This is a genomic window from Nocardioides sp. W7, assembly GCF_022919075.1.
GTDB lineage: Bacteria > Actinomycetota > Actinomycetes > Propionibacteriales > Nocardioidaceae > Nocardioides.
This window is the reverse complement of sequence record NZ_CP095078.1, coordinates 4254471-4311391: the sequence shown is the minus strand read 5'-3', so window position 1 is coordinate 4311391 and position 56921 is coordinate 4254471. Positions and strand designations below refer to the sequence as shown.

General features: G+C 71.8%; 54 protein-coding genes (2 of these 54 cut by a window edge). 42 read left to right on the top strand and 12 right to left on the bottom strand.

Annotated elements, in window-relative coordinates:
- On the top strand, window positions 1-532 hold the 3' portion of the coding sequence (locus MUB56_RS20270) for an IclR family transcriptional regulator (RefSeq protein WP_244928818.1). Its footprint begins 275 nt before the window's first position; only the last 532 of its 807 coding nucleotides appear in the window; its start codon lies beyond the left edge, outside the window; it ends in the stop codon at window positions 530-532.
- Window positions 533-581: 49 nt separating this feature from the next.
- Here the strand turns inward: MUB56_RS20270 and MUB56_RS20265 are convergent, their stop codons facing one another.
- Window positions 582-1136, bottom strand: coding sequence for a flavin reductase family protein (locus MUB56_RS20265; RefSeq protein ID WP_244928817.1), 555 nt, complete (start codon window positions 1134-1136; stop codon window positions 582-584).
- Between the two features lie 129 nt (window positions 1137-1265).
- Here MUB56_RS20265 and MUB56_RS20260 point away from each other — a divergent pair, with 129 nt between their 5' ends.
- The 9 genes from MUB56_RS20260 (at window position 1266) to MUB56_RS20220 (ending at window position 10886) form a co-directional block, all read left to right on the top strand.
- Window positions 1266-2129, top strand: coding sequence for an alpha/beta fold hydrolase (locus MUB56_RS20260; RefSeq protein ID WP_244928816.1), 864 nt, complete (start codon window positions 1266-1268; stop codon window positions 2127-2129).
- A gap of 4 nt (window positions 2130-2133) precedes the next feature.
- Window positions 2134-3798: an FAD-binding protein gene (locus MUB56_RS20255; RefSeq protein WP_244928815.1), complete on the top strand. Its 1665-nt coding sequence runs from the start codon at window positions 2134-2136 to the stop codon at window positions 3796-3798.
- Window positions 3799-3800: 2 nt separating this feature from the next.
- The gene (locus tag MUB56_RS20250) at window positions 3801-4817 is read left to right on the top strand and encodes a ferredoxin--NADP reductase (RefSeq protein ID WP_244928814.1); all 1017 of its coding nucleotides are present in this window, start codon (window positions 3801-3803) and stop codon (window positions 4815-4817) included.
- A 117-nt stretch (window positions 4818-4934) separates the two neighbouring features.
- A complete protein-coding gene (locus MUB56_RS20245; RefSeq protein ID WP_244928813.1) occupies window positions 4935-6119 on the top strand; it encodes an acyl-CoA dehydrogenase family protein in 1185 nt (394 codons plus the stop codon).
- A gap of 10 nt (window positions 6120-6129) precedes the next feature.
- A complete protein-coding gene (locus MUB56_RS20240) occupies window positions 6130-7059 on the top strand; it encodes a VOC family protein (protein WP_244928812.1) in 930 nt (309 codons plus the stop codon).
- A gap of 120 nt (window positions 7060-7179) precedes the next feature.
- Window positions 7180-7932: an SDR family NAD(P)-dependent oxidoreductase gene (locus MUB56_RS20235; RefSeq protein ID WP_244928811.1), complete on the top strand. Its 753-nt coding sequence runs from the start codon at window positions 7180-7182 to the stop codon at window positions 7930-7932.
- Between the two features lie 29 nt (window positions 7933-7961).
- Window positions 7962-8738 carry an SDR family oxidoreductase gene (locus MUB56_RS20230; protein ID WP_244928810.1) on the top strand — a complete coding sequence of 259 codons (777 nt, stop codon included), beginning with the start codon at window positions 7962-7964 and terminating at the stop codon, window positions 8736-8738.
- Window positions 8738-9511: an SDR family oxidoreductase gene (locus MUB56_RS20225; protein WP_244928809.1), complete on the top strand. Its 774-nt coding sequence runs from the start codon at window positions 8738-8740 to the stop codon at window positions 9509-9511. The genes MUB56_RS20230 and MUB56_RS20225 overlap by 1 nt, the downstream gene beginning before the upstream one ends.
- 109 nt (window positions 9512-9620) lie before the next feature.
- Window positions 9621-10886 carry a glycerophosphodiester phosphodiesterase family protein gene (locus MUB56_RS20220; RefSeq protein ID WP_244928808.1) on the top strand — a complete coding sequence of 422 codons (1266 nt, stop codon included), beginning with the start codon at window positions 9621-9623 and terminating at the stop codon, window positions 10884-10886.
- Window positions 10887-11054: 168 nt separating this feature from the next.
- On the opposite strand, the gene MUB56_RS20215 is transcribed toward MUB56_RS20220, so the two are convergent.
- Entirely contained in the window at window positions 11055-11978 is a 924-nt protein-coding gene (locus tag MUB56_RS20215; protein WP_244928807.1) for a 3-oxoacyl-ACP reductase, read from the bottom strand.
- A 156-nt stretch (window positions 11979-12134) separates the two neighbouring features.
- Here MUB56_RS20215 and MUB56_RS20210 point away from each other — a divergent pair, with 156 nt between their 5' ends.
- The 4 genes from MUB56_RS20210 to MUB56_RS20195 are packed head-to-tail and all read left to right on the top strand — an operon-like array spanning window position 12135 to window position 17010.
- Window positions 12135-13295, top strand: a complete 1161-nt coding sequence (locus MUB56_RS20210; protein ID WP_244928806.1) for a steroid 3-ketoacyl-CoA thiolase — start codon at window positions 12135-12137, stop codon at window positions 13293-13295.
- Between the two features lie 2 nt (window positions 13296-13297).
- On the top strand, window positions 13298-15508 hold the full coding sequence (locus MUB56_RS20205; protein WP_244928805.1) for an acyl-CoA dehydrogenase: 2211 nt from the start codon (window positions 13298-13300) through the stop codon (window positions 15506-15508).
- 9 nt (window positions 15509-15517) lie between these two features.
- On the top strand, window positions 15518-16390 hold the full coding sequence (locus tag MUB56_RS20200) for a MaoC/PaaZ C-terminal domain-containing protein (protein WP_244928804.1): 873 nt from the start codon (window positions 15518-15520) through the stop codon (window positions 16388-16390).
- A complete protein-coding gene (locus MUB56_RS20195) occupies window positions 16387-17010 on the top strand; it encodes a PaaI family thioesterase (protein WP_244928803.1) in 624 nt (207 codons plus the stop codon). Before MUB56_RS20200 ends, MUB56_RS20195 begins: the two co-directional genes overlap by 4 nt.
- 22 nt (window positions 17011-17032) lie before the next feature.
- On the opposite strand, the gene MUB56_RS20190 is transcribed toward MUB56_RS20195, so the two are convergent.
- Window positions 17033-18574 (bottom strand): FAD-dependent oxidoreductase, encoded by a 1542-nt coding sequence (locus MUB56_RS20190; RefSeq protein ID WP_244928802.1) that lies wholly within the window; start codon window positions 18572-18574, stop codon window positions 17033-17035.
- A 146-nt stretch (window positions 18575-18720) separates the two neighbouring features.
- On the opposite strand from MUB56_RS20190, the gene MUB56_RS20185 reads away from it, so the two are divergent.
- Window positions 18721-19329: a TetR family transcriptional regulator gene (locus tag MUB56_RS20185; protein ID WP_244928801.1), complete on the top strand. Its 609-nt coding sequence runs from the start codon at window positions 18721-18723 to the stop codon at window positions 19327-19329.
- 109 nt (window positions 19330-19438) lie between these two features.
- Here the strand turns inward: MUB56_RS20185 and MUB56_RS25945 are convergent, their stop codons facing one another.
- Together MUB56_RS25945 and MUB56_RS20175 are read right to left on the bottom strand one after the other, a co-directional pair.
- Complete coding sequence (locus MUB56_RS25945) at window positions 19439-20431, bottom strand: alpha/beta hydrolase fold domain-containing protein (RefSeq protein WP_280637318.1); 993 nt, start codon at window positions 20429-20431, stop codon at window positions 19439-19441.
- Window positions 20432-20484: 53 nt separating this feature from the next.
- Window positions 20485-22128 carry a class I adenylate-forming enzyme family protein gene (locus MUB56_RS20175; protein WP_244928800.1) on the bottom strand — a complete coding sequence of 548 codons (1644 nt, stop codon included), beginning with the start codon at window positions 22126-22128 and terminating at the stop codon, window positions 20485-20487.
- A 390-nt stretch (window positions 22129-22518) separates the two neighbouring features.
- Here MUB56_RS20175 and MUB56_RS20170 point away from each other — a divergent pair, with 390 nt between their 5' ends.
- The 11 genes from MUB56_RS20170 (at window position 22519) to MUB56_RS20120 (ending at window position 34587) form a co-directional block, all read left to right on the top strand.
- Window positions 22519-23913, top strand: coding sequence for an ABC transporter substrate-binding protein (locus MUB56_RS20170; protein ID WP_244928799.1), 1395 nt, complete (start codon window positions 22519-22521; stop codon window positions 23911-23913).
- Between the two features lie 107 nt (window positions 23914-24020).
- Window positions 24021-26312 carry an ABC transporter permease gene (locus MUB56_RS20165; protein ID WP_244928798.1) on the top strand — a complete coding sequence of 764 codons (2292 nt, stop codon included), beginning with the start codon at window positions 24021-24023 and terminating at the stop codon, window positions 26310-26312.
- Window positions 26299-27042: an ABC transporter ATP-binding protein gene (locus tag MUB56_RS20160; protein ID WP_244928797.1), complete on the top strand. Its 744-nt coding sequence runs from the start codon at window positions 26299-26301 to the stop codon at window positions 27040-27042. The genes MUB56_RS20165 and MUB56_RS20160 overlap by 14 nt, the downstream gene beginning before the upstream one ends.
- On the top strand, window positions 27039-27782 hold the full coding sequence (locus MUB56_RS20155; protein ID WP_244928796.1) for an ABC transporter ATP-binding protein: 744 nt from the start codon (window positions 27039-27041) through the stop codon (window positions 27780-27782). The genes MUB56_RS20160 and MUB56_RS20155 overlap by 4 nt, the downstream gene beginning before the upstream one ends.
- 1 nt (window position 27783) lies before the next feature.
- On the top strand, window positions 27784-28137 hold the full coding sequence (locus MUB56_RS20150; RefSeq protein WP_244928795.1) for a hypothetical protein: 354 nt from the start codon (window positions 27784-27786) through the stop codon (window positions 28135-28137).
- 8 nt (window positions 28138-28145) lie between these two features.
- Window positions 28146-29570: an amidase gene (locus MUB56_RS20145; protein WP_244928794.1), complete on the top strand. Its 1425-nt coding sequence runs from the start codon at window positions 28146-28148 to the stop codon at window positions 29568-29570.
- 198 nt (window positions 29571-29768) lie between these two features.
- Entirely contained in the window at window positions 29769-30929 is a 1161-nt protein-coding gene (locus MUB56_RS20140) for an acyl-CoA dehydrogenase family protein (protein ID WP_244928793.1), read from the top strand.
- On the top strand, window positions 30926-31882 hold the full coding sequence (locus MUB56_RS20135; RefSeq protein ID WP_244928792.1) for an OB-fold domain-containing protein: 957 nt from the start codon (window positions 30926-30928) through the stop codon (window positions 31880-31882). Before MUB56_RS20140 ends, MUB56_RS20135 begins: the two co-directional genes overlap by 4 nt.
- Window positions 31883-31892: 10 nt before the next feature.
- Window positions 31893-33020 (top strand): acyl-CoA dehydrogenase family protein, encoded by a 1128-nt coding sequence (locus tag MUB56_RS20130; RefSeq protein WP_244928791.1) that lies wholly within the window; start codon window positions 31893-31895, stop codon window positions 33018-33020.
- Window positions 33017-33415, top strand: coding sequence for a MaoC family dehydratase (locus tag MUB56_RS20125; RefSeq protein WP_244928790.1), 399 nt, complete (start codon window positions 33017-33019; stop codon window positions 33413-33415). The genes MUB56_RS20130 and MUB56_RS20125 overlap by 4 nt, the downstream gene beginning before the upstream one ends.
- On the top strand, window positions 33412-34587 hold the full coding sequence (locus tag MUB56_RS20120; protein WP_244928789.1) for a lipid-transfer protein: 1176 nt from the start codon (window positions 33412-33414) through the stop codon (window positions 34585-34587). Before MUB56_RS20125 ends, MUB56_RS20120 begins: the two co-directional genes overlap by 4 nt.
- A 10-nt stretch (window positions 34588-34597) precedes the next feature.
- Here MUB56_RS20120 and catC read toward each other — a convergent pair whose 3' ends face one another.
- From catC to MUB56_RS20100, 4 genes are all read right to left on the bottom strand, one after another.
- On the bottom strand, window positions 34598-34870 hold the full coding sequence (gene catC, locus MUB56_RS20115; protein ID WP_280637317.1) for a muconolactone Delta-isomerase: 273 nt from the start codon (window positions 34868-34870) through the stop codon (window positions 34598-34600).
- A 1-nt stretch (window position 34871) separates the two neighbouring features.
- On the bottom strand, window positions 34872-35738 hold the full coding sequence (catA, locus tag MUB56_RS20110) for a catechol 1,2-dioxygenase (protein ID WP_244928787.1): 867 nt from the start codon (window positions 35736-35738) through the stop codon (window positions 34872-34874).
- Between the two features lie 69 nt (window positions 35739-35807).
- Window positions 35808-36911 carry an enolase C-terminal domain-like protein gene (locus MUB56_RS20105; RefSeq protein WP_244928786.1) on the bottom strand — a complete coding sequence of 368 codons (1104 nt, stop codon included), beginning with the start codon at window positions 36909-36911 and terminating at the stop codon, window positions 35808-35810.
- A 61-nt stretch (window positions 36912-36972) separates the two neighbouring features.
- On the bottom strand, window positions 36973-37863 hold the full coding sequence (locus MUB56_RS20100) for a LysR substrate-binding domain-containing protein (RefSeq protein WP_244928785.1): 891 nt from the start codon (window positions 37861-37863) through the stop codon (window positions 36973-36975).
- A 72-nt stretch (window positions 37864-37935) separates the two neighbouring features.
- Here MUB56_RS20100 and MUB56_RS20095 point away from each other — a divergent pair, with 72 nt between their 5' ends.
- The 12 genes from MUB56_RS20095 to MUB56_RS20040 all read left to right on the top strand — a co-directional run bounded on the left by MUB56_RS20095 (window position 37936) and on the right by MUB56_RS20040 (window position 51066).
- Window positions 37936-38598 (top strand): hypothetical protein, encoded by a 663-nt coding sequence (locus MUB56_RS20095; RefSeq protein ID WP_244928784.1) that lies wholly within the window; start codon window positions 37936-37938, stop codon window positions 38596-38598.
- 265 nt (window positions 38599-38863) lie between these two features.
- Window positions 38864-41884, top strand: a complete 3021-nt coding sequence (locus MUB56_RS20090; protein ID WP_244928783.1) for a penicillin acylase family protein — start codon at window positions 38864-38866, stop codon at window positions 41882-41884.
- Between the two features lie 127 nt (window positions 41885-42011).
- Window positions 42012-42215, top strand: coding sequence for a hypothetical protein (locus MUB56_RS20085; RefSeq protein WP_244928782.1), 204 nt, complete (start codon window positions 42012-42014; stop codon window positions 42213-42215).
- Between the two features lie 211 nt (window positions 42216-42426).
- A complete protein-coding gene (locus MUB56_RS20080) occupies window positions 42427-43230 on the top strand; it encodes an IclR family transcriptional regulator (RefSeq protein WP_244928781.1) in 804 nt (267 codons plus the stop codon).
- Between the two features lie 59 nt (window positions 43231-43289).
- Entirely contained in the window at window positions 43290-44126 is an 837-nt protein-coding gene (locus MUB56_RS20075; protein ID WP_244928780.1) for an LLM class F420-dependent oxidoreductase, read from the top strand.
- 150 nt (window positions 44127-44276) lie between these two features.
- Window positions 44277-45812, top strand: a complete 1536-nt coding sequence (locus MUB56_RS20070) for an ABC transporter substrate-binding protein (protein ID WP_244928779.1) — start codon at window positions 44277-44279, stop codon at window positions 45810-45812.
- A 35-nt stretch (window positions 45813-45847) separates the two neighbouring features.
- Window positions 45848-46819, top strand: a complete 972-nt coding sequence (locus tag MUB56_RS20065) for an ABC transporter permease (RefSeq protein ID WP_244928778.1) — start codon at window positions 45848-45850, stop codon at window positions 46817-46819.
- Window positions 46816-47694 (top strand): ABC transporter permease, encoded by an 879-nt coding sequence (locus tag MUB56_RS20060; protein ID WP_244928777.1) that lies wholly within the window; start codon window positions 46816-46818, stop codon window positions 47692-47694. Before MUB56_RS20065 ends, MUB56_RS20060 begins: the two co-directional genes overlap by 4 nt.
- Window position 47695: 1 nt before the next feature.
- Window positions 47696-48697, top strand: a complete 1002-nt coding sequence (locus MUB56_RS20055; RefSeq protein ID WP_244928776.1) for an ABC transporter ATP-binding protein — start codon at window positions 47696-47698, stop codon at window positions 48695-48697.
- Window positions 48694-49695, top strand: coding sequence for an oligopeptide/dipeptide ABC transporter ATP-binding protein (locus MUB56_RS20050; RefSeq protein WP_244928775.1), 1002 nt, complete (start codon window positions 48694-48696; stop codon window positions 49693-49695). Before MUB56_RS20055 ends, MUB56_RS20050 begins: the two co-directional genes overlap by 4 nt.
- Window positions 49696-49744: 49 nt before the next feature.
- Window positions 49745-50236: a nuclear transport factor 2 family protein gene (locus tag MUB56_RS20045; protein ID WP_244928774.1), complete on the top strand. Its 492-nt coding sequence runs from the start codon at window positions 49745-49747 to the stop codon at window positions 50234-50236.
- Window positions 50233-51066 carry an SDR family NAD(P)-dependent oxidoreductase gene (locus MUB56_RS20040; RefSeq protein WP_244928773.1) on the top strand — a complete coding sequence of 278 codons (834 nt, stop codon included), beginning with the start codon at window positions 50233-50235 and terminating at the stop codon, window positions 51064-51066. Before MUB56_RS20045 ends, MUB56_RS20040 begins: the two co-directional genes overlap by 4 nt.
- On the opposite strand, the gene MUB56_RS20035 is transcribed toward MUB56_RS20040, so the two are convergent.
- Entirely contained in the window at window positions 51063-51641 is a 579-nt protein-coding gene (locus tag MUB56_RS20035) for a flavin reductase family protein (RefSeq protein ID WP_244928772.1), read from the bottom strand. The genes MUB56_RS20040 and MUB56_RS20035 overlap by 4 nt on opposite strands.
- Window positions 51642-51800: 159 nt before the next feature.
- Between MUB56_RS20035 and MUB56_RS20030 the strand changes: the two genes are divergently transcribed.
- The 4 genes from MUB56_RS20030 to hsaA all read left to right on the top strand — a co-directional run bounded on the left by MUB56_RS20030 (window position 51801) and on the right by hsaA (window position 56121).
- Window positions 51801-52667, top strand: a complete 867-nt coding sequence (locus MUB56_RS20030; RefSeq protein ID WP_244928771.1) for an alpha/beta fold hydrolase — start codon at window positions 51801-51803, stop codon at window positions 52665-52667.
- 82 nt (window positions 52668-52749) lie between these two features.
- Window positions 52750-53934: an acyl-CoA dehydrogenase family protein gene (locus MUB56_RS20025; protein ID WP_244928770.1), complete on the top strand. Its 1185-nt coding sequence runs from the start codon at window positions 52750-52752 to the stop codon at window positions 53932-53934.
- A gap of 33 nt (window positions 53935-53967) precedes the next feature.
- On the top strand, window positions 53968-54885 hold the full coding sequence (locus MUB56_RS20020; protein ID WP_244928769.1) for a VOC family protein: 918 nt from the start codon (window positions 53968-53970) through the stop codon (window positions 54883-54885).
- Between the two features lie 69 nt (window positions 54886-54954).
- Entirely contained in the window at window positions 54955-56121 is a 1167-nt protein-coding gene (gene hsaA / locus MUB56_RS20015) for a 3-hydroxy-9,10-secoandrosta-1,3,5(10)-triene-9,17-dione monooxygenase oxygenase subunit (protein ID WP_244928768.1), read from the top strand.
- A 63-nt stretch (window positions 56122-56184) separates the two neighbouring features.
- Here hsaA and MUB56_RS20010 read toward each other — a convergent pair whose 3' ends face one another.
- On the bottom strand, window positions 56185-56628 hold the full coding sequence (locus MUB56_RS20010) for an SRPBCC domain-containing protein (RefSeq protein ID WP_244928767.1): 444 nt from the start codon (window positions 56626-56628) through the stop codon (window positions 56185-56187).
- Between the two features lie 4 nt (window positions 56629-56632).
- Window positions 56633-56921, bottom strand: partial view of a metalloregulator ArsR/SmtB family transcription factor gene (locus tag MUB56_RS20005; protein ID WP_244928766.1) — the 3' portion only. The gene runs 71 nt beyond the window's last position; the window shows 289 of its 360 coding nt (coding positions 72-360); its start codon lies off the right edge, out of view; the stop codon is at window positions 56633-56635.

Below are 56921 nucleotides of genomic sequence, written 5' to 3'. Positions count from 1 at the left end.
CGCCGCCGCGGCCTCGCACCTGCACTCGCTGATGGTCCGCACCGGCCTGACCGTGCACCTGGCCGTCCTCGACGAGGGCCGCATCCACTACCTCGACAAGATCGGCGCCCGGTTCGCGACGTCGGTGCCCTCCCGGGTCGGCGGCCGGGCCCCGGCCCACTGCACCGCCCTCGGGCGCGCGATGCTGGCCTGGCTCTCCGCGGAGGAGGTGGACGAGCGGGTCGGCACGGACCCGCGCGCGATGACCGGCCGCACGATCGCCGACCTCGAGGTGCTGCACCAGGAGCTGAACCGGGTCCGCGCCCGCCACGGCCTCGCCGTCGAGCGCCAGGAGTGCTTCGAGGACATCGCGTGCGTGGCCGCCGCGATCCGTGCGCCCGAGGGCCCGATCGGCGCGATCTCCCTGGTCGGCGACTCCTCGACCCCGCTGGAGCGGATCGCCCCGCTGGTCCTCGACGCGGCGCGACAGGTCTCCCTGGAGCTCTACCCCGGCCTCGACGGACGCCGGGGCCGCGGTCTGCGCTCGGTCTGAGTCGCTCGGGTCCGCGCCGCGACGCGGACCCGACCGGCAACCTCGGGGCTCAGCCCCAGTGATCGCCCCAGCCCCACAGGTTCGGGGCGATCGCGCTGTCCGCGTCCTCCACCCCGAAGCGGCCGCGGAAGAACAGCATCGGCTGCCTCCAGGGCGGGGTGGTCTCCAGCTCGAGGACCCGGCCGATCACCACGTCGTGGTCGCCGGCGACGTGAACCGCCTCGACCTCCGCGTGGACCCGCATCAGCACGCCGGGCAGCGACGGGGTGCCCCAGCGCGACAGCTCCCAGTCGAGCCCGTCGTACTTGCGACCCCGGCTGGACCCGAACCGCTGGCACAGCTCGTCCTGGTCCTCGCCGAGCACGTTGACGGTGAACCGGCCCGAGCGCCGGATGTCCGGCCAGGCCCGACCCTTGTGGTCGGCGCAGAACATCACCAGCGGCGGCTCCAGCGAGACCGACGCGAAGGACTGGCAGGCGAAGCCGACGGGCTCCTCGCCGTGGCCCGTCACCACGGTGACCCCGCTGGCGAAGTAGCCCATCGCGCGGCGCATCTCGACCGCGGTGGGCTCGCTGACGACGGGCTGCTGCTGCGTCTCGCTCATGGCCGCGACGGTACGACGGCCCCGCGACGCCGCAGTCGGGCGGGTCCCGGTCACCGGTCGGTGATCCGCGACTCCCGGTCATCGGGATCCCCGGCAGTAGGTGAGGTGGGTGGTTCCTACCGTGACGTCGTGAGCCTGACCCACGATGCGACCCTGCGCGAGCTTCCCACCGAGCACGGCGTGCTGCGCTACCACGAGGCCGGCGATCCCGGCGCCCCACCACTGCTACTGCTGCACGGCTCCGGCCCCGGCGTGACCGGCTGGCGCAACTTCGGCGCCAACCTGCCGCTGTTCGCCGAGCACTTCCGCTGCCTGGTGCTGGAGTTCCCCGGCTTCGGGGTCAGCGACCCCACCGACCAGCACCCCATGGTCGCCGCGCTGCCGGCCGTCGGCCGGTTCCTCGACGCCCTCGGCCTGGAGCAGGTCGACGTCATCGGCAACTCGATGGGCGGGGTGGTGTCCACCCGGTTCGCCCTCGCCCAGCCCGACCGGATCCGGAGGATGGTGACGGTCGGCGGCATGGGGCGTGCGATCTTCAGCCCGTCGCCGGGCGAGGGTCTGAACCTGCTCATGGAGTTCACCGAGGCACCGAGCCGCGAGCGGCTGATCGAGTGGCTCAACTCCATGGTCTTCGACCGGGCCCTGGTCACCGAGCAGATGATCGAGGAGCGCTGGGCGCAGGCGACCGAGCCGAGCACCCTGGCCGCCGCGCGGCGGATGTACAGCCGGGCCGCCCTGGAGGGGATGGCCAAGGCCGCCAGCACGTCGCCGGAGCCGCCGTACTGGGCGATGCTGCACCAGGTGCGGGCGCGCACCCTGATCACCTGGGGGCGCGACGACCGGGTCAGCCCCCTCGACATGGCGCTGGTGCCGATGCGCACCATCCCCGACGCCGAGCTGCACGTGCTCCCCAACTGCGGCCACTGGGCGATGATCGAGCAGAAGTCGGCCTGGGAGGCCGCCGTGCTCGCGTTCCTGACTCGGAAGGACTGACGACATGACTGCCACAGGCACCGGCTGGGACCACGAGGTCGACTTCCTGGTCGTCGGCTCCGGCGGCGGCGGCATGACCGCCGCCATCGCCGCGCACGACGCCGGGATGTCGACGCTGGTCGTCGAGAAGGCCAAGAAGTACGGCGGCAGCACCGCCATCTCCGGCGGCGGGATCTGGATCCCGAACAACCCCACCCTGCGGGCCGCGGGCCACGACGACAGCCGCGAGTCGATCCGGCGCTACCTCGACGTGCTGACCGAGGGCAAGGTCGCCCCCGAGCGCCTCGACGCCTACGTCGACCACGGCCCCGCCACCATGGAGCTGCTCGGCAAGAGCAAGTGGTGGAAGCTGGCCTGGACCAAGGGCTACTCCGACTACCACCCCGAGTGGGACGGCGGCCGCCCCGCCGGCCGCTCGGTCGAGCCGAAGCCGTTCGACACCCGCAAGCTGGGCGACGACGAGCGCTTCCAGCGGCCCAACAGCATGAAGGGCCCGCTGGGGCTGTGGATCACCGCCGCCGACTACCGCGACCTGGCCATGGTCAAGCGGACCTGGCGCGGCCGGTGGCGCTCGGTCGTGGCGGCCTGGCGGGTCTCCTCCAACGTCGTACGCCGTCGGCACATGGCCACCGGGGGCCGGGCGCTGGTCGCCCGCCTGCGGATGGCCATGAAGGACGCCCGGATCCCGCTGTGGTTGGAGACCCCGATGACCACGCTGGTCGTCGAGGACGGCGCCGTCGTCGGCATCGAGGTCACCCGCGAGGGCGAGACCCAGCGGGTCCGCGGCCGGTACGGCGTGCTGCTCGCCTGTGGCGGCTTCGACCACGACCCCGAGCTGCGCGAGACCTACCTGCCCGAGGGCGGGCGGGCCAACCACAGCCTCGGCGCTCGCGAGAACACCGGCGACGGCATCGTCGCCGGCCTGCGGCTGGGTGCGGCGGTGGACTTCATGGACGACGCCTGGTGGATGCCCAGCGTCGAGCACCCCAGCGGCGCGACCATCCCGCTGGTCTCCGAGCGGGCGATCCCCGGCCAGGTGATCGTCTCCACCGACGGGCGCCGCTTCACCAACGAGGCCTCGCCGTACGTCAACTACGTCCACGACCAGCTCGAGGGCAAGCACCTGGAGACCTGGTGCGTGATGGACTCCCGCGCCCGCTCGCGCTACCCGTTCGCCCAGATCCTGCCGGGCGCGCCGTTCCCGAAGTCGTTCTACGAGGCGGGCATGGTGCACCGCGCCGACACGCTCGCCGAGCTGGCCCGCTCCACCGGTCTCGACGAGGCGAACCTCCTCGCGACCGTCGAGCGGTTCAACGGCTTCGCCCGCAGCGGCGTCGACGAGGACTTCGGCCGGGGGGAGTCGGCGTACGACCACTACTACGGCGACCCGAACCTGAAGAACCCCAACCTCGACGTCATCGACAAGGCGCCGTTCTACGCCATCCGGATCGAGATCGGCGACCTCGGCACCAAGGGCGGCCTGGTCTGTGACGAGCACGGCCGGGTGCTGCGAGAGGACGGGTCGGTCATCGACGGGCTCTACGCCACCGGCAACGCCAGCGCATCGGTGATGGCCAACGAGTACGCCGGCCCGGGCGCGACCATCGGCCCCTCCATGGTCTTCGGCTACATCGCCGCGCGCTACGCCGCTGCGCGCCGGAACGGCTGAGCATGGCCACGGTGCGCGTCCTGGAGGTGGTCCGCGAGACCGCCGAGGCCCACACCCTGGTGCTCGAACCGGTCGGCGGCGAGCGCTGGGACTACCGGCCGGGTCAGTTCCTCACCCTCCGGGTGCCCTCGGACCGGCCCGGGGGAGCGGCCCGCTGCTACTCCCTGTGCTCCTCGCCGGTGCGCGACGAGCCTCTGAAGGTGACGGTGAAGCGGACCCGCGAGGGCTACGCCTCCAACTGGCTGTGCGACCGGGTCGAGGCGGGTGACGAGCTGGAGGTGCTGCCTCCGGCGGGCACCTTCGTCCCCGCCGAGCTGGACACGGACTTCCTGCTGCTCGCGGGCGGCAGCGGCATCACCCCGGTGCTCTCGATCCTCAAGAGCGCCCTGCACTCCGGGACCGGCCAGGTCGCCCTGGTCTACGCCAACCGCGACGAGTCGTCGGTGATCTTCCGCGACGAGCTCGTGGCGCTGGCCGCCGCGTTCCCCGACCGGTTCACGGTCCTGCACTGGCTGGAGTCGGTGCAGGGCCTGCCCACCGAGGCCGGCCTGCGCGCGCTCGCCGCGCCGTACGTCGGGCGCGAGGCGTTCGTCTGCGGCCCCGGCCTGTTCATGGACCTGGCCGCGGGGGTGCTGAGGGACCTCGGCGTCCCCCGCGACCGGCTCCACCAGGAGGTCTTCACCTCCCTGGCGGGCGACCCGTTCGCCGAGGTGTCGGTGCCGGTCGACGGCGGGGACGGAGACACGGCCGAGGTCGTCGTGGAGCTCGACGGCGACACCGCCGTACTCGCGTGGCCGGCCGGCTCCAAGCTCCTCGACGTGCTGCTGGCCGCCGGGCTGCCGGCGCCGTTCTCCTGCCGCGAGGGCGCCTGCAGCGCCTGCGCGTGCCGGCTGACGGAGGGCACCGTCGAGCTGGAGCACAACGAGGTCCTCGATGAGGTCGACCTCGCCGAGGGCCTGATCCTGTCCTGCCAGGCACTGGCCACCTCACCGGTGGTCAAGGTGTCGTTCGACGCCTGACCCCCCGCCCTGACCTCGGGCCCCGCCCTGCGTGCGCGACCCTCCCGGTGACCGGGAAAAGGGCGACGGTAGGGGCGGGGCCCCTGGCACCGTGACGTCATCCCATCAGGAGGCACCATGACCAACCCCGCTCTTGCGGCCGTCGAGGAACGAGCCGACGAGATCGCCGCACTGGCCGAGTCGAACGAGAAGCTCGGCCGCCTCGACGACGCAGCAGCCAAGCTGCTGCGCGACACCGGAGTGATCCGGATGCTGCAGCCGGCCAAGCACGGCGGCGCCGAGGCCCACCCCCGCGAGTTCGCCGAGACCGTCATGCGGATCGCCTCGCTCGACGGCTCCACCGGATGGGTCGCCGGCATCGTCGGCGTGCACCCGTGGGAGATGGCGATGTGCGACGAGTCGGTGCAGGAGGAGATCTGGGGCGAGGACCAGGACACCTGGATCGCCTCGCCGTACGCCCCGATGGGCGTGCTCCGCCCGGTCGACGGCGGCTACATCTTCAACGGCCGCTGGCAGTTCTCCTCCGGCACCGACCACTGCCAGTGGATCTTCCTCGGCGCTTTCATGGGCGACGCGGAGGGCAACCGGGTGATGCCGCCGCGCAACTACCACGTGATCCTCCCGCGCTCGGACTACGAGATCATCGAGGACAGCTGGGACGTCGTCGGCCTGCGCGGCACGGGCTCCAAGGACATCATCGTCAAGGACGCCTTCATCCCCGAGAACCGGGTCATGGCGTTCTCCGGCTTCCTCGACGGATCGCATCCGCGCAACGCCGGGCTGACCAGCCCGACCTATCACATCCCGTTCACCACGGCGTTCCCGATGGGCATCACGAGCGCCGTCATCGGCATCGCGGAGGGCGCGCTCGCCGCGCACCTGGCCTACCAGCGCAACCGGGTGCAGGTGACCGGCATCAAGGCGACCGACGACCCCTACGTGCTCTCGACGATCGGTGCCGCCGCCGAGGAGATCCGGGTCTCCCGCCTGGCCATGCTCGACAACGTGAGCCGCTTCTACGACGCCGCGGAGGCTGGGCGCGAGATCAGCTTCGCCGACCGCGCCGAGTCCCGGCGTACCCAGGTCGCGGCCGCGTGGCGCTCGGTCCGGGCGATGGACGAGGTCGTCGCCCGATCCGGTGGCAACGGCCTGCGCATGGACAACCCCATCCAGCGGTTCTGGCGCGACGGCCACATGGGCCTCGCGCACGCGATCCACGTCCCGGGCGCGGTCTTCCACGTGTCGGCGCTGACCGACATCGGTGTGACCCCGCCGCCCGGACCGCTGCTCTCGATGATCTAAGGAGTTCCCCATGACTGACATCCGCGGACTCGGCTACCTCCGGGTCCAGACCACCGACGTGCCGCGCTGGCGCGAGCTCACGGTGGACGCGCTCGGCCTCGCCGAGGCCACCGGTCCGGTCGACGGCGGCCTCTACCTGCGCATGGACGAGCGTGCCGCCCGGCTGATCGTGCTGCCCGGAGAGTCCGACCACGTCCTCGCCGTCGGCTGGGAGGTGCGCGACCAGTTCGCGCTGGCCCGGGTCGGCCGCGCCGTCGAGGCTGCGGGCTTCGGCGTCAAGGAGCTCACCCAGGAGGAGTGCGACGAGCGCGGCATCGAGGCGGCCCTGCGCTTCGACGACCCGGCCGGCACCCCGCTGGAGGTCTTCTTCGGCCCGGTGCTCGACCACAGCCCGGTGCGCACCAAGTGGACCCAGGACTTCGTCACCGGCGACCAGGGCATGGGCCACGTGGTGCTGCCGACCATCGCCTTCGACGAGACCTACTCCTTCTACGCCGAGGTCCTCGGCTTCCTGCCCCGCGGCGCCATCCGGGTCGGCCCCAAGAAGCCGGTCCCCGGCCAGCCGGTCCGCCGGGTGCGCTTCCTCGGGGTGAACGAGCGTCACCACAGCCTCGCCCTGGCCCCCGCGCCGCACGGTGAGGCCCCCGGCCTCGTGCACCTGATGATGGAGGTCGACTCGCTCGACGCCGTCGGTCAGGCGCTGGATGCGGTCAACAAGCTCGGCTTCTCGGTCTCCTCGACCCTGGGCCGGCACACCAACGACAAGATGGTGTCGTTCTACGTCCGCGCGCCGGGCGGCTGGGACCTCGAGTACGGCACCGAGGGCTCGCTGGTCGACGAGAGGTACTACACCGCCGAGGAGATCACCGCCGACTCCTACTGGGGTCACGACTGGTCCGGCTCGGAGCCGCTCGCGGCGTTCATCCCCCGTCAGGCCTGAGTCCTTGAGCGGCCCCGCGGCCGCGGCCCACACCCGCGACGTCCTCGTCGTGGGTGTGGGCTGCGCCGGTGCGACAGCGGCGATCGAGGCGGCCGAGACCGGCGCCGCGGGTGCCGCGCGATGAGCGCGGGACTCCAGCGCTTCGACGGGCGTCGCGTGCTGATGACCGGCGCCGCCTCCGGCATCGGCCGGGCCACGGCCGTCCGGCTCGTCGCCGAGGGTGCGGCCGTCGTCGCCGTGGACCGCGACGAGGACGGCCTGGCGCGCACCGCCGAGCAGTGCGCCGGACCGGGACGGATCAGCACCGCGGTCTGCGACGTCACCTCCGAGGCGGAGGTGGTCGCGACCGTCGCGCAGGCCGTCCGCGAGCTCCGCGGTCTCGACGTGCTGGCCAACGTGGCCGGCATCCACCGGACCACGCCGATCGAGTCGCTCACGGTCGACGACCTGCACCTGCTCTTCGAGGTCAACCTCGTCGGCACCGCGCTCTTCTGCCGCGAGGCCGTCGCCCACCTGGGCCGCGGAGGCGTGATCGTCAACGTCGCCTCCAGCGCCGCTGCCCACGGCAACCCGTACATGTCGGCGTACTCCGCCTCGAAGGGCGCGGTGCTGGCCTTCTCGCTGAGCCTCGCCGCCGAGCTGGTGGGGCGCGGCATCCGGGTGGTGCCGGTCTCCCCGGGCACGGTGGCCACGCCGCTGACCGCCGGGGTGACCCCCGGCGACCTCGACTTCGGCTACTACGGTCGGATCCGCTCCCTGATGGGGGAGGCCTCACCGGAGCAGGTCGCCGGCGTCATCGCCTTCGCCGCCTCCGACGACGCGTCGTACCTCACCGGTGCCGAGCTGCGCGTCGACGGCGGCTCCCACACCTGACCCACCCTCACCATCCCCTGGAGGACCCCATGTCCCGTCTCGTCGTCGTCACCGGTGCCGCCTCCGGCATCGGCGCGTCCGTCCGCAGCCTCTTCGAGGGTCGGGGCGACCGCGTCCTCGGCGTGGACCTGAAGGACGTGGAGGTCTGCGCCGACCTCAGCACCGCCGAGGGCCGGGCCGCAGCGGTCGCCGGCGTCCTCGAGGCGTCCGGCGGCGTGGTCGACGCCGTGGTGACCTGCGCCGGACTCTCGGGCTCGTCGCCGGCGCTCCCGCCGGTCAACTTCTTCGGCACCACCGACCTGGTCGCGGGCCTGCGCCCCGCGCTGGCCGCAGCTCCCGCGCCGCGGGTGGTGCTGGTCGGGTCGATCTCGGCGACCCAGCCGGTCGACCAGGCGCTGGTCGACGCGCTGCTCGCCGGTGACGCCGCCGAGGCGGCTCGGCTCACCGACGCGGCCATCGCCGACGGCCGCCCCCAGCAGCTCTACCCGTCCTCGAAGTCGGCGCTCACCCAGTGGGCCCGGAGCACCGCCGTCACCCCGGGCTGGGCCGACGCGGGCATCGCGCTCAACGTCGTCGCGCCGGGCGTCGTACTGACCGCGATGACCGCGGCCCTGGTCACCGACCCGCGGATGAAGCAGGTCATGGACGCCGCCGTGCCGATGCCGTTGCACGGCTACTCCGCCCCCGAGGACGTGGCCCGGGTGATCGGCTTCCTGGCCTCGCCCGAGGTCACCCACGTCACCGGTCAGGTGCTCTACGTCGACGGCGGCGCCGAGGCCACGCTGCGCCCGGCCACGGCCTTCTGATGAGCGCACCGGAGGGAGCACTGGCCGGACGGGTCGCCCTGGTGACGGGAGCCGGGCAGGGCGTGGGCCAGGGGATCGCCCTGGCCCTCGCGGGTGCCGGCGTCTCCGTCGCCGTCCTCGGCCGGACCGAGGCCAAGCTGGAGGAGACCTGCCGTCTGGTCCGCGACCGGGGCGTCGAGGCCGAGCCGTTCGCGTGCGACGTCGCCGAGACCGAGGCCGTCCCGGCGCTCGTCGAGGCCGTCGTCGCCCGCTTCGGGCGCCTCGACATCCTGGTCAACAACGCCTGGGCCGGGGCGTACGGGCCGCTGCTGGACCTCAGCGACCGGGCCTTCCAGAAGGGCTTCCGCACCGGGCCGTTCGCCTCGTTCGCGTTCATGAAGGCCGCCCACCCGCACCTGAAGGCCAGTGGCGACGGCTCGATCGTCAACCTGGTCACCTCGGCCATGGTGCGCTGGGACCCCACGACGTACGGCGCCTACGCGGCGGCCAAGCAGGCCGTGCGGTCGCTGACCCGCACGGCCGCGGTCGAGTGGGCCCCGGACGGCATCCGGGTGAACTCCATCGCACCGCACGCGCTGTCGCCCGGGCTGCGGCAGTGGACCGAGAGCAACCCCGAGGAGGCCGCCGAGTTCGTGGCCAGCATCCCGATGCGGCGGATCGGCGACTGCGAGGAGGACATCGGTCGGGCGGTCGTCGCGCTGGTCGGACCCGACCTGCGCTACCTCACCGGGGCCACGGTGCCGCTCGACGGAGGGCAGGCGTTCTTCGGCTGAGACAGCTGTTCGGAGCTGTTCGGTCCGGCTTCACCCGCAGGCCACCCCCCGGGGGCGGCGGGACTCCTAGCTTCGAGAGGTCAGCACCACGACTCTCGGAAGGCTCCCCATGTCCCGCCTGCACCACCTCGTGCCCGCCCTCGCGGCCGCCGCCGTCCTCAGCGCCCTCCCGACGCTCGCCTCGAACGCGGTGGGCGCCCCGGCACCCTCGGCCCCGACCGCCAAGCAGGACCAGCCGCGCAACCCCGTCGTCGCCCACCGCGGAGCGTCGCGGGTGGCACCGGAGGAGACGCTCGCCGCGTACCGAGCGGCCATCGCGGAGGGCGCTGCGGTCCTCGAGGGCGACGTCCAGCTCACCCGGGACGGGGTGCCGGTGCTCGTCCACGACGACACGCTCGACACCACCACCGACGCCGAGCAGGTCTTCCCCGACCGCGCCCCGTGGCGCGTCGGCGACCTCACGCTGGCCGAGCTGAAGCAGCTCGACGCCGGCTCGTGGGTGAACGAGAAGTACGCCGGCGAGCGCGTCCCGACGCTGGCGGAGGTGCTCCGGCTCGGCCGCGGCCGGGTGGGCTTCAACCTCGAGCTGAAGTCGCCCCAGAACAGCCCCGGCGTGGCCACCCGGCTGGCTGAGGTGCTGCGCGCGCACGGGTACACCGACGACCGGGTCGACCGGCGCACCGGCATGCTCCGGATCGCCGTGCACTCCCGCGACGAGGCGGCGCTGCACGAGTTCGCGGGGGAGCTGCCCTACGTACGGATCTCCTGGCTCTCGGGCGGCGCGATGCTCGACGACGCGCGCCTGGCCGAGCTCGCGCCCTGGACCGACGCGGTCTACGCCTCCCCGACGCGGACCAGCGCCGTCGACGTGGACCGCGCCCACGCCGTCGGCCTGGAGGTCTACAGCGACCCGGTCGACAGCCCCGCCCAGATCGGCATGGCGCTCAACCAGGGGTACGACTACCTGGTGACGAACGTGCCGACGGTGGCGCGACGGGTCCTCGCCGGCCGGTCCCCGGGGATCGGCGCCGGCCGCGTCGTGATCGACCACGTGCTGGAGAACCCCAGCGGGGTCGACGAGCAGGCGGAGAACGGCGAGTACGTCGCGCTGCGCAACACCACCGCCCGCCCGCTCGACGTGTCCGGGTACCGCCTGACCGACTACGCGGGGAACGTCTGGCTGACCACCGGCGACGATGCCGTCATCGGTGCCGGCGGGCTGTTCAAGGTCTACGTCAACAGCGGCACCGACCGGCCCGACGCGCACTACAACGGGCACCCGAAGGGCATCTTCGACAACGCCGGCGGTGACACCGTCTACCTGCTGGACGAGGACCAGCGGCTGCTCGACGTGGCGTCGTACCTCCGGCCGTAGCGGAGCGGACCCCGGACCGGCGGAGCGACCGACCGGGCTCGGGCCGCCCGCCTCCGCAGCACCTGGCGTCACATCGTTGTCGAGGAACTCGCGGCTGTGTCGAGATGCTTCACGACACAGCCGCGAGATTCACCGCCCAGGCGGAGAATCTCTCTCGGCCCACCCACCTCAGCGGTTGAGCGGCTGCACCCCGGTGGTGTCGAGCTCGGCGACGGAGTAGGCCGCGTAGTTCTGGCGAGGCGAGCGGTCCGCGAAGTGCGGCACCAGCTGCTCGTCGAGCTCCTCGACGGTGAACGTGCCGGTCGTCGAGGTGAACTTCCGCTCCACCGTGGGCGCCGCCATCAGCGCGACCATGTCTCCGTAGACCACGAAGACCTGGCCGTTGACGGTGGCGGCCGCGGGGGACGCCAGCCAGGAGACGAACGTCGCGACCCGCTCGGGGGCGAGGATGTCGAGCTCGTTCCCGTTCGGGTCCGCGTCGAAGACGTTCGCCGTCATCTCGGTCCGGGCGCGGGGGCAGATCGCGTTGGCGGTGACGCCGTACCGGGACAGGCCCTGGGCGCTCGAGAGCGTCAGCGCGGTGATGCCCGCCTTGGCGGCAGCGTAGTTGGGCTGGCCGGCGGAGCCGAAGAGGAAGGCCTCGGAGGAGGTGTTCACGATCCGGCCGTAGACGGGCGCACCGGCAGCCTTGGAGGCGTTGCGCCAGTGCACGGCCGCGGCCCGGGAGACGGCTGCGTGGCCCTTGAGGTGCACGGCGATGACGGAGTCCCACTGGGCCTCCGTCAGGTTGAACAGCATGGTGTCGCGGGTGATGCCGGCGTTGTTGACCACGACGTCGAGGCTGCCGAAGGTCTCCACGGCCGCCGAGACCAGGCGGTCACCGAGGCTCCAGTCGGACACGTCGCCGAGCACCGCGACCGCACCCACGCCGAGCTCCTTGATCTCGGAGACGACGTCCTCGGCGGCCGGGCCCATGTCGTTGACGACGACGTTGGCGCCGGCGGCAGCGAGGGCGAGCGCCTCGGCGCGACCGAGACCGGCTCCCGCGCCGGTCACCACGGCGGTGCGTCCCGCCAGGTGGGTGCTGCTCATGTGTGCTCCTTGCGAACTCATCGGATGGGGTCGTCGCACGCTAGGTCGGCGCGCGACGGCCGCCCGCGGCAGATCCGACTGGGTGGGACTGACCTCCCTGGCACACCCTCCCGGGTCCCTAGCCTGCGAGCGCTGCCACCCAGACAGGAGAGCACCATGCCCGAGGCTGTAATCGTCGAGGCCGTCCGTACGCCCGTGGGTCGCCGGTACGGCGCGCTCGCCGGCCTGCACCCGGCCGAGCTGCTCGGCGCCGCCCAGACCGCGCTGGTCGAGCGGGCCGGCATCGACCCGGCGAGCGTCGGCCAGGTGATCGGCGGCTGCGTGACCCAGGCGGGGGAGCAGGCCAACAACGTCACCCGCAACGCCTGGCTGCACGCCGGGCTTCCGTACACCACCGCCTGCACCACCATCGACTGCGCCTGCGGGTCCTCCCAGCAGGCCGTCCACCTGGTCGCCGGCCTGATCGCCGCCGGGGCGATCGACGCGGGGATCGGCTGCGGCGTGGAGGCGATGAGCCGGGTCTTCCTCGGCGCCGCGCTCGCGCCCGGCACCGGGCTGCCCACCCCGGACTCGTGGAGCCTCGACCTGCCCGACCAGTTCACCGCCGCCGAGCGGATCGCCGACCGCCGCGGGCTGACCCGCGAGCAGCTCGACGCGTTCGGCCTCGCCTCGCAGCGCAAGGCGGCCGCCGCCTGGGCCGAGGGACGCTTCGACCAGCAGGTCGTGCCGGTCACCGCGCCGCTCCTGGGCGCGGACGGCCCGACCGGCGAGAGCCACGTCGTCAGCCGGGACCAGGGCCTGCGCGAGACCAGCGCCGAGGCGCTGGCCGGGCTGAAGCCGGTCCTCCCGGACGGCCGCCACACCGCCGGCAACTCCTCGCAGATCAGCGACGGCGCGGCCGCCGTACTCCTGATGAGCCGGGAGCGGGCCGAGGCCGAGGGGCTGCGCCCACGGGCCCGGATCGTCGCCTCGGGCATGGTCGGCTCCGAGCCGTACTACCACCTCGACGGCCCCGTCGACGCGACCGCGCACGTGCTGCGCGCCGCGGGCATGAAGCTCGGCGACATCGACCTGGTCGAGATCAACGAGGCGTTCGCCTCGGTCGTGCTCTCGTGGGCGCAGGTCCACGACGCCGACCTGGACCGGGTCAACGTCAACGGCGGCGCCATCGCGCTCGGCCACGCGGTCGGCTCGACCGGTGCCCGGCTGATCACCCAGGCCCTCCACGAGCTGGAGCGACGCGACGCGTCGACCGCGCTCGTCACCATGTGCGCCGGCGGCGCGCACGCCACCGCCACGATCATCGAACGGATCTGACGATGTCCCGACCCACCAGCACCGGCACCCTCGGCCTCGACCAGGACCATCTCGACCTGCGCGACTCCGTGCGGACCCTGCTCGCCCGCCACGTCACCGAGGCGGTCGTCCGCGACGCCGTCGAGGCCAAGCACGAGGTGCTGCCGCCGTTCTGGGGCGAGCTCGCCGAGCAGGGCCTGCTCGCGCTGCACCTGCCCGAGGAGGTGGGCGGCGTCGGCGGCACCCTGCTCGACACGGCGGTCGTGCTGGAGGAGCTCGGTCGCGGGATGGCCCCCGGCCCCTACCTCCCGACCGTGCTGGCCTCCGCGGTCCTCGACCGCGCGGGCCACGCCCGCGAGCTCCCCGGCCTCGCCGGGGGTACGACGACCGCCGCGGTCGCCCTGGAGCCCGGCACCCTGCGCGGGACCCCGACCGCCGACGGCGGCCTCGAGGTCACCGGCGAGTCGGTCCCGGCCCTGGGTGCGCAGGTCGGCGACCTGTTCCTCTTGCCGGTGGCCGTCGACGCCGCCGTGCGCTGGGTGCTGGTCGGGCGCGACGCCGTCGAGACCGACCGCGAGCCCAGCCACGACCTCACCCGCCGGCTCTCGCCGGTGCGGGTGACCACCACCGTCCCGGCCGGCGACGTCCTCGACCTCGACCCGCAGCTGCCGCTGGACCTGGCGGCGACCCTGTTCGCCGCTGAGGCCTCCGGTCTCGCCGACTGGGCCACCTGGACCGCCGCGGAGTACGCCCGGGTCCGGCGCCAGTTCGGCCGGCCGATCGGCCAGTTCCAGGGCGTCAAGCACCGCACCGCCTGGATGCTCGCGGTCTCCGAGCAGGCCCGGGTCTGCGCCTGGGACGCCGCCCGGGCCCAGCACGCCGGCGTGGACCGGGACGAAGCCTCGCTCGCGGCCGCCGTGGCCGGCGCGGTCAGCGTCGATGCCGCCTTCCGCACGGCCAAGGACTGCATCAACACCCTCGGCGGCATCGGCTTCACCTGGGAGCACGACGCGAGCCTCTACCTGCGCCGCGCCCAGACCCTGCGGCTGCTGCTCGGATCGTCCAGCAGCTGGCAGCGCCGGATCGCCGAGCTGACCATCGCCGGCGCCCGACGCGAGCTGGGCCTGGAGCTGCCGCCGGAGGCCGAGCAGGTGCGCGCCGAGGTGCGCGCCGAGCTCACCCCGGCCGGCGACCTGGAGGGCGCCGAGCAGCGGCGCTACCTCGCCGAGCACGGCTTCACCGCCCCGCACCTCCCGCGGCCGTGGGGCCGCGGGGCCGACGCGATCGCCCAGCTCGTCATCGCCGAGGAGCTGCGCACCGCCGACCTCGCGCCGCACGACATGGTCATCGGCAACTGGGTGGTGCCGACGCTGATCGCGCACGGCGACCAGCAGCTGCAGGAGCGGTTCGTCCCGGCCAGCCTGCGCGGTGACCTCGTCTGGTGCCAGCTCTTCAGCGAGCCCGGCGCGGGCTCGGACCTCGCCGGACTGTCGACCCGCGCGGAGAAGGTCGACGGGGGCTGGCGGATCAACGGCCAGAAGGTGTGGACCTCGATGGCCCGCGAGGCCGACTACGGCATCCTGCTCGCCCGCACCGACCCGACCGCGGCCAAGCACCGCGGACTGTCGTACTTCCTGCTCGACATGTCGTCGGCCGGTCTCGACATCCGCCCGCTGCGGGAGCTGACGGGCGAGGCGCTCTTCAACGAGGTCTTCCTCGACGACGTCTTCGTCCCCGACGACCTGCTCGTCGGCGAGCCGGGCGAGGGCTGGAAGCTGGCCCGCACCACGCTGGCCAACGAGCGGGTGTCGCTGTCGCGCGACTCCGCGCTCGGCAGCGGGGGAGAGGCGCTGCTCGCGCTCGTGGAGGCGGGCCCCGCCCCCGACGCGCAGCGGCTCGCGCAGCTCGGCAAGATCCTGAGCGACGCCCAGTCCGGCGGGCTCTTCGCGCTGCGCACCGCCCTGCGTCAGGTGACGGGCGCCCAGCCGGGCGCCGAGGCCAGCGTCGCCAAGCTGCTCGGCGTCGCCCACACCCAGGAGGTCTGGGAGACCGCGATGGAGTGGCAGGGCGCCGCGGCCGTCCACGGCGCCCCGCAGCGTCGTACGCCGACCTGGTCGTTCCTGTCCAGCCGCAACCTCTCGATCGCCGGCGGCACCACCGACGTCCAGCTCAACATCATCGGCGAGCGCATCCTTGGCCTGCCCCGCGACGCCGAGCCCGCCCCGAAGTCCTGAAGGAGTCCCATGCCGATCAACCGCGACGAGGCGCTGGCCGCCGAGCCGAGCGTGCGCGAGGTCTCCTGGACCAGCCGCGACGTGCTGCTCTACCACCTCTCCCTGGGAGCCGGCCGGCACGCCGATGCCGACCCCGAGCTGCGCTGGACCTTCGAGCGCGACCTGCAGGTGCTGCCGACCTTCGCGGCCGTCGCGGGCCAGGGGATCTCCGCCGGTGACGTCGCCGCTCCCGGGCTGAGCCTGCCGGGCATCGACATCGACCTGCGCCGGATCCTGCACGCCGGCCAGGCCCACACCGTGCACCGGCCGCTGCCGTCGGCGGGCACCGCCCGGATCGCCACCCGGGTGGCCGAGGTCTGGGACAAGGGCAAGGCGGCCGTGCTCGTGCTGGAGTCGAGCGCCACCACGGCCGACGACGAGCCGCTGTGGACGGGCCGGATGCAGATCTGGGCCCGCGGCGAGGGCGGCTTCGGCGGCGAGCCGGGTCCGGAGGAGCGGTGGTCGGTGCCGGAGCGCGATCCGGACCACGTGCTCGAGACGCCCACGGAGCCCGGTCAGGCGCTCCTCTACCGGCTCAACGGCGACCTCAACCCGCTGCACGCCGACCCGGAGTTCGCCGCCTCGGCGGGCTTCGACAAGCCGATCCTGCACGGGCTGGCGTCGTACGGCATCGTGGCGCGGGCGCTGGTCGACGGCGTGCTGGACGGCGACGCGAGCCGGCTGGCCTCGGTGGCCGTCCGTTTCGCCGGCGTACTGGTCCCGGGCGAGACGCTCCGCACCTCGGTGTGGCGCGACGGCTCCCGGCTGTCGTTCGTGGCGACCTGCCCCGAGCGCGACGACGCACCCGTGCTGTCCCACGCGAGTGCCGAGGTGCGCGCGTGATCGCCCCCGACCGGCCGACCCTGAGCGCGACCCCGTCGAACGAGGGGGTCGACGCCGCGGTCGCGGCCGCTCGCCGGGTGGTGGCCGCGCTGCTGCACGCCGGCGGGAACTCGGCCGCCGAGATGAACGGCGTCGCCGCCCGGCTGACCGAGGTCGCCGAGTACCTCGAGGAGCACGCGCCCAGCCGCGACGAGCGCCTGGTCGACATGTGGGCCGGCGAGGGCTTCACCCGGCACGACCCGGTCACCGGGCCGGAGAACGCGGTGGCCCCGCCGCTGCAGCTCCACGGGCAGGAGGACGGCTCCATCGAGGGGCGCGTCACCCTGGGGCTGCCGTACCAGGGTCCGCCCGGATGCGTGCACGGCGGCGTCTCGGCGCTGATCCTCGACCACACCCTGGGCGTCGCGAACCACTGGGCGGGCGACTCCGGCATGACCGGCACCCTCACCCTGCGCTACCACCGCCCCACGCCGCTGTTCGAGGAGCTCACCGTGCGGGCCCGGCAGGTCTCGGTGGAGGGGCGCAAGATCCACACCACCGGGGAGATCCTGGTCGGCGACGAGGTGTGCGTGTCCACCGAGGGGCTGTTCATCAACAAGCACCTGCCGCGGCCCCGCTGAGCGGGGCCGCGGCGGGCGCGGTTCAGCGCTGCAGGTCCTCCACGGCCCGCAGCGCGAAGGCCATCGCCGTGCCGATGGGCGCCCCGGGGCCGGGGTAGACCCGGCCGGTCAGCGAGGCGCTGGCGTTGCCGACGGCGTAGAGCCCGGCCAGCGGGCGACCGGTGCCGTCCAGCACCCGCGCCTCGGTGTTGGTCACCAGCCCGCCCTTGGTGCCGAGGTCGGAGAGCACCAGCCGGGCCGCGGTGAACGGTCCGTCGGTGAGCGGCACCAGTACCGGGTCGGCGAAGTAGCGGTCGTACTCGTCGCGGCCCCGGCCGAAGTCGGTGTCGTCCCCGGCCTCGGCCAGCGCGTTGAAGCGCTCGACGGTCGCGGTGAGCTCCGCGGCCGGCACCCCGATCGCGGCGGCCAGGCCGGCCAGGGTGTCGTTCCGGGCCCAGGTGCCGGCGGCCAGGTGCTCCTCGGGAAGCCCGCCGGGCAGGGAGATCGCGGGCAGGCGACCCCCGGTGCGCGCGTCGAAGACGACGTACGACGGCACCCGGGCCGGGTCGGCGGCCATCGCCCGACCGAACTGGTCGTAGGGCAGCGACTCGTTGGCGTAGCGCCGGCCGTTGCCGTCGACGACGATCCCGCCGTGGAAGCCCAGGGTGAAGGAGGCGCCGCCGTCCGGCATCGCGATGCCGGGGCACCACCAGGCCTCGTCGAGCAGCGTGGTCGCAGCTCCCAGCCGCACCGCCGCCGCGACCGGGTCGCCGGTGTTGCTGCCGGCGGGGGCCATCGTCCAGTCCGCCTCGCCCGGCACGCCGTTGGTCGTGCGAGCCGACTCGCTGCGCTCGAACCCGCCGGAGCCGAGCACCACGCCGCGGCGCGCGGCGTACCGGTGCCGCTCGCCGTCGACGACGGCCTCCACGGCGGTGACGCGGTCGCCGTCACTGACCAGCACGTCCACGTCCGCGCCGGTCAGCACGGTCCCGAATCCGGTGCGGTGCAGCGCGAGCAGCAGCCGCCCGATCAGGGCGCGGCCGGCCACGAGCGGCCCGTCGGGATGGCCGAGGCCGGCCCGGTCGCGGTCGACGGCCGGCCGGACCAGGTCGGCGAGGGTGTCGATCTCGTCGCGGGGCAGGTCGCACGGGACGAAGGACCGGCCGCGCGGCACCCGGCCGGGACGGTCGAAGTAGTCGGGGAAGGGGCGCCACTCGAAGCACAGCGCGGAGTCCTCCTCCAGGGCCGCGACCACTCGGGGCGCCGAGGTGAGGAACGCCTCGCGGCGCTCCTCCTCGTCGTCGCCGAGGAGGGCGTGCAGATAGGTGCGCGCCGACTCGGTCGAGTCGGGTACGCCGGCCCGCTGCTGGACCTCGCTGCCCGGCAGCCAGCAGGCCGCACCGGAGTAGGCGGAGGTCCCGCCGAGCAGCGGGGTCTTCTCGAGCACCAGGGTCCGCAGTCCGGCGCGGGCGGCCAGCACGGCCGCGGTCAGCGCACCTGCGCCGGATCCCACGACGACGACGTCGTACTCGGTGTCGGCCTCGGCGGGGCCGGGACGGTGGTCGGTGCTGGACGGCTTCGTCATGGTCTGTCTCCTCGGGCGCGGGTGCGAGGTCCACCTCAGCGGATGGCCGCGAGCGGCTCGGTCGCCCATCCCACTCACCGGTAGCGTGAGCGGCGTCACCAGCTCGAAGCCGGAGGATGGACGCAGTCGAGTCCAGGGGGAATGTCGTGCCGCGAGTAGCCGAGGTCCGGTCGCCGGCCGCGCCCAGCTCGCCCGAGCAGCGGGAGCGCTACCGGCGCATCCTGCGCGCCGCGGCGCGCCACGGTGCCGACAAGGGCCTCGAACGGGTCCAGATGCACGACGTGGCCCGCGACGCGGGCGTGGCGATCGCGACGCTCTACCGCTACTTCCCCTCCAAGACGCACCTGTTCACGGCGCTGATGCGCTCGCAGGTCGAGCGGCTGGCCATGGTGTCGGTGCGGCAGCGTCCGGGGGAGACCTCGGAGAAGGCCATCGCCCGGCTCCTGGTGCGCGCCGGCCGCGATCTGCTGGAGAGTCCGCTGCTCGCCCACGCGATGATGCAGTCGAACAACGCGAGCGTCGCGCAGTCCCCGACGATGGGCGTGACCGAGCTCTTCTCGGACCTGATGCTGGCCGCGGGCGGGATCGATGACCCCACGCCGTACGACATGCGGCTGCTGCGCCTGCTGGAGGAGGCCTGGTACGGCATCGTGATCACGGCCCTCAACCGGGCCGTGGATCCGGCCGCGCTGGAGTCGGACACCGAGCTGGTGTGCCGCCTGCTCCTGGGCGGGCGGGAGTCCGGGGAGGGCTGATTCGGGCGCGTCCCGGCCTCCGGCCGCGTCGATGGCGTCCACGGGTGGACCCGCACGTGTCTCCGCTGCCGGCAGCGGGTTCGCCGCGGCACCGGGGCGAACGACCTCGTCAGTCGGGTCGACCCCACGCCTGCCCGACGAACCTCTGCACCTCGTCACGGAGCTCGTCGTCCTCGGGCGCGCCCATGAAGCCACCGTGCGGCATGCCCTCGGACACGTGCAGCTCGACCGGCACGCTCGCTCGGCGCAGGGCTCGGTGCATCCGCACGGCGTTGGACAGGAAGAGATCGCGGGTGCCGGCCTGGACGAAGGTCCGGGGGAACCCCGGCTCGAAGTCGCCGAACAGCGGCGACAGATACGGGTGGGTCAGGTCGTGCTCCCGCGCGTAGAGCGCGATGGTGTCGGTCAGCCGGTACGCCAGCACGACGTCGAGCAGCTGGTTGGTCTCGAACGAGTCGCCCGACTCGGTGAGGTCGAGCTCGGGCGTGAGGAGGACGAGGGCCGCGGGGAGCGGCAGCCCCTCGTCGCGCGCCCGCAGGGCCAGTGCGGCCGCCAGGTTCCCACCCGCCGACGCACCGCCCACCACGATGTTCTCCGGTGCGTAGGTCTCCAGAAGCGCGGCGTAGGCGCCCAGGCAGTCGTCCAGAGCCGCGGGATAGGGGTGTTCCGGAGGCATCCGGTAGTCCACGGCATAGGCGGTCACGCCGTGCTGCTCGGCCGCGAGCATCGCCCTGAGCCGACAGGCCTCACCCTCGCCGTAGACCAGCGCCCCGCCGTGCAGCTCGAGGTACGCGCGATCGTCCGGGTACGGCGCCTCGGGGGTCGCCACGTGCACGACCGCTCCACCGAGCTCCACGGTGCTCACCCTCGTCGAGCCCGTGACCTGGGGCGCGTAGCGCCGGACGAGGGACTCGCGGACGAAGGCCTTCGCCCTCGTCCAGCCGTCGTGGTCGTCCGGGGCGATCGTCGGCTGGGGCGCGGGCCGACCATCGGGTCCGATCATCGCCGCGAGATTGCGTCGGGCCTCCGCGCTGATCGAGGTCGGGAACGGCACCCACCGTTCCTCCAGCCGCACGCCCCTGCCGGGGGTGTTCCCGTCCACGCCGTCTCCGTCGGCGCCGTGAGCGGGGCGCTCGCGATCCGTCGGCCTCCGGCTCACAGGCCGACCTCTCGGCGGATCACCTTGCCGGTCGCGTTGCGGGGGAGCGGGGTGGGGGCGAACCGCCACCGGGTGGGCACCTTGAAGTACGCCAGCTCGCCCGCGGCGTACTCGCGCAGCCGCTCCTCCAGGCCCGCCGGGTCCGCGCCGGCGGCGGGGACGATGACCACGCCCACCTCCTGCCCGAGCTCCGGGTGGCTGGCGCCCAGGACGATGCACTCGGCGACGTCGGGGTGGTCGACCAGGACGCCCTCGATCTCGGCGGGGTAGACGTTCTCGCCGCCGCGGATGATCAGGTCCGAGCGTCGGCTGCTGAGGCTGATCCGGCCCTGCTCGTCGCGCACGCCGAGGTCGCCGGTGTGCAGCCACCGGCCCTCGCGGATGGTGTTCGCCGTGGCCTCGTCGTCGTCCCAGTAGCCCAGCATGTTGTAGGCGCTGCGCACGCAGATCTCGCCCTCGACGCCCGCCGGGACCGGGTTGCCGTCCGCGTCGCGGACCTCCAGCTCCACGCCGACGATCGGGTTGCCCAGGGTCCCGGGCGCGTCGGCGAGGTCCATCGGGGTGGCGACGGCGACGCCGGTGCACGACTCGGTCAGCCCGTAGCTGTCCACCAGCGAGGAGGCGAACGGCAGCTGCGTGCGCAGCCGCTCCTTCAGCTGCGGCGAGGACGGTGCGGACGCCAGGGCGAACGCGGTGAGCGAGGAGGTGTCGTAGCCGGACAGGTCGGCGTCGAGCAGCCGGCTCGCCATGGTCGGGACGGCGCCCCAGTTCGTGACCCGCTCGCGCTCGACGAGGCGCATCACCGGGTCGACGTCGAAGCCGCCGAGGTGCAGGGCGACCTTGCTGCCGGTCGCGAGCCGCGGGACGGCGAGGTTGTGCAGGCTCGCGATGTGGAACAGCGGCATGGCGAGCAGGTAGGCCCGGTCGCGCGGGTCGGTCGGGTCGCCGAACGCGCCCAGGAGCGCGTCGCTCATCCGGTGGTACTCGACGACCGACAGCAGGTTGCGGTGGGAGTGGGTGGCGCCCTTGGGCCGCCCGGAGGTGCCGGAGGTGTAGAGGATGACCGCGGGGTCGTCCTCGTCGACGTCCGCGGACGGCAGGGGAGCGTCCGGGTACGCCGCGGCCAGCCGGCGGACGTCGGCGAGGTCGATGACCGGCACCTCGGCGTCCGCGAGCAGCTTGCGGCGCTTGTCGTCGGCCACCACCAGGACGGGTCGGGCGTGGGTGAGGCCGTAGGCCAGCTCGCGCGCCGACCACCAGGCGTTGAACCCGACGGCGACGGCGCCGATCGACGCAACGGCCCAGAACGTGACGATCCACTCGGCGGTGTTGGCCGCGGCGATCGCGACCCGGTCGCCACGACCCACGCCGTACTCCTCACGCAGGGCCAGGGCGAGCGAGGAGACCATCGCGCCGTGCTCGGCGAAGGTGATCTGTTCCTCCAGCGTGGCGATGTAGGTGCGCTCACCGTGCTCGAGCGACTCCGCGAGCAGCTCGTGCAGCGCGCGGCGGCGGTGGACGAACACGCTGACCGGCGCACCCAGCACCTGCTCGGTGACCAGCTCGAACGGCGCCCCGGGGGCGACGAGACCGGCGACGACCTGACGCGCGGCGGTGCGGGGGTCGGTCTGGACGGTCATGCGCACTCCTGCGGTGTTCGTGGGCGGGTGGTCTCAGCATGCGGCGGGGGGTGATCGCGACCACACGCAGGTACCGAAGAGCGGGACAAGGTGGGCCGTCCTGCTGCATCGTGCGGCACTGGTCCGGTCCAGCCGACCGGCCCCCGGGCCGCCAGGTCCCGCTCACCGGGATCGGGGCCGAGGGGGTGCCCGCGGTCACACTCATGCTCGGCCCCAAGGTCCAAGTCCCCGCATCGCCCGATCGGCTGGAGTGAGGGACGACCGGCCGTCGCTCTCGGGTAGTGCGACCACGCCCCGGAGCCGTTCGCCGCCACCAGGCGGCCGCGGGCTCCGACTGTCATCCCCTACCTGCCGCCGCCTCGGCGGTCAGCCCAAAGGAGAACCAACCAGATGAGAAACCTCAGGAGTTCGCGCGTTGCCGGGCTGGGCATCGCCGCCCTCACCCTGGCGCTCACCGCCGGCGCATGCGGATCGGACCGAGACAGCGAGGACGCAGGCGGGACCGGCGGCACCGAGTCGTCGCAGGGCGCCTCGGCCACCGCGTTCGGCGACCTCGAGTCGCCCTGCGGAGACGGTGACGCCGCCGGCGCCACCGACCAGGGGGTCACCGACGACGCGATCACCATCGGGTACGGCGACGACCGCGGCTTCGCCGCGGCGCCGGGCCTCAACCAGGAGCTGGGCGACGGCGTCAAGGCGATGATCGAGTGGTGCAACGAGCAGGGTGGCATCAACGGCCGCCAGGTCGTCGGCAACCAGTACGACGCCGCGATGACCAACGCCGCCTCCGTGATGCAGAAGTCGTGCGCGCAGGACTTCATGCTCGTGGGTGAGGGCTTCGCCTACGACGAGGCCGCCGAGCAGTTCCGCGTCGGCTGCGACCTGCCTGCCGTCGCCGCGTTCACGATCGGCTCCAACGCCACGATGGGCCCGAACAAGTTCGAGTCGGTCCCGCGCCCGGTGGACTTCTTCAACGGCACGCTCATGGACGTGAACATGAAGGTCTACCCGGAGATCGCGGAGGGTGTCACCGCCCTCGGCTCGACCTCGCCGCCCATCCAGCAGGGCGCCAGCAAGGTGATGGACATCGCCGCCAAGCTCGGCGCCAAGGTCGAGGACTGCGGGGTCACCCTCAGCCAGGACGGTGAGGCCAACTACGTGCCGTTCGCCGAGAAGCTCAAGGAGTGCGACGCGTCCGCGCTGTGGGCCTCCAACAGCCCCAGCCCGATCGCCTTCGGCCTGCTCGAGGCGCTCCAGCGCGTCGACGCCGGCATGAAGTACGCCTTCGAGTCCACCTGGTACGGCGACATCACCTCGCAGTGGAACGCCCAGTCGGGCGCCGCTGACGGCCTGATCGCCAGCATGGTCTTCCAGCCCCTGGAGAACGCCGACGTCGTGCCCGCCGTCCAGGACTACATCGACATCGTCGACGGCGCCGGTGTGAAGAAGAGCCTGATCGGCATGCAGGCGGTCTCCGCCTTCCTGCTGTGGGCGGACGTCGCGAAGGACTGCGGCTCCGACCTGACCCGCGAGTGCATGGTCGACGGCCTCTCGAACGTCCACGAGTGGACCGGTGGCGGCCTGCACGCGGCCTCGGACCCGGGCGGCAACATGCCTCCCCACTGCGCTCTCGTCGTCCAGCTCGAGGGCGACGAGTTCACGCAGGTCTTCCCGGAGAAGCGCGGCGAGTTCGAGTGCGACGAGGCTCAGGTGATCCCGGTCGACCCGGCCACCGCGGGCGTCAAGCTCGACGCTGACCGCATCTCCACCGCCTTCGCCAAGTAGCCAAGTAGTAGCCAGTCCGTTCCCCGTCCACGGCCGGCCGCCCCGCGCGGCCGGCCGTGGCGGGATCCCCGCGATCCGTCCGAGGTGACCCCCGAGGTGAGCCCCGCATGACCCTCTTCCTGACCTTCACCGTTCTGGGCCTGGTGCTCGGCTCGGTCTACGCGATCGCCGCGTCCGGCCTGGTGCTGACCTACAACACGTCGGGCATCTTCAACTTCGCCCACGGCGCGCAGGCCATGATCGGCGCGTTCCTCTACTACCAGCTGCAGGTGGTGTGGGGTGTCCCCACCCTGCTGGCTGTGCTGATCCTGCTGCTCGTCGTCGGCCCGGTGATGGGCTTCCTGCTGCACCGCTTCATCATGGGCGGGCTGCGCGACACCGCCGAGGTGACCAAGATCGTGGTCACGGTGGCGATCCTGCTCGGCTTCGTGTCGCTGTCCCACTGGGTGTGGGACCCGCAGGAGGCCCGGATGTCGAAGATGTTCTTCGGCGTCGACAGCTACGTCACCGTCGGCGGCGTCGTCATCCGCTACCACGAGATCATCTGCCTGCTCGCCGCGGCGGCCATCGCGATCGGCCTCCGGCTGCTGTTCACCCGCTCCCGGATGGGCGTGCTGATGCGCGCCACCGTCGACGACCCGGACCTGTTGCGGCTCAACGGCCACGACCCCGAGCGGATCGCCGCGCTCGCCTGGGCGCTCGGCTCGACCCTCGCGGTGCTCGCCGGCATCCTGATCACGCCGGTCGCCGGCGGCGCCCTGGAGGCCAACGCGCTGACCCTGCTGGTCATCGACGCGTTCGCCGCCGCCCTGTTCGGCCGCCTGCGCAGCATCCCGCGCACCTTCGTCGGCGCCGTCGCCCTCGGCCTGGCCAGCACCTACCTGGTCGCCTACGCGCCGACCGAGTGGACCTGGATCACCAACCTGCGCGACGCGCTGCCCATGATCATCCTGTTCATCGTCCTGCTCGTGCTGCCGCAGGACCGGCTGCGCGGCGCGGCCGTCCGCACCCGCGAGCGCTACGAGGTGCCGACGGTACGACGCGCCGCCGTGTGGGCGCTCGTGATGGTCGTGGTGACCGTGGCCTTCCGCCAGCTGATCGACGACTCCAGCGTCGGCACCCTGGTGCTCGGCCTGTCCTTCGCGATCGTCGCGCTCTCGCTCACGCTGCTGACCGGCTACGCCGGCGAGCTCAACCTGGCGCCGATCTCCTTCGGTGCGATCGCCACCATTGTGGCCTTCCACAGCGGCATCAGCGGCGAGGGCCTCGATTCCCGGATGAGCATCGTCGGGCTGGTGCTCGGCGTCCTTGCCGCAGCCGTCACCGGGGCTCTGGTGGCGCTGCCCGCGCTGCGCCTGCGCGGGCTCTACCTGGCCCTCGCGACGCTGGCCTTCGGCGGCTTCGTCTCCTCGATGGTGCTGCGCGAGACCCAGACGCGCTCGTGGTTCGGCCACGACTTCGCGGTCTTCCCCAACGGCAACCTGATCATGTCGCCGCTGAAGGTCGGGCCGCTCGACCTGGCGAACCAGGACACCTTCCTCTACACCGTCGCCGCGGTCTTCGCGGTGCTCGGCGTCGGGGTGGTCGCGCTGCGCAACAGCGGCTACGGCCGCCGCCTGGCCGCGATGAAGGACAGCCCCGCGGCCGCGGTGATGCTCGGCCAGCGGCTGGTGCGGCTGAAGCTGTCGGTCTTCATGATCTCGACCGGCATCGCCGGACTCGGCGGCATCTTCATGTCGATGGCGCTCAGCTCGGTCACCTCCGAGCACTTCGTCTACACGCTGAGCCTGTCGCTGGTGATGCTCACCGTCGTCGGCGGCATCGGCTACGTGAGCGGCGCGCTGTTCGGCGGCCTGCTCGCGGGCGGCGGCTTCGCGCTGGTCGTCGGCACCTTCAACGAGCTCTCGATCGAGCACCCGGTGCACACGGAGACCTTCAGCCTCCTGTCCCACCTGTTCCTGGTGGCGACCGCGCTCATCGGCATCGGGGTCGGGGAGAACCCGAGCGGCAACCTCTACCAGATCTTCGGCAGCCAGCGGCTGCTCAGCCGGGCTCCCGAGGTGCGGTACGCCGCTCTGGGGCTCACCGCGGTCCTCTACGTGCTGACGTTCGTCGAGGTGATCGGCACCTGGACCTTCGGCATCGCGCTGATGGTCCTGTGGCTGGCCCTCCCGGCGCTGGGCACCGCCCTGCGACCGACCCGGCTGCTCACCCCCGAGCAGCTGGAGGCCCGCCGGACCACGCCGCTGGAGCTGGTCGGCATCGACACGCCGTACCCCGAGACCCTGGCCGAGCACCTGGACCGCGAGCTCGGGCTGCCCGCCCGGCACCGCGGCACCACCTCGGCCCCGACCCAGCCCCTCGCCCCCCAGGAGGACGTGCAGCATGTCCCCGTCTGAGACCCTGCTCGAGACCCACGGCGTCGTGGTCCGCTTCGGTGGCAACACCGCCGTCGACCAGGTCGGCATCGACATCCGCGCCGGCGCGGTCACCGGGCTGATCGGGCCCAACGGCGCCGGCAAGACGACCCTCTACAACTGCATCACCGGCATGCAGCGCCCCAACGCGGGCCGGATCGTCTTCGGCGGCACCGACATCACCCGGACCGCGCCGGGGACGCGCGCCCGGATGGGCATGGCCCGGACCTTCCAGCGCCTCGAGCTCTTCCTCTCCCTCAGCGTCCGCGACAACATCCGGGTCGCCGGCGACATCGTGCGGGCCAACACCCGCCGCCGCTTCGACCTGGAGGCGGAGACCCGCCGGGTCCTGGAGCTGACCGGTCTCACCGACATCGCCGACCGGGACGTCTCGGACATCCCGACCGGTCGGGCCCGGGTCGTGGAGGTCGCCCGTGCGCTGATGACCCAGCCCCGGCTGCTGCTGCTCGACGAGCCGGCCTCCGGCCAGACCGAGCAGGAGACCGAGGAGTTCGCCGCGATGCTGCGCGGCCTGGCCGACGACGGCCTGGGCGTCTGCCTCGTGGAGCACGACCTGCCGCTCGTGATGGGGCTCTGCACGCGCATCCACGTCCTCGACCACGGCGTGCTGATCGCCTCGGGCACGCCGGCCGAGGTGCAGGCCTCGCCCGAGGTCATCGAGGCCTACATCGGATCGGAGGTCGTGGCGTGACCGTCACCGAACCCACCCCGGCGCCAGGCGCCGCCGCGACGGAGGAACCGCTCGTCGAGCTGGTCGGCGTCCGGGCCGCCTACGGCGCCATCGAGGTGCTCAAGGGCGTCGACCTCACGGTCCCCGCGGGCGCCGTGGTCGCGCTGCTCGGCCCCAACGGCGGCGGCAAGACCACGACCATGAAGATCGTCAGCGGCCTGATGCCCAGCACCTCGGGGGAGCTGCGGATCGCGGGACGCAACGTCACCGGCATCACCGCCACCGAGGCCAGCCGGCTCGGCGTCTGCTCGATCCCGGAGGGTCGCGGAGTCTTCGCCAACCTCACCGTCCGCGAGAACCTCTGGGTCGCCACGGGCACCGGACGCAAGCTCGCCGAGATCGAGGAGGCGGCCTACGCCCGCTTCCCCAAGCTGTCCGAGCGGCGCAACCAGCTCGCAGGCTCGATGTCCGGCGGCGAGCAGCAGATGCTCTCGCTCTCCCGGGCGCTCGGGACCGACCCCGTCGTCCTGCTGCTCGACGAGCTCTCGATGGGCCTCGCGCCGATGATCGTCTCGCAGATGTACGAGATCGTCGGCCAGCTCGCCGCCGAGGGCATCTCCATCCTCGTCGCCGAGCAGTTCGCACGCGTCGTACTGCCCATCGCCGACACCGCGGCCCTGATGCTCGGTGGCCGCGTCGTCAGGGTCGGACGCCCTGCCGAGATCGAAGACGAACTCTCCACCACCTACCTGGGAGGCTGACATGCTCACCGAAGAACGCCGCACCGAGTTCCACAACGAGGTGGCCGGCCACAAGCTGAAGGCCGACAGCTCGAAGTCCGACGGCCCCGTGCGGATCGTCGGCATCCTGCTGATGATCGGCGGCGCGATCGGCGCCTTCGTCGCCTACAACGCCTCCGGGGGACAGTCGGACACCCGCGACATCCTGTCCAGCCTGATCCTCGCCGTGGCGTTCCTGGGCCTGATCGGCATCGGCGCGGCCCTCTACGTCGCGACCGCTCTGGCCCGGGTGCTGCGGCTGTGGCTGCTGCGCCAGCTCGTCGAGGGGCAGGCGCAGACCGACCAGATCGACGCCGCCCTGCGCGAGCGCGGGTAGCCGGACCGGTGCCCAGCGAGCACCCGCTCGACCGCCTCGACGCCACCGGGCTCGCCGCCGCACTGCGCGCCGGCGAGATCGGCGCGCGGGAGGTCGTCGAGGAGTCGATCAGCCGGATCGAGCGCCACGATCCGGCGCTCAACGCGATCGCGCACGAGCGCTTCGAGCAGGCGCTCGCCGAGGTCGACGCGGGTCTGCCCGACGGGCCACTGCGCGGCGTACCGGTGCTGATCAAGGACCTGTACGCCGATGTCGCCGGCCTGCCCTCGACGCGGGGCAGCCGGCTGTTCGCCGACCTCGTCCCGGACGAGGACAGCGAGCTCGTACGCCGCTACCGGGCCGCGGGCGCGGTCGTGCTCGGCACCACCAACGTGCCCGAGTTCGGCCTGAACGCGAGCACCGAGGGCCAGCTCTTCGGCCCGTGCCGCAACCCGCGTGACCTCGAGTGCTCGCCCGGTGGCTCCAGCGGTGGCTCCGCGGTCGCCGTCGCGACCGGGATGGTGCCGGTGGCCACGGCCAGCGACGGGGGCGGCTCGATCAGGATCCCGGCGTCGATGAACGGGCTGTTCGGGCTCAAGCCGGGACGGGGCCGGGTCAGCCCGGCGCCGTACCCCAGCCTGCTCGCGGGGCCGGTGAGCGTGCACCACGCGCTGACCACGACGGTGCGCGACAGTGCGCTGCTGCTCGACGTGTCCCACGGCTCGCTGCCCGGCGACGCGTTCGCGGCGCCGACACCGGAGGCGCCGTTCGTCGAGCTCGCCGCGCGGGCACCGGGCCGGCTGCGGGTCGGGCTGGCCACCGCGCCGGGCGACGGGGCGGAGGCCTCCGCGGAGGTGCTCGCCGTCCTGAGACGGGCCGCCGATCTGCTCGCCGACCTCGGCCACGAGATCGTCGAGACCACCCTCGACTACGTCCTCGAGGAGTCCCAGGGCGGGGGAGCGGTGCTGATGGGCTCCGGGTTCGCGGCCGCCGTCGACGCCCGGCTCGCCGTCCTGGGGCGGGAGCTGCGCGAGGACGACCTGGAGCCGTTCAGCCGGATCCTCTACGAGCACTACAGCTCCTCGCTGAGCGGCCCCGACGTGACCCGGGCGATGGAGACCGCGCAGCGCGTGGGCTGGCGGCTGGGCCGGCAGCTGCGCACCTACGACGTGCTCCTGACCCCGACGCTGGCCGAGCCGGTGCCGCCGCTCGGCACCCTGGACACGACGCGCCCCGAGACGATCTGGGAGCACGCCGGCCGCTTCGCGGCGTTCACCAGCGTCTTCAACCTGACCGGTCAGCCGGCGATGTCGCTGCCTCTCGGCAACGACGCGCGCGGGCTGCCGATCGGGGTCCAGGTCGCCGCCGATCTGGGCGGGGAGGGGTTGCTGCTGTCGCTGGCGACCCAGGTCGAGCAGGCCGCCCCCTGGGAGCGTCGGGCACCGGGCTACTGACCCCCGACGTGGCCCCGGCTCCCAGCCAGCGGGATCACCGAGGGGCGTAGTCGGGGCCGGCTCGCTACGGTCGAAGCGCGACCGATCGCTGGTGACCCGCGACGTCGCCGGCCGCCACGTCGCGGCCGTACGCCGTCCCGCCCTGCCGGACGGCTGCCCCGCCACGAGCACCGACCACCGAGCATCCAGAGGAGCCCCATGGACCTGCGGGAGACACCGGCCCAGCTGCAGCTGCGCAAGGAGCTGCGGACGTACTTCGCCGGGCTGCTTCCCGAGGACGAGCGCCGCGAGGTCGGTGAGGCGGGCGCCGGCGGCGACCGCTTCCGCGAGGTCGTGAAGATGCTCGGCCGCGACGGCTGGCTCGGAGTCGGCTGGCCGAAGGAGTACGGCGGTCAGGGCCGCTCGATCGAGGAGCAGTACGTCTTCTTCGACGAGATCCAGCGCGCCGGCCTGCCGTTCCCGTTCGTCACCGTCAACACCGTCGGCCCGACGCTGATGGAGTACGGCACCGAGGAGCAGAAGCAGGCCTACCTGCCGGGGATCCTCGCCGGGGACATCATCTTCGCCATCGGCTACACCGAGCCCGAGGCCGGCACCGACCTGGCCTCGCTGCGCACGCGCGCGGTCCGGGACGGCGACGACTTCGTCGTCGACGGCAGCAAGATCTTCACCACCGGCGGCAACACCGCCCACTACGTCTGGCTCGCGGTCCGCACCGACCCCGACGCGCCCAAGCACAAGGGGATCTCGATCCTGATCGTGCCGTGCGACGACCCGGGCTACACGTGGAGCCCGATCCAGGCGGTCGGCGGCATGATGGTGACGGCGACGTACTACTCCAACATCCGGGTGCCCGCCGGCAGCGTCGTCGGCGAGGTCGACGGTGGCTGGCGGCTGCTCACCGCCCAGCTCAACCACGAGCGGGTGGGTCTGGCAGCGCTCGGCGGCCGGATGACCCAGCTGTGGGAGCACACCCTGGCCTGGGCCAAGGAGACCGGCGTCATCGAGCAGCCGTGGGTGCAGCAGGAGCTGGCCCGCAGCTACGCCAAGCTCGAGGCGATGCGGCTGATGAACTGGAAGATGACCGCCGCGGTCGGCGACGGCACCCTCACCGGTGTCACAGCCGGTGCGGCCAAGACCTACGGCACCGAGACCCACATCGACGTCCAGCGCAGCCTGAGCCAGGTGCTCGGCGCCGCAGGGCGGATCCGCACGGGCTCGGCCGGCGCCGTACTCGCCGGCCAGGTGGAGCAGCTCTCGCGGCAGGGCATCGTCAACACCTTCGGCGGCGGCGTGAACGACGTGCTGCGCGACATGGTCGCCACCCAGGGCCTCGGCCTGCCGAGGGCGAAGCGGTGAGCGGGACGGACGAGGCCTTCGAGCAGCGGCTGTCGGCGTTCGTCGGCCGGGTGCTCGTCGAGCGCCGCCCGGCCACGGACCCGGTCAACCAGCCGATGATCCGGCACTGGGTCGAGGCGATGGGCGACGAGAGCCCCGTCTACGTCTCGGACGACGCCGCGCGAGCCGCCGGTCGCCCCGGGGTCGTCGCCCCGGCGACGATGGTGCAGGCCTGGACCATGCGCGGGTACGCCGCGTCGGTCGCGCCCAGTGCCGAGCCGTCGTCCTTCGACGAGCTCGTCGACCTGCTGGCCGAGGGCGGCTACAGCTCGGTGGTGGCCACCGACTCCGACCTGGAGTTCGTCCGCGAGCTGGTGCCGGGCGACCACGTCAGCGTCGAGGAGGTCGTCGAGGCGATCTCGCCGGACAAGACCACCGGGCTCGGTGTCGGCCGGTTCGTGACCACGCTGAAGACCTACCGCGACGCCGACGGCGAGGTCGTCGCCACCCAGCGCTGGCGCACGCTGCGCTTCAAGCCCAAGCCCGCCGCCGAGGAGGCCCCGGCGAAGCCGCTCCGGCCCCGGCCGGCGGTCAACCTCGACAACGCCTTCTGGTTCGAGGCCGCCCGGGAGCGCCGGCTGGTCGTGCAGCGCTGCGCGCAGTGCGGCACGCTGCGGCACCCGCCCGGCCCCTGCTGCCCGGAGTGCCAGTCCTTCGAGTGGGACACCGTCGAGGCCTCCGGCCGCGGCACGCTCTACTCCTACGTCGTCGCCCACCACCCGCGGCACCCCGCGTTCGACTTCCCGCTGCTGATCGCGTTGGTCGAGCTCGACGAGGGCACCCGGCTGATCACCAACCTCACCGGTGTCAGCCCCGAGGACGTCGTCATCGGCATGCCGCTCGAGGTCGCCTGGCACGACGCCGACTCCGAGCTGACCCTCCCGCTCTTCCGCCCCGTCACCGATCCCGCCTGAGGAGCCTCCCGTGGACTTCACCCTGGACGAGGACCAGCTCGCCGTCGCCGAGCTGGCCCGCACCATCCTCGACGACCGGGCCACCACCGACCGCGTCCGCGCCGTCGAGTCGACGCCCTCCCGGGTCGACGAGGACCTGTGGCACGAGCTCGGCAAGGCCGGCCTCCTCGGTCTCGCGCTGCCGGAGGCCGACGGCGGCGCCGGCCTCGGCCTGGCCGCGCTGGCCGTGGTCCTGGAGGAGCAGGGGCGCCACGTCGCCCCGGTCCCGCTGTGGTCGCACGCGGTCGCCGCGTGGGCCGTCGCCCGCCACGGTGACGACGCGCTGCGCGCCGAGCTCCTCCCGGGTGCCGCGGACGGCAGCCTCCGGCTCACCCTCGCGCTCGAGGAGTACGACGCCCGCCCGCCCGCGCAGCCCGCGTGCCAGGCCACCCGGGGCGCGGACGGCTGGCGGCTGAGCGGCGTGAAGGCCGCCGTGCCGTCGTACGCCGGTGCCGAGCACGTGCTCGTCTCCGCGACCGGTCCCGAGGGCCCGGCCCTGTTCGTGCTGCCCCGTGAGGGCGCCGGCACGACCTGGCAGCGCACCGACACCACGAGCCACGACATCGCCGGGGAGCTCGTCCTGGACGGCGCCGTCGCGCGCCAGGTCGGCGGGGGAGAGGCGCTCGCCGACACCCTGCGGGCCGCGGCGGTGGCCCTGGCCGCGCTCCAGGTCGGTGTCGCCGACGGCGCGCTGCGCCTCGCCGGGACCTACACCTCCGGTCGCGAGCAGTTCGGCCGGCCGCTGGCCACCTTCCAGTCGCTGCAGCACCAGCTCGCCGACTGCTGGATCGACATCGACGCCATGCGGGTGACCCTGTGGCAGGCCGTGCAGGCCGTCGACGAGGTCGCCGATGGGGTCGGCGCCGGGATCGACGGCGTCGACCGGGCCGTCCAGGTCGCGTCGTGGTGGCGTGCCCAGGCCGGGCTCGACGTCGTGCACCGCGTCCAGCACGTGCACGGCGGCATCGGCGTCGACGTCGACTACCCCGTGCACCGCCACTTCCTGTGGGGCCGCCAGCTCGCCGGCACCCTGGGCTCCCCGGCCTCCGTGCTCGCCGACCTCGGCGCCCGGCTGGTCGTCGAGGAGGTCGTGTCGTGAAGGTCGGCGACCAGCTGCCCCCGCTGGAGATCCCGCTGACCCGCACGATGATCGTGGCCTCGGCCATCGCCTCGCGCGACTACCAGGACGTGCACCACGACCCCGACCTGGCCGTGGCCCGTGGCTCGAAGGACGTCTTCATGAACATCCTGACCACCAACGGCCTGGTGGACCGCTACGTCACCTCCTGGGCCGGTCCCGCCGCCGTCGTCAAGCGGGTGCGGATCCGGCTCGGGGCGCCGAACTACCCCGGCGACACGATGACGCTGACCGGCACGGTCGCGTCCGTCGAGGACGGCCGGGTCTCGGTCGACGTGCGCGGCGACAACGCGCTGGGCACCCACGTCAGCGGCAGCGTCGAGGTCGAGCTCGAGATCGGGGTGGGGGCCCGATGAGCGGCCTCTCCGGAGCCAGCGCGATCGTCGGGATCGGCGCCACCGAGTTCTCCAAGGCCTCGGGCCGCAGCGAGCTGCAGCTGGCCTGCGAGGCGGTCACCGCCGCCATCGCCGACGCGGGCCTCAAGCCCTCCGACGTCGACGGCATGGTCACCTTCACCGCCGAGTCGAGCAGCGAGAACCACGTCGCGCGCAACGTCGGGATCGGCGACCTCTCGTTCTTCTCCCGCGTCCCGCACGGCGGTGGCGCGGCGTGCGGCACCGTCGCGCACGCGGCGGCGGCGATCTCCGCCGGGCTCGCCGACGTCGTGGTGTGCTGGCGCGCGTTCAACGAGCGCTCCGGCGAGCGCTACGGCCTCGGTCAGGCCGACCGGCCGATGGACATCAGCGCCGACCGGGCGGCGTACTCCTGGATGACGCCGTTCGGCCTCTCCACGCCCGCGCAGTGGGTGGCGATGTTCGCGCGCCGCTACATGCACGAGTACGGCGCCACCTCGGAGGACTTCGGCCGTATCGCGGTCATCGACCGCGCGCACGCCGCCACCAACCCGCAGGCGTGGTTCCACGGCCGGCCGATCACCCTGGCCGAGCACCAGGAGTCGCGCTGGATCGCCGAGCCGCTGCACCTGCTCGACTGCTGCCAGGAGACCGACGGCGGACAGGCGGTCGTCGTCGTCTCCGCCGAGCGGGCGCGCGACCTGCCGAACACGCCGGCGTACATCGTGGGCGCCGCGCAGGGCTCCGGTGCGGACCAGCACATGATGACCTCCTACTACCGCCCCTCCATCTCCGGCATCCCGGAGATGGGCGTCGTCGGCCGCCAGCTGTGGGGACAGAGTGGGCTGTCGCCGCAGGACGTGCAGGCGCTGGTGCTCTACGACCACTTCACGCCGTTCGTGCTCCCGCAGCTGGAGGAGCTCGGCTTCTGCGGCCGCGGCGAGGCACGGCACTTCATCGCCGACGGCCACCTCGACCCGGGCGGGCCGATGCCGCTCAACACCCACGGCGGCCAGCTGGGCGAGGCGTACCTGCACGGGATGAACGGCATCGCCGAGGCGGTCCGGCTGGTCCGGGGGACCTCGGTCAACCAGCCGCACGAGGTCAGCAACGTGCTGGTCACGGCGGGCACCGGCGTGCCCACCAGCGGCCTGGTGCTGGGCGCGTCCTCGTAGGTCTCGCCCCTCAGAGGGCGGACGGGTGCCGGCCCAGTGGGGTCACCTCGATCGTCATGTAGGGAAAGAGCGGCAGTCCCCAGAGCAGCTCGTGGAGGGCGTCGTTGTCGGCGACCTCGAAGATGCTCAGGTTGGAGTACTGACCGGTGATCCGCCAGATGTGGGCCCACTGCCCGGAGCGCTGCAGGTCCTGGCTGTAGGCCTTCTCCCGGGCCAGGAGCTCGTCACGGCCCGGGAGGTCGCTCGGCAGGTCCACGTCCATGCGGACGGCGTAGAGCGCCACGTCAGGCGGGGTCGAGCACGAAGTCGTAGGTGACCTCGTTGCCCTGGCCGTCGGCGCGCGGCGTCGGGGTCAGCAGCAGCTCGGGCTTCACGGCATCGGCGATGTCGGTGCCGACGTACTCCCCACCCTCGAAGTAGAGCTGGGTGGTGATGAGCAGGTGGTCGGGCGCCGAGACCTTCAGGTGGATGTGGGCGGGCCGCCAGGCGTGCCAGCCGGCGGCCGTGATCAGGGTGCCGCAGGAGCCGTCCGTGGGGATCTGGTACGGCGCCGGCTGCATCGTGTTGATCGCGAAGCGGCCCTCGTCGTCGGTGATCACGCGCCCGCGGAAGAGCCACTCCGGGAGGCCGGGTGCGAACTGGGAGTAGAAGCCGAGGTCGTCGGCGTGCCAGATGTCGACGACGGCAGCGGACAGCGGCGTGCCGTCGACGGCGCGGACCTGACCCTGGAAGCGCAGCGGGGTCCCGGGCTCGTCGGCCCGCATCTCGAGGGTGCACTCGGCGGGCAGCATCGGGGCGTCGGGGATGTAGTAGGGGCCCTCGATGGTGCCCTTGCTGCCCTCGCGGTCGGCGTTGGCGACCTCCTCGACGACGTGCTCCAGCCAGACGTCGAGGAAGAGGGGCCACTCGCCGTCGAGGCCGACCTGGATCATCCACTTCTTCAGGTAGTCGTACTCCTCGTAGGTCACCTGCTTGTCCCGGATGACGTCGTGGAGCGCCTTGATTGCGGCGGTGGCGACCTCGTCGACCCGCTCCGTCGGGATGGTCGAGCCACCGGCCAGCTTGCTCTGGAAGACCCGGGTGGCGTTCGCGCCGGAGTCGGCCGCGCGGGCGGTCCGCTCGAGGTCGGTGGAGTTGTCGAGCTCGGTCATCGTGGTGCTCCGTTTCGTCTGGATGGTGCGAAGTCGGCCGGTGCGGATCCGGATGGTGCGGATCCGGGCTCAGCGGTCCTGGCGGTAGCGCGCGAGCTTGTCCTCGTCGATGACGAGGCCGAGGCCGGGTCCCTGTCGTACGGCGAGCTCGCCGTCCTGGATCGTCAGGGGATCGGCGAGCAGGTCGTCGGTCATGTCGAGGTAGTTGGAGAGCTCGCCGGCCCGCCGGGCGGTGAGCGGGTGGGCGGCGCCGAAGGCGGCGGCGCACAGGGAGCCGACCTGGGTGTCGATCTGGTTCCCGATGACCACCTCGACGCCCAGCCCCTCGCACAGGCCGAGCACCAGCTGGCTCGTCGTGAACCCGGTCCGCGAGGTCTTGATGCTGATGCCGGTCGCGGCGCCGTTCAGCAGCTCCCGGGTGACCTCGCCCGGCCGGGAGACGCTCTCGTCGGCGAACATCGGGATCGTCGACTGCTGCACCAGCCAGCGCCGGCCGAGCACGTCGTCGGCGGGGCAGAGCTCCTCGGCGAAGGTCAGGTCGAGATCGCGCATCTCCTGCAGGGCGCGGGCCGCCTCGCTCGGCGTCCAGCCGCGGTTGCCGTCGACGTACAGCTCGACGTCCGGGCCGAGGGCGACGCGCAGGGCGCGGCAGGCCTCGACGTCGTCGCGGTACGGCTTGCGTCCCACCTTGACCTTGAACGTCGAGATCCCGTGCTCGTCGCGGATCCGCTCCGCCTCGGCGACCATCTCCTCGGCGGGAGCGAAGCCGACCATGTGCGAGACCCGCATCCGGTCGGTGAAGCCGCCGAGCAGCTCGCTGACGGAGACGCCGAGGCTCTGGCCGATGGCGTCCCAGATGGCCATGTCGACGGCCGCCTTGGCGACCGGGTTGCCGACGGTCCGCTCCAGGCGGCTGCGGACCACCTCGCGTTCCAGGATCCCGAGGCCGACCAGCTGCGGGCCGAAGTGGTCGGCGACGATCGAGCGCACCGAGACCTGGGTCTCGCCGTACGTGAACGGGCGGGGCGGGGCGTCGGCGGTCCCGACGATCCCGCCGTCGGTGTGCACCCGGACGAGCACGTGCTCCGCGGTGGCGACCTCGCCGCTCGCGAAGCGCAGGGGCTTGCGGTAGGGGATCGCGTAGGGGATGGCTTCGATCCCGCTGATCTTCATGGGACGAGCGTCACACGGGGATCAGGATGAGTGAAGGACAGATTTCGTCTCGATTGAGACGTCAGAAATCTTGATTGACCAGCCGGCTGATGATCTCGACCGCACGGAGGACGGCCGGGTCGGCCTCGTTGCGGCGGGTGGCGACGGCGAGCGCCACTGTCGGGATGCTGCCGGTGAGCGGTCGGTACGTCGCACCGGTGATGCGCAGGTGCTGCACCGAGCGCGGGACGAGGGCCACGCCGAGGCCGGCGGCGACGAAGGAGACGAGGGTCGAGGTCTCCGCGACCTCGGTGGCGCGCGGGGTGAAGCCGGCGCCGCGGCAGGCCTCCACGACGGCGTCGTGGATGACCGAGCGGTGCCGGGACGGGTAGCCGACCAGCGTCTCGTTGCGCAGGTCGGCGACGTCGACGTGGGTGCCGCCGGCCAGCGGATGCGACTCGGGGAGCACGGCGATCAGCGGCTCCTCGCGCAGGATCCGGGTGGTCAGGTCGGCGTCGCCCACGGGCGGTCGGAGCAGGCCGATGTCCAGGCGGCCATCGAGGAGTGCCTCGGTCTGGCTCGGGGTGAGCATCTCGCCGCGCAGGTCGAGCCCGACGCCGGGAAGCTCGTGGCGCAGTGCCCTGCTCAGCGTGGGCAGCAGCTCGTACGTCGCCGTGCCGGTGAACCCGATCGCGAGGTGCCCCAGCTCGCCGGCCGCGACCCGTCGGGCCTCGTCGGCGGCGGCCTCGACGCCGGCCAGCAGGGCGCGGGCGCGATCCAGGAAGGCCTCGCCGGCGGCGGTCAGCTCCACCCGTCGGGTCGAGCGGACGAGGAGCTGGACGCCGAGCTCGGCCTCGAGCTGCTTGACCTGCTGCGACAGCGGGGGCTGGGCGATGTGCAGCCGGGCCGCGGCCCGGCCGAAGTGGCACTCCTCCGCGACGGCGACGTAGTAGCGGAGATGGCGCAGCTCCATGCGACGAGGCTACGGGGGTGCTGGCCGACCCCAGCGCGTCGTACCCGTGCTGGCCGCGGATAGCCTGCGCCGGTGAGTGTCCCCGCCCAACCAGCAGTCCGGTACTCCGTCCCCGGCGTCGTGTGTGCGCTGGACGTGATGGCGAAGGCCGTCCTCGTGCTCCTGCTGCTGACGGTCGTGGTGTCTCCCGAGGTCGGCAACCTGGAGGGCAAGGGAGCCACGGCCCGCGCGGTCGGCTACCCCCTGCTCGCCTTCGCGATCCCCGCGCTGTGGTTCCTGCGCTGGCGCGACCGGGCCTCGTTCCCGTGGCTGGCCGACCTCCTGGTGACGGTGACCTGCTTCTCCGACACGCTCGGCAACCGGCTCGACCTGTACGACACCATCCGGTCGTTCGACGACTGGATGCACTTCGTCAACACCGGCCTGCTCGCCGCCGCCTTCGTCATCCTCACCCTGCCGCACGGCGCCTCCCTGGGCGCGGTCCTGGAACGCTCGCTCGCCTTCGGCGTCACCGCCGCCCTCGCCTGGGAGCTCGCCGAGTACGTCGCGTTCCTGAGCGCCTCGGGTGCCGTCGACCGGTACGCCGACACCCTGGGCGACCTCACGCTCGGGATGCTCGGGTCACTGGTCGGCGGGATGGTGGTCCACCGAGCGTGGCAGGCCGGCTACCTCCGGTCCGCGGCGCCGCAGATCGAGTCGCGACCGGCCGCCGCCCTCCTGTCGTCACCGCGCTGACGTAGCTCCACGTCCGGGCCTGCGTCCGGCCCGGCTCGGGTAGTCCTCGATCCGCGACGGTGGACGCGCTGCACACCGACGTTCTCCCCGTCGGCATGAGATACCGGGCAGTGGGATTCGTCGCCGCAGAACCCCGGTGTGGTCGTTAGCATCCGAAAAGTCGCGGATGTGACTCAGGTCACCCGCTTGTTCGGAGCCGATTCACCACCACCAGGAAGCGGGCCAGCGGATGTTGCGAAGAGGGACACGGAGACGGTCACTGGGGATGGTGGCCGCTCTCGGATTGGTGCTCGGCTCGTGGGGATACCCGGGCACGCCGGTGGTCGCCTCGGCGCCGAACGTCGACAGGACCGGAGAGATCAACCGGAACGTCACCTACGAAGCGCTGGTCAGGCGCAGCGACGGGGGAGTGCCCAACGTCAAGGCGGACGACTACGCCAGCCTGGGCTACGGCACCGGGTACGCCATGGCCGAGGACAACGTCTGCATGATCGCGGATCTCGTGATCACCTTCGCTGCGCAGCGTTCCGAGCTGCTCGGCGCCACACCGCAGAACGTGAGTAGCGACTCCTTCTACCAGCTCTTCATCGACCGCGGGGCGGCCGAGGAGCCGCTCGAGTCCAAGCAGGCCGCGGTCTTCCGAGGGGCCGCGGCCGGCTTCAACAGGTACCTGCGGGACACGGGTGTCGACGCGATCACCGACCCCGGCTGCCGCGGAGCCTCCTGGGTCCGGCCGGTCGACGAGCTGGACCTACGTCGAATCTCCCGGATGCCCTTCTTCCTCCCTGCGCTCTCCACGCAGTTCCTGGCCGCCGCGCCCCCGACCGCCACGGGCTCCGCGGGCGCCCGCGTCCGGGCGGGATCGACCGAACCGACGCCCGAAGAGGCGATCGCCCGACTGTTCGACGAGGACCGGGGCAGCAACGGCGTCGCCATCGGTGCCGCCGCAACCGCCGGCGGCGGCGGGATGTTGCTCGCGAACCCGCACCTGAGCTGGAACACGCCGGCCCAGCGGATGTACGCCCTGCACCAGACGATCCCCGGCGAGATGAACATGACGGGGGCAACCACCATGGGCCGGATCCAGGTTGCCTTCGGCGCGACGGAGGACATCGCCTGGACCGCCACCGTCTCGCGCGCGAGTGACTACACCTTCTACCGGCTGCAGCTGGTCCCCGGGAAGCCGACGCACTACCTCTTCGACGGTGCCGAGCGCGAGATGGTGAGGGAGGTCGTCGAGGTCGAGGTCCCGGACGGCAACGGGGGGACCACGAACGCCGAGCACACCTTCTACTCCACCCACTACGGAGCCCGGCTCGTCGGCGGACCCGGATTCGCCTGGAACGACGACATCGCCTACGCGGTCCGTCCCACGGATCCCGGCTGGCGGGGCGTGGAGTCGCTCAACGAGTCCTGGAAGGCGACCTCCGTCCGGGAGTTCGAGAAGATCCAGAACAAGTACCAGTTCCAGGGCACGAACGTGATGGCCGCTGATTCCTCCGGCGAGACCTACTACACCGATGCGAACCCGATTCCCTACTTCACCGACGACCAACGTGCCGCATGCGCCGTGCCCGGTGGTTACGACGGATCGAGGTCGGAGTGCATGTGGAAGATCGACCCCACGGCCGCGAACGACTTCACCTTCGGTCCCGACGCCACGCCGCACCTGTTCCGCGACGACTTCGTGTCCAACATGAACGACAGCTACTGGCTGGCCAACCCTGCCCAGCCGCTGACCGGCTATGACGGGGCCTTCGGGGTCACCGGCACGGAGCGCACCTTGAGGACCCGCGCCGGCCTGAGCGCCATCGAGCAACGACTGTCCGGCACCGACGGCGAGGTGGGCAACAAGTTCACCCTGGGCAGGCTGCAGAAGCTGATGTTCAGCAACACCAGCTACTCCGGAGTCATCCTGCGCGACGGCATGGTCGAGCTGTGCGAGGACAACCCGACCGTCACCGGACCCGACTCCACCGTGACCGACATCAGCGAGGCCTGCGGCGTCCTGGAGGGATGGGATCTTCACGACGACCTGGAGAGCCGGGGCGCCCACCTCTTCCGCGAGATCATGGCGGCGGGTCGCGGCGGCCGGGTCCTGCCGGCCAACTGGAACTACCTGGTCGACTTCGACCCCGAGGACCCGGTCAACACTCCTCGTGATCTCGACCCGGAGGACAACGACGCGGTGCTGCAGGCGATCGCCGCGGCCGTGACGAAGCTCCGCGCCGCGGATGTCGACCTGGACGCGCGCCTCGGCGACGTCCAGTCGGTGACGAGGAACGGCGTACGCATCCCGATGCACGGCGGAACCGGTGAGTCGGGCCTGTTCAACATCCTCACCGCTCCGTTCAACGCGGCGGCGGGTGGCTACCCCGAGGTCAGCAGCGGTGCCAGCTGGATCCAGGCATCGGAGTTCCGTGCGGACGGGCTGGTCAGCCGGGGGATCCTCGCGTTCTCCCAGTCCACCAACCCGAACTCGCCGCACTACTCGGACATGACCCGGATGTACTCGAAGAAGCAGTGGGTCGACCTGCCGGTCACGGAGTCCGACGTCGCAGCCGCCACGACCAGTTCGACCTACCTCGTGGAGGACTCCGGTGTCTGCCTCGACGACGGTTGGCGCGAGGGCCTGGGCGTCGACTTCGCCGATGAGCGCGCCTGCCTCGCCCACTACGACGGGATGCGGAGCCTGCGGCTGCAGGAGTACGACGCACGCCATGCTCCGAGCGGATCCGCCTACACCGGCAAGTCCCTCACCATCACGGGCGTCGCTCGGGTCGGCAGGAAGCTGAAGCTGGCCGAGGTCTCGCCCGCTGACTTCAGCCCGGTTCCCGAGAGCGTCGTCGTCCAGTGGCTCCGCAACGGCCGGCCGATCGTCGGGGCCACCGCCCGGACGTACGTCGTGCAACCGGCGGACGTCGGCGCCCAGCTCACGGCACGGGTGACCGCGATGACGGGTGGGAGGGCCGTCGGGTCGGCCACCACGAAGGCGATCCAGCCCCGTCGGGCGGCCTCAGCAACCAAGGTCTGGATGGTGCCGGGCAAGCGCACCATCGACATCACCGCGAAGGTCGGTTCGACGGCAACGGTCACCGGCTGGGTCCGCATCACGGTGGTGCGGAACGGCAAGGTGATCCGCTCCACGAAGGTCGCGGTCAACCGCCGAGGAGTAGCGCAGGTCCACGTTGCCCGGAACCGCGGTGCGTACAAGGTGACCGCCCGCTACCGGGGCAGTGCCGGCGTAGCGCCCTCGCACGGATCCCAGACGAAGAAGGTGCGCTGAGGGCCCGGCCCGACGGCCGCACTCGTGATCCGTACGACCCCCCCCCGGACCGGAAGGACCGGGGGCGGGGTCGTACGACGCCGGTACTGCTCTTCGGGCGGACCACCTGCGAGATGACGGGGTCCGCGTGGCGACCGCTGACGCCGACGGGGCGAGACCCGAGTGGACGGAGCCCTTCGCCCGGACGATCGACGCGGCGAGGAAGTACGTCGTCTCGGGGCTGTCGAGGCAGGTCGACCTCGAGCTGGTGAGCCGGCTGGAGTTCGGCTCGGGAGCAGCGGTGGCGATGCGCTACGAGCCGAGGAGCCATCCCGCCCCCGACCTGCCGTGACCGCAGAGCCGCGGAAGGTCCGCAGCCAGTTTCACTGGATGGGACTACGGGTGAGACCACGGTCACACGGTGCTTGTCTGCGGGAACGATGTCGTTGCGTCAAGCACGCATTCGTCAGGGGAGGGGACCGGCGATGACGCTCACCAGGAGCGAGGTTCTGGAGACGGGCATTGGCGGATCCCCGTCTCCGTCGACGTCGATGATCGAGCGGATGACCGCGGTCCTCGACGCCTTCGAGTCTCCGAGCTCACGGCTCAGTCTCGAGGACGTCATGGGCGCGACCGGGCTGGCTCGCTCGACGGCGCACCGGATGCTGACCACCCTCACGAAGTTGTCGTGGGTGCGGCGCATCCCGGAGGGCTACGGCCTCGGGACGCGCGCGACGAGCTTCTCCGACTGGGGGAACACCTCGATGGAGCTGCGTCACGTTGCCGCTCCGGTCCTTCACGAGCTGCAGATGTCCACCGGCACCGTCGTCCACCTCGCCGTCCTCAAGGGCGCCCACGTCCACTATCTCGACAAGCTCGGCGGCCGGTTCGCCGCTTCGGTGCCGTCGCGGGTCGGAGGTCGGGCCCCGGCCCACGGCACGGCGCTGGGGAAAGCCATCCTGGCCTGGCTGCCGCCGGAGGAGGTCGACGAGCTCGTCGGCGCCGACCTGGGCAGGATGACGCCGCGCACGATCTCCAACCTGTCGGTCTTCCACCAGGAGCTGCACCGGGTCCGCGAGCGCCGCGGCCTCGCCTTCGAGCAGGGCGAGTGCTTCCCGTCGGTCGCCTGTGTCTCGTCCGCGATCCTCGGCGCCGACGGCCCGGTCGGGAGCATCTCGCTCTCGGTCTCCGGACGCATTCCCCTGGAGAAGATGGCACCGCTGGTCGCCGACGCCACGCGACGGGTCAGCGCCGAGCTCTTTCCGCGGCGCGCGAGCGTCCCGGCAGCCGAGAGCCACCCGTTGCACACCTGGTCCGCGGAGACCCTGGCCAGCATCCTCGCGACCAGCAGCGGGCGCTGGATGTAGGTCATCCCACTCGCTGGGTTTCGTCCCTGCGCGCCGGCCGCGGTCCCTAGCGTGCCGCCATGCGCCATGGAATCTCACTCTTCACCAGCGACCGCGGCATCACTCCTCAGCAGGCCGCCAAGGCGGCAGAGGACCGAGGCTTCGCCACCTTCTACGTTCCCGAGCACACCCACATCCCGGTCCGTCGGGATGCAGCCCATCCGGCCACGGGAGACGACTCCCTTCCCGACGACCGCTACATGCGCACCCTCGACCCGTGGGTCGCACTCGGTGCGGTCGCGGCCGTCACCGAGCGGATCGGTCTCGGGACCTCGGTCGCACTGCCGGTGGAGTCCGACCCGATCACGCTCGCCAAGACCATCGCCACCGTGGACTTCATGTCCGGCGGTCGCGTGGTGCTCGGGGCCGGCTTCGGCTGGAACACCGACGAGCTCACCGACCACGGTGTGCCGCCGGAGCGTCGTCGCACCGTGCTCAAGGAGTACGTCGAGGCGATGCGTGCGCTCTGGACCCAGGAGGAGGCTTCCTACGAAGGCGAGTTCGTCTCCTTCCAGGCATCGTGGGCCTGGCCCAAGCCGATCCAGGAGCACGTGCCGGTCATCATCGGCGCCCAGGCCGGTCCCAAGACCTTCGCGTGGATCGCGGCGAACGCCGACGGCTGGCTCACCACCCCACTCGACCAGAGCATCCCCGAGCAGATCACCCGCCTGCAGGCAGCCTGGGACGCGGCCGGCCGCTCCGGCCATCCGGAGGTGCGAGCGCTCCGACCCACCTTCGAGGTGCTCGACGAGTGGGAGGCCGGTGGCGTCACCGAGGCCGTGTGGACCCTTCCCGACGGCGACGAGTCCGCGGTGATGAAGCACCTCGACGACGTCGCCGCCCGGCTCGGCCTCTGACTCCCCCCGCAACCTGTCGACGAGACCACTCCCGATCACTGGGAGTGGGCTCTCGGGGCCGCATCCGCCGATCAGGATCAGCCGTGCGATGTGACCAGCAGCACGCGCAGGCCCCTCGGGCGGGCACACACCAACGAAGTGGAGAAACCCGTGAAGCGATTTCCAGCTCTGGCGGCCGCGGCCTGCCTGACCCTCACTGCCTGCGGTGGCGGCAGCAGCAGCAGCGACGGCGGCAATGGCGAGGCTGACCCGAGTGCGATCCTGAGGTACACCACCTCGGGCGGCGTCACGTCGTTCGACCCGCACAAGACGGTCGCATCCTCCGACTACATCCTGCTCAACTACGTCTACGACCGCCTGGTCCACCAGGACGTCGACGGCCAGCCGGTGCCCGGCCTTGCCGAGTCGTGGGAGTTCGGCGAGGACTCCAAGAGCCTGACCTTCAAGCTGCGCAGCGGGGTGAGCTTCGAGGACGGCACCCCGTTCGACGCCGAGGCGGTCAAGGCCAATCTCGAGCGGGCCCTGGAGCCGGACTCGATCACCGCTCCGCTGCTCGCGGTTGTCGACAGCGTCGAGGTGGTGGACCCGTCGACGGTCACCCTGAAGCTGAACTCACCCGGTGCCCATCTCGTGCTGACGCTCTCCGACCTGTCCGGGATGATGGTCAGTCCCCAGGCGTTCGCCACTCCCGATGCTGCCGCGGCGCTGGCCACGGACTCGAACGGCATCGGCCGCTTCACACTTGCCGAGGCCGATCCGGGTGCGCACTACGTGTTCGAGGCGTCCGAGAACTACTGGGACGCCGAGGCGCTGAAGGTCGGCGGCATGGACGTCACCGTGATCGTCGACCCCCAGACGAACCTCAACGGGATCAGCTCCGACCAGGCCGACTGTGCGCTGGTGTCGCCCGCCATGATCGCCCCTGCGGAGGCGATCCCCAACGCGGTGACGAAGGCGCGCACCGTGCTCACCCAGACGGTCCTCTACTTCAACCAGACCAAGAGCGAGCTCGGTGACCCGCTGGTCCGCAAGGCGATCAACCTGGCCCTCGACCGCGACGCCATCCTCGAGGCGGCCCAGGAGGGCAAGGGCGCGGCGTCGACCGGTCTGTTCCCGGACGACTACTTCGTGCCGAACGACTCCGTCGCCGACCTGCTCACCCAGGACCAGCAGGCGGCCAAGGACCTGCTCGCCCAGGCCGGGCTGGCGGACGGGTTCTCCTTCACGACGGTCACGCTCACCATTCCCCAGTTCGTCACCACGGCGGAGATCGTCAAGGCCCAGCTCGCCGAGATCGGCATCGACATGGAGATCAAGGCGCTGCCGCCGGCCGACCTGGGGGTCAACTTCCTCAAGGGCACCGGTGACGCGGTGATCACCGCCTGGACCGGCCGTGCCGACCCGTCCATGCTCCTGTCGAGCTACTTCGACGCCGACGCTCCGCAGAACGTGAGCCGCACCGAGGTGGACGGGTTCGACGAGGCCCTGCAGGCGGCCAACTCCACCGACGACGTCGCGGAGCGCGGCGAGGCCCTTGCCGAGGTGCAGCGGCTGGTCCTGGAGCAGGGCGCGGTCGCGCCGCTCACCTTCAACGCCGTCGGAGCGGTCTGCAGCGAGCGGGTGACGGGCTACGAGCCGCCTCTCGTCGGCATCAGCGAGTTCCGCGGCGTCGGAATCAACGGCTGACCGACGCTGTCGGTCCGGTCACGAGGGAGAGGCACATGAGCACCAGTGCGGTGGGGAGCAGGACCCGGTCGATGCTGGGGCGACGACTCGTCGCCCTGGTCCCGCTCATGGCGATCGTGAGCCTGGCGACGTTCAGCCTGGTGCTCCTCATCCCCGGCGATCCGGCCCACCGGATCGCCGGGGAAGGGGCCACCGAGGCGCAGATCGAGGCGGTCAGGACCGACCTCGGCCTGGACCGGCCGGCGTACGAGCAGTTCGCCTCGTTCCTGGGCAACCTGGTGCAGGGTGACCTCGGCACGAGCTACACGTTCCGCACTCCGGTGTGGGACATGATCGTCGCCCGACTGCCGATCACGATCTCCCTGACCCTGGTGGCGATGGCCGTCGCGCTCTTGATCGGCATCCCCACCGGAGTGCTGGCCGCCCGCCGGGCCGGGCGGTGGGAGGACCGCGTCGTCACGGTCGGCAGCACCCTCGGTCTGGCCACGCCGAACTTCGTGCTCGGTCTGCTTCTGACGCTGATCATCGGGGTCAAGCTCCAGTGGCTGCCGGCGACGGGGTACGTCGAGCTGTCCGAGGGCTTCTGGCCGTGGCTGGAGCATCTGATCCTGCCCGGATTCGCTCTCGGCGTGGTCGCCGCGGCAGAGATCGCCCGCCAGTTGCGGGCCTCGTTGGCCGACGTGCTCCGTCAGGACTACGTGCGAACGGCGGTGGCCAAGGGCCTGCTGCCGGGCGCGGTGGTCTGGAAGCACGGATTGAAGAACGCGATGATGCCGGTGGTGACGGTCGTCGGCATCCAGACCGGCTACCTGCTGGGCGGGACCGCGGTGGTCGAGACGATCTTCGGCATCCAGGGGCTCGGCGACTTCGCCGTCCGTGCCGTCATGGCCGGTGACCTGCCGGCCATCCAGGGCATGGTCGTCTTCGCCGTGACGATCACCGTGCTCGCCAGTCTCCTGGTCGACCTGACCTACGGATATCTCAACCCGAGGGGTGAGTCGCAGTGAGTGCCGTTCCCGCGCCGGGGGTCGTCCACGAGACCCCGCGCCGTCGCTTCGTCCGGCGTTTCGCCGGCCCCTGGGCCAACCGGCTCGCTCTGGCCGTGCTGGTGATCTGGCTGATCGCCGCCGTCACCGCCCCCTGGATCGCACCGTACGACCCGCTGGTGCAGAACAGCGAGGGACGACGACTGCCGCCGTTCAGCGACGGCCACTGGCTCGGCACCGACGCGCTGGGCCGTGACACCCTCTCGCGACTGCTGTACGGCGCCCGGGTGGCCGCCGTAGCAGCGGTGATGTCGGTCGGCGTCGGCCTGGTCGGCGGTCTGGTTCCGGCCCTGCTGGCCGGTCTCCTGCGCGGCTGGTGGGACGCGGTCTTCTCGCGCATCGCCGATGCGATCTTGAGCTTCCCGCCCCTGCTGCTCGCCCTGGCGATCGTCGGCGTGATGGGCCCGAACCTCACCAACGCCATGCTCGCCATCGGCGTCGTCTTCGTGCCGCGCTTCTACCGGGTCGTGCGCGCAGCGACGCTTGCCGTGCGCGAGGAGACCTTCATCGAGGCGTCGCGCAGCATCGGCACCCCTACGCACTGGATCCTGCGCCGTCACGTGCTGCCCAACGTGTTGTCGCCGCTTGCCGTGCAGATCAGCCTGGCGTTCGGGTTCGCGATCCTGGCGGAGTCCTCGCTGAGCTTCCTCGGGCTCGGGGTGCAGCCGCCGGACCCGAGCTGGGGGAGCATGCTGTCCGAGGGGCGTGCGGCCTGGTTCTACACACCATGGCCGGTGATCGTGCCGACCGTCACCGTCGTCACGTGTGTGCTGGCCTGCAACGTGATCGGCGACGGCCTGGCCGACTCCGTCGGCCGCGAGAAGGGAAGGGTGTGACATGACGTCACCTTTGCTGTCCGTCAAGGACCTGACCGTCGAGTTCGGCGCCCGCGGTGCGTGGCAGCCGGTGGTCACCGGGGTCTCCTTCGACGTGATGCCCGGTCAGATCGTCGCCCTCGTCGGCGAGTCGGGCTCGGGCAAGAGCGTCTCCTGCTTCGCGCTGCTCCGGCTCCACGGGGAGAACGGCCGCACCTCCGAAGGGGAGGTGCTCTTCGACGGCCGTGACCTCTTGAAGCTGAGCGAGCGGCAGATGGCCGACGTACGCGGCAACGAGATCGCGATGATCTTCCAGGAGCCGATGACCAGCCTGAACCCTGCCTTCACCGTCGGCTCCCAGATCGCCGAGGTGGTCCGCCGGCATCGGGGTGTCAGTCGCTCAGACGCCCGCAGACGTGCCGTCGAGGTGCTGGACCTCGTCGGCATCCCGCGAGCCGCGAGTCGGCTCGGTGAGTATCCGCACCAGTTCTCCGGCGGCATGCGGCAGCGGGTGATGATCGCGATGGCGCTGGCCACCGAGCCCCGGATGCTGATCGCCGACGAGCCGACGACGGCACTGGACGTGACCATCCAGGCCCAGATCCTCGACCTGATCAGCGGTCTGGCCAAGGACTTCGGGATGGGGGTGCTGCTGGTGACCCACGACCTCGGTGTCGTGGCGGACGTGTGCGACGAGGTCGTGGTGATGTACGCCGGCCAGGTCGTCGAGCAGGCGGAGTGCTTCAACATCTTCGAACGACCGCGGCATCCCTACACTGCCGGCCTGATGCGATCGCTCCCGCGGGTCGACGGCGTCGGCGGGATCGAGATCATCCCGGGAACGCCACCCATGCCGAGCCAGTTCCCGACCGGTTGCCGCTTCGCGCCGCGCTGCAGCCACGCCATGGATGCGTGTGGTCCGTCCCCGATCGCCCTGGAGGCACGGACTTCCGGGGGTGCAGTGCGCTGCCTGCGGGCAGTCGAGCTCGATCTCCGGCCGACCAGGAACGGGGTGCTGGCATGACCACCACCCAGGCTCTGCTGCAGGTCCGCGACCTGCATGTGTCGCACCGGGTCGGGCGCAGGTCGCTGCCGGCGGTCCGCGGCATCGACCTGGACGTCGCCGCGGGCGAGGTCGTCGCGCTGGTGGGCGAGTCCGGTTCCGGCAAGTCGAGTGCGGTCCGCGGGATCACGCAGCTCATCCGCCCCGATCGTGGCTCGGTGCGCTTCGCCGGCACCGACCTCACCGACCTCCGTGGTCGTGCGCTGCGGGTTGCTCGGCGCGACATCCAGATGGTGTTCCAGGACCCGTTCTCCTCGCTCGACCCGGCGATGTCGGTCGCCGAGATCATCGGCGAGCCACTCGTCGTGCACAGCGACAAGGGCCGTCGCGAGCGGCGACGGACGGCGATCGAGATGCTGGAGATGGTCGGCCTCCGGGCCGAGCACGCCGACCGCTACCCGCACGAGTTCTCCGGCGGGCAGCGTCAGCGCATCGCGATCGCCCGCGCCTTGGTGCTCCGTCCGAAGCTCGTGGTCGCGGACGAGGCGGTGAGCGCGCTCGACGTCTCCAGCCAGAACCAGGTGCTCGCCCTGCTCCAGGACCTGATCGCCGAGCTGGACGTGGCCTGCCTGTTCATCACCCATGACCTGGCCGTGGTGCGGACCGTCGCGCAGCGGGTCGCGGTGATGTACCTCGGCACGCTGGTCGAGCAGGGTCCGACCGAGGAGCTGTTCGCCGCACCACAGCATCCCTACACCCGGGCGCTGTTGTCGTCCGCGCCGGTCGCCGACCCGGTGGTGCAACGCTCGCGCCCGCGGATCCGGCTCATCGGGGAGCTTCCCGACCCGATGCACCCGCCGACCGGTTGCGTGTTCAGCTCCCGATGCCCGCAGGCGATCAGCCGGTGCCACGACGAGGCACCGGTGAGCCGGACCGCCGTCTCCGGCGCAGCTGTTGCCTGCCACCTGGTCGAGGACCTGACCCTGGACACCGGGCTGCTGCAGACACGCGAGGCCTGACCCGGCACCCATGCCATCCCGCACACGAATGACCGAGAGGACCGCACACGTGGCAACCCTGGAGGAACGGATCGCGCGACTCGAGGCGATCGAACAGATCAAGTCGCTGAAGCACCGCTATCTGCGGGCCTGTGACGACAAGCGGCCGGACGAGTTCCGCAACTGCTTCATCGCCCAGGGCGCGGTCATCGACTACGGCCCGCGGGTCGGGAAGTTCGAGGACGCCGACGGGATCGCCGAGGTCTTCAGCCGACTGGCCCTGCACCGGGTCGACGACCAGATCGTGATTCTGGACATGCACCACGCGGTGCACCCGGAGATCTCGCTGGTGAGCGAGACCGAGGCGACTGGTGCGTGGACGTTGCGCTTCCGCCAGGTCAACCTCATGGACAAGACCGAGCGGGTCAGCGCCATCGAGTACGCCGACCGGTACGTCGTCGAGGACGGCGCGTGGCGGATCGCCAGCTGTGAGGTCACCGTGCTGTGGGCGCTCGTCACGCCGCTTCCCGAGGGATTCACGATCATGGAGTCGTTCTCGTGACGGGTCCTCGCGTCGCTCTGGTCACGGGCGGCAGCAAGGGCGTCGGTCAGGGCATCGCCGTCGGGCTCGCCGAGGCCGGCTGGACGGTTCACGTGTCTGGCCGCGACGCCGAACGCCTGCAGGCCACCGTGGACCGGGTCGACGCGGCCGGCGGGATCGGCCGGGCCCACCGCTGCGAGCACACCGACGATGCCGACCTACAGCGCCTGGTGTCGACGGTGCACGCTGACGCGGGACGCCTGGACCTGCTGGTCAACAACGCCTGGGCCGGCCCGCGGATGAACCACGTGACCCCGGAGAAGTTCTGGGAGCGCCCGCTGTCCGACTGGGACAGCCTGATCGGAGTCGGTCTGCGCGGGCACTACGTGGCGACCCATGCGGCCGCGCCCCTCATGATCGCGCAGGGTGAGGGCCTGATCGTCAACATCTCCTCGGTCGGCACCCGCGCCTACCTGCACTCGACCCTGTACGGGATCTCCAAGGCAGGCCTGGACAAGCTCACTCACGACGCCGCGCTCGAGCTGCGTGAGCACGGTGTCACCGTGCTGTCGTTGTGGCCCGGCCTGGTGCGCACCGAGCAGCTGCTGGCCAGCGGTGTCGACAACATCGCCGGCGTGCCGGTCACCGACGCGGAGACCCCGGAGCTGCAGGGTCGGGTGCTGGCGGCGGTAGCCGCCGACCCGGCGATCCACGCACGCACCGGCGGCGTGCTGATCACTGCGGAGGCCGCGGTCGAGTACGACGTCACCGAGCCCGACGGGGGCACTCCGGTCTCGCCGCGCCTGATGTTCGGCGGCGGCCCGGTCTTCCCGCCCCTCCCTCGGCACTAGCCCCAGCGGACCCCGTCGCCCCAGTGCAGGAGCGCTGCCGGCGTGGCGTCGGGGTCCGTCGTACCTCGAGTGTCGAAGTCGACGCCGAAGGTGCTGCGGTAGTAGATCATCGGCCGCTGGAAGTCGGCCTGCTCGAGTCCCTGGACCCGTCCCACCACCACGTCGTGGTCTCCGGCGAGGTGCACGCCTTCGACCTCGGCGTGCACCCGGAGCATCACCTCGGGAAGCGACGGCGTACCCCAGGGCGACAGGTGCCAGTCGAGGTCCTCGAACCGGGTGCCGCGGCTGGAGCCGAACCGGTCGCACAGGTCGCGTTGCGCCTCGCTGAGCACGTTGACGCAGAAGCGTCCGGTGGCGCGGATCCGCGGCCAGGCACGGCCGCGATGATCGGCGCAGAACAGGACCAACGCAGGCTCCAGCGAGACCGAGGCGAACGACTGGCAGGCGAACCCGACCGGGCCCTCGTCGTCCATCCCGGTCACCACGGTGACCCCGGAGGCGAAGATCCCCATGGCAGCACGCATCTCTGCCGGCGTCGGGGGCCCGGTGCGGTCCGGGCCGACATCGGTCGTCATGGCACCACCCAAGTGGGAGCCGTCGAGCTGCAGGTGGAACTCCCGGTCAGCGGCGGGAAGTCCCGAAGCCCGACTCCCGCTGGTCGGCGCTCGTCGTACCTCCTCCCATTCAACGGGAGCGCCCTCCGGGAGCCGGAGCGCGGATCTAGCGTGCGCTGCGTGACCCAGATAACACATGAGTCGACACGGCGAGAGCTGCAGACCGACGGCGGGGTGCTCCGCTACCACGAGGCAGGCGACCCGGACGCGCCACCGTTGTTGATGCTCCACGGCTCCGGGCCCGGGGTGAGCGGATGGCGCAACTACCGCGGCAACCTGTCGACCTTCGCTCCGCACTTCCGGTGCCTGGCCCTGGAGTTCCCCGGGTTCGGAGTCAGCGACGACACCGAGCTCCATCCGATGGCTGCGGCGCTTCCCTCGGTCAGCACCTTCCTCGACGGGTTGGGGATCGAGCAGGCGGCGATGATCGGCAACTCGATGGGCGGCATCGTCGGGACCCGCTTCGCGATCGCGCAGCCGGACCGGGTGAGCCAGCTCGTCACCATCGGCGGGATGGGGCGCAACATCTTCAGCCCGGCGCCGGGGGAGGGCCTGAACCTGCTGACCGATTTCGTCGAGGACCCGACCCGGGAGCGGCTCATCGCCTGGCTCAGGTCCATGGTCTTCGACCAGTCGCTCGTCACCGACGAGCTGATCGAGGAGCGCTGGGCGACCGCCCTCGACCCGGCCGCGCTGGCCTCTGCGAGGCGGATGTACGGCCGGGGTGTCCTGCAGGCCGCCGCCCAGGCAGCGGAGGCGTCCCCGGAGCCGCCGTACTGGGCGATGCTGCACAAGATCACCGCGCGGACGTTGATCACCTGGGGACGTGACGACCGGGTCAGCCCGGTCGACATGATGCTGCTCCCGATGCGGACGATCCGGGACGTCGAAGTGCACGTGTTCTCGAACTGCGGGCACTGGACCATGATCGAGCAGAAGGCCGCCTGGGAGGCGGCCGTCCTGGCCTTCCTGACGCGTGAGGCATGACGCCCGCTCAGGTGCTTCCCCCGCCGTACGCCGTGCTGCAGGGCTCCGGTGCCCTGCCACCCTCCACGAGAGAGAGATGCGCATGACCAGTTCGGTTCTCGCTGCGATCGAGGCCCACGCCGAGGAGTTCGCAGCGCTCGGTCCGGAGAACGAGAGGCTCGGACGCCTGAGCGATCGATCGGCGCAACTGCTCCGCGAGGTCGGGGTGATCCGGATGCTGCAGTCCGCCACGTACGGCGGCAGCCAGTCGCACCCGCGTGACTTCGCCGAAGCGGTGATGCGACTGGCCTCACTGGACGGTTCGACGGGCTGGGTCGCCGGCATCGTCGGGGTGCATCCCTGGGAGATGTCGATGTGCGACCCGAGGGTCCAGGAGGAGGTCTGGGGAGACGACCCCGACACCTGGATCGCGTCGCCGTACGCGCCGATGGGCGTGCTCCGTCCGGTCGAGGGCGGTTACATCTTCAGCGGGCGCTGGCAGTTCTCCTCCGGCACCGACCACTGTGACTGGATCTTCCTGGGCGCGTTCCTCGGTGACGAGGACGGCAGGCCGCTGGAGCCTCGCCAGAACCAGCACGTGATCCTGCCGCGGGCCGACTACACGATCGTCGACGACTCGTGGGACGTCGTGGGGCTGCGCGGCACCGGCTCGAAGGACGTGATCGTCGAGGACGCCTTCATCCCCGACTACCGGGTGGTGCCGTTCTCCAAGTTCCTCGACAGTTCCCAGCCCCGCGAGTCCGGGCACACCGATCCGCTGTTCCACGTCCCGTTCACCACGGCGTTCCCGCTGGGCATCACCTCGGCAGTGATCGGCATCGCCGAGGGTGCGCTGTCCGCTCACCTGGACTACCAGCGCACCCGGGTCCAGATCACGGGCACGGCGGTCAGGGACGACCCCTACGTCATGTCCGCGATCAGTGCCGCGGCCGAGGAGATCAAGGCGTCGCGCACGGCGTTGCTCGACAACATCACCAGGTTCTACGAGCAGGCCGCCGCCGGGGCGGAGGTCAGCTTCGCCGAGCGTGCGGCGTCGCGTCGTACCCAGGTGGCCGCGGCGTGGCGGGCGGTCCGGGCGATGGACGAGGTCGTGGCCCGCTCGGGTGGCAACGGGCTCCGGATGGACAACCCGATCCAGCGCTTCTGGCGTGACGGCCACATGGGCCTGGCCCACGCCGTCCACGTCCCCGGCCCTGTGCTGCACGTCGCAGCGTTGACCAGCATCGACGTGGTGCCGCCGCCGGGTCCGCTGCTGTCGATGATCTGACACCCCACACCACGAGATCGGAAGGACGAGGACATGACGCAGATCCGAGGGCTCGGCTACCTGAAGGTCCAGAGCAGGGAGGTGCCTCGGTGGCGCGAGCTCACCGTCGACTGCCTGGCGATGCAGGAGACCGACGGCCCCGATCCCGACGGGCTCTACCTCCGGATGGACGAGCGGGCAGCACGGCTGATCGTGCTCCCCGGCGGCCAGGACAAGGTCCTCGCTGTCGGCTGGGAGGTGCGCGACCAGTTCGCACTGGCCACGGTGGGGGTTGCCGTCGAGGCCTCGGGCCGCGAGGTGAGGGTGCTCGACCAGGACGAGTGCGACGAGCGCCGGATCGAGGCGGGCATCCTCTTCGAGGATCCGGCCGGTACGCCGGTGGAGGTCTTCTTCGGGCCGGTGCTCGATCACAGCCCGGTGCTGACCGGGCACGGACAGGCCTTCGTGACGGGTGCGCAGGGGATGGGGCACGTGGTGCTGCCGACGACCGTGCCCGAAGCGTCGGTCGAGTTCTACACCGAGGTGCTCGAGTTCCTGCCTCGTGGTGCGATCCGGCTCGGTGGGCTGTCGTCGCCGACGCCCGTACGTCGCGTCCGCTTCCTAGGGGTCAACCAGCGTCATCACAGCCTGGCGGTCTGCCCCGCGCCGCACGGCAGGGAGCCGGGACTGGTGCACCTGATGATGGAGGTGGACTCCCTCGACGCGGTCGGCCGCGCCCTGGACAAGGTCGGCAAGGCGGGATTCTCACTGTCGTCGACCCTGGGACGGCACACGAACGACAAGATGGTGTCGTTCTACGTGCGGGCGCCGGGCGGCTGGGACCTCGAGTACGGCTGCGAGGGGACGTTGGTCGACGAGGCGTTCTACACCGCGGAGGAGATCACCGCGGACTCGTACTGGGGCCATGACTGGTCGGCCTCCGAGCCCCTGGCCGCCTTCACCATGCCCTGAGTCCCGAGAGGGGTCCCACTCATCGACAGCCCGGCCCGGCGAGGGCTCGGCCTACGTGATCCTTGGAGGATGAGCGAAAGCGTGCTGGACAACGTTCGCGACCTGCTCCCCGGTCTCGCCGACCGCACCGAAGCGGTCGAAGATGCCCGTCGGGTGCCGGTGGAGACCATCACCGAGCTGCGGGAGACGGGCTTCTTCCGGATGCTGCAGCCGCGTCGGTACGGAGGCCTGGAAAGCAACCCGGTCGACTTCTACGCGACCGTGCGAGCCATCGCCGGGGTGTGCGGCTCGACCGGTTGGACGGCGTCCGTGATGGGCGTTCACCCCTGGCAGCTGGGACTCTTCGCGGAAGCCGCGCAGGACGACGTGTGGGGGACAGGGCCGGACGTGCTGCTGGCATCGTCGTACGCCCCGGTGGGTCGGCTGACGGAGATCGACGGGGGCTACCGGCTCGCCGGCAGGTGGAGCTTCTCGTCCGGGTGCGATCACGCGGAGTGGTTCCTGCTCGGCGCGTTGGTGATCGGCCCGACCGGCAGCGCGGTCGACTTCATCACCACGCTGGTGCATCGACGCGATGTCGAGATCGTCGATGTCTGGAACACGATCGGGCTGCGCGGCACCGGCAGCAACGACGTGATCGTGCGCGACGTCCAGCTGCCGACGCATCGCGTGCTGCGGAACTTCGAGCACTCCCGGCTGGCCGGTCCGGGACAGGCGGTCAACACCGGACCGCTGTACCGGATGCCGTTCGGGGCGATCTTCACCTCCACGGTGACGGCGCCGATCCTCGGCACGGTGCAGGGAAGCCTCGACGCCTACGTGGCGACGATGACGGATCGGCACCGGCTCAGCTTCGGCGGCGGTCGCTTCATGGAGGACCAGTTCGCGCAGGTCGCGTTCGCGCGTGCGTCCTCGGACGTCGATGCGGCGATCCTGCAGATGGACCGCAACATCAGCGAGCTGTACGCCGCCGCCACCGCGGGCCGCGAGATCCCGATGGAGCTGCGGCTGCGCGCTCGCCGGGACCAGGTGCGCGGCACCGAGCGCGCACTCGACGCGATCGACATGCTCTTCAAGACAGCGGGTGGCAACTCGTTGCGGCACAACAACCCGATCGGGCGAGCCTGGCGCGACGCGCACGCCGGCTCGGTGCACGTGGCGAACGACGTGGAACGGACGTTGGCGATGTACGGCAAGGGCGCGTTCGGCATTCCGGTCGAGGACAACCTCGTCTGAGCGCTCGCGGCGTCGGCGAGTTCCGGTGGAGGTCGCTGTGCCGCCGGCGCGTGGCGCAGGTGCCTAGTGCCAGTCGCTGATCATCACGTCGTGCGGGGCGGGTGCGCCGGTGCCGGTCTCCACGAGCGCCTTGAGGCTCAGCAGGTACGACGCCCACTTCGTGCTGCAGTGGTGCATGAACTCCCCGGGCTCCGCCCAGCCCTCGTGAGCGAACAGCACGATGGTGTAGCCGTCGACCTGGGAGAGGTCGAAGGTCACGTGGGTGCCGACCCACTCCGGCGGGCCGTCCGCGACCTGCCAGCGGACCCGCTTGGCGGGCTCCAGCTCGATCACCTCCATGTCGAAGCCACCGGGGACGAACCGGAACTCGAGCGTGCCGCCCACCTCGGGGTCGCCGGTGGTCTGGTCGGTCCACCAGGCGGCGAGTCCGTCCACCGTGGTGAGTGCTTCGTAGACCTCCGCGGGTGACGCCTTCTCGACGCCGATGCGGTGCAGGATGTCCACCATCTGCCTACCTCTTTCCGTTGTTGGCTTCGTCGTCCTGGGTGCGTTGGATCGCCTCGGCGATCCGCTTGATCCGGTGGAGTCGGGCGTCCCAGGCCGCGCCGACCGCGGAGAGCTGGGCGATGGCCCGCGCGAACTGCTCGTCGTCCACGCGATATCTCTTCTCGCGCCCGTACGGCGTCGCGTGCACCAGGCCGACCCGGTCGAGCACGCCGAGATGCTTCGAGACCGCCTGGCGGGTGACGGGCAGCTGCTCGCTCAGGCTGGTGGCGGTGCCCGCATCACCGCTGAGCAGC

Bases quoted from the DNA above. Each gene is read 5' to 3' on its own strand.
- hsaA (WP_244928768.1), top strand. From the start codon at position 54,955: ATGAGCGAAAGCGTGCTGGACAACGTTCGCGACCTGCTCCCCGGTCTC.
- MUB56_RS20055 (WP_244928776.1), top strand. From the start codon at position 47,696: ATGACGTCACCTTTGCTGTCCGTCAAGGACCTGACCGTCGAGTTCGGC.
- MUB56_RS20150 (WP_244928795.1), top strand. From the start codon at position 27,784: ATGCTCACCGAAGAACGCCGCACCGAGTTCCACAACGAGGTGGCCGGC.
- MUB56_RS20035 (WP_244928772.1), bottom strand. From the start codon at position 51,641: ATGACGACCGATGTCGGCCCGGACCGCACCGGGCCCCCGACGCCGGCA.
- MUB56_RS20175 (WP_244928800.1), bottom strand. From the start codon at position 22,128: ATGACCGTCCAGACCGACCCCCGCACCGCCGCGCGTCAGGTCGTCGCC.
- MUB56_RS20250 (WP_244928814.1), top strand. From the start codon at position 3,801: ATGGCCACGGTGCGCGTCCTGGAGGTGGTCCGCGAGACCGCCGAGGCC.
- catA (WP_244928787.1), bottom strand. From the start codon at position 35,738: ATGACCGAGCTCGACAACTCCACCGACCTCGAGCGGACCGCCCGCGCG.
- MUB56_RS20080 (WP_244928781.1), top strand. From the start codon at position 42,427: ATGACCGCGGTCCTCGACGCCTTCGAGTCTCCGAGCTCACGGCTCAGT.
- MUB56_RS20240 (WP_244928812.1), top strand. From the start codon at position 6,130: ATGACTGACATCCGCGGACTCGGCTACCTCCGGGTCCAGACCACCGAC.
- MUB56_RS20265 (WP_244928817.1), bottom strand. From the start codon at position 1,136: ATGAGCGAGACGCAGCAGCAGCCCGTCGTCAGCGAGCCCACCGCGGTC.
- MUB56_RS20210 (WP_244928806.1), top strand. From the start codon at position 12,135: ATGCCCGAGGCTGTAATCGTCGAGGCCGTCCGTACGCCCGTGGGTCGC.
- MUB56_RS20120 (WP_244928789.1), top strand. From the start codon at position 33,412: ATGAGCGGCCTCTCCGGAGCCAGCGCGATCGTCGGGATCGGCGCCACC.
- MUB56_RS20245 (WP_244928813.1), top strand. From the start codon at position 4,935: ATGACCAACCCCGCTCTTGCGGCCGTCGAGGAACGAGCCGACGAGATC.
- MUB56_RS20205 (WP_244928805.1), top strand. From the start codon at position 13,298: ATGTCCCGACCCACCAGCACCGGCACCCTCGGCCTCGACCAGGACCAT.
- MUB56_RS20025 (WP_244928770.1), top strand. From the start codon at position 52,750: ATGACCAGTTCGGTTCTCGCTGCGATCGAGGCCCACGCCGAGGAGTTC.
- MUB56_RS20190 (WP_244928802.1), bottom strand. From the start codon at position 18,574: ATGACGAAGCCGTCCAGCACCGACCACCGTCCCGGCCCCGCCGAGGCC.
- MUB56_RS20020 (WP_244928769.1), top strand. From the start codon at position 53,968: ATGACGCAGATCCGAGGGCTCGGCTACCTGAAGGTCCAGAGCAGGGAG.
- MUB56_RS20225 (WP_244928809.1), top strand. From the start codon at position 8,738: ATGAGCGCACCGGAGGGAGCACTGGCCGGACGGGTCGCCCTGGTGACG.
- MUB56_RS20065 (WP_244928778.1), top strand. From the start codon at position 45,848: ATGAGCACCAGTGCGGTGGGGAGCAGGACCCGGTCGATGCTGGGGCGA.
- MUB56_RS20140 (WP_244928793.1), top strand. From the start codon at position 29,769: ATGGACCTGCGGGAGACACCGGCCCAGCTGCAGCTGCGCAAGGAGCTG.
- MUB56_RS20075 (WP_244928780.1), top strand. From the start codon at position 43,290: ATGCGCCATGGAATCTCACTCTTCACCAGCGACCGCGGCATCACTCCT.
- MUB56_RS20165 (WP_244928798.1), top strand. From the start codon at position 24,021: ATGACCCTCTTCCTGACCTTCACCGTTCTGGGCCTGGTGCTCGGCTCG.
- MUB56_RS20230 (WP_244928810.1), top strand. From the start codon at position 7,962: ATGTCCCGTCTCGTCGTCGTCACCGGTGCCGCCTCCGGCATCGGCGCG.
- MUB56_RS20105 (WP_244928786.1), bottom strand. From the start codon at position 36,911: ATGAAGATCAGCGGGATCGAAGCCATCCCCTACGCGATCCCCTACCGC.
- MUB56_RS20220 (WP_244928808.1), top strand. From the start codon at position 9,621: ATGTCCCGCCTGCACCACCTCGTGCCCGCCCTCGCGGCCGCCGCCGTC.
- MUB56_RS20215 (WP_244928807.1), bottom strand. From the start codon at position 11,978: ATGAGCAGCACCCACCTGGCGGGACGCACCGCCGTGGTGACCGGCGCG.
- MUB56_RS20090 (WP_244928783.1), top strand. From the start codon at position 38,864: ATGGTGGCCGCTCTCGGATTGGTGCTCGGCTCGTGGGGATACCCGGGC.
- MUB56_RS20235 (WP_244928811.1), top strand. From the start codon at position 7,180: ATGAGCGCGGGACTCCAGCGCTTCGACGGGCGTCGCGTGCTGATGACC.
- MUB56_RS20200 (WP_244928804.1), top strand. From the start codon at position 15,518: ATGCCGATCAACCGCGACGAGGCGCTGGCCGCCGAGCCGAGCGTGCGC.
- MUB56_RS20255 (WP_244928815.1), top strand. From the start codon at position 2,134: ATGACTGCCACAGGCACCGGCTGGGACCACGAGGTCGACTTCCTGGTC.
- MUB56_RS20100 (WP_244928785.1), bottom strand. From the start codon at position 37,863: ATGGAGCTGCGCCATCTCCGCTACTACGTCGCCGTCGCGGAGGAGTGC.
- MUB56_RS20050 (WP_244928775.1), top strand. From the start codon at position 48,694: ATGACCACCACCCAGGCTCTGCTGCAGGTCCGCGACCTGCATGTGTCG.
- MUB56_RS20170 (WP_244928799.1), top strand. From the start codon at position 22,519: ATGAGAAACCTCAGGAGTTCGCGCGTTGCCGGGCTGGGCATCGCCGCC.
- MUB56_RS20160 (WP_244928797.1), top strand. From the start codon at position 26,299: ATGTCCCCGTCTGAGACCCTGCTCGAGACCCACGGCGTCGTGGTCCGC.
- MUB56_RS20010 (WP_244928767.1), bottom strand. From the start codon at position 56,628: ATGGTGGACATCCTGCACCGCATCGGCGTCGAGAAGGCGTCACCCGCG.